The sequence below is a fragment of the Nocardia ninae NBRC 108245 genome, assembly GCF_007990755.1.
Classification (GTDB): Bacteria; Actinomycetota; Actinomycetes; order Mycobacteriales; family Mycobacteriaceae; genus Nocardia; species Nocardia ninae.
Genome location: NZ_BJXA01000021.1, coordinates 57672 through 114063 on the forward strand (window position 1 = coordinate 57672; position 56392 = coordinate 114063).

The 56392-nt window shown below is 67.6% G+C and carries 55 protein-coding genes (2 of these 55 only partly in view); 32 read left to right on the forward strand and 23 right to left on the reverse strand.

Annotated features, from left to right (window positions below):
* Together NN4_RS17510 and NN4_RS17515 are read right to left on the reverse strand one after the other, a co-directional pair.
* Positions 1–1319, reverse strand: the 5' portion of a protein-coding gene (locus tag NN4_RS17510) for a catalase (RefSeq protein WP_147132147.1). Its footprint begins 169 nt before the window's first position; 1319 of the gene's 1488 nt are visible here — the first part of the coding sequence; its start codon is at positions 1317–1319; the stop codon falls past the left edge of the window.
* A 71-nt stretch (positions 1320–1390) separates the two neighbouring features.
* Positions 1391–1816: a Fur family transcriptional regulator gene (locus NN4_RS17515; protein ID WP_147132150.1), complete on the reverse strand. Its 426-nt coding sequence runs from the start codon at positions 1814–1816 to the stop codon at positions 1391–1393.
* Positions 1817–2151: 335 nt separating this feature from the next.
* Between NN4_RS17515 and NN4_RS17520 the strand changes: the two genes are divergently transcribed.
* Together NN4_RS17520 and NN4_RS17525 are read left to right on the forward strand one after the other, a co-directional pair.
* Positions 2152–3504, forward strand: coding sequence for a serine hydrolase domain-containing protein (locus tag NN4_RS17520; protein WP_147132153.1), 1353 nt, complete (start codon positions 2152–2154; stop codon positions 3502–3504).
* A 65-nt stretch (positions 3505–3569) separates the two neighbouring features.
* Positions 3570–4910, forward strand: a complete 1341-nt coding sequence (locus tag NN4_RS17525; protein WP_147132156.1) for a serine hydrolase domain-containing protein — start codon at positions 3570–3572, stop codon at positions 4908–4910.
* Position 4911: 1 nt separating this feature from the next.
* Here NN4_RS17525 and NN4_RS17530 read toward each other — a convergent pair whose 3' ends face one another.
* The gene (locus tag NN4_RS17530; protein ID WP_147132313.1) at positions 4912–5412 is read right to left on the reverse strand and encodes a PaaI family thioesterase; all 501 of its coding nucleotides are present in this window, start codon (positions 5410–5412) and stop codon (positions 4912–4914) included.
* A gap of 76 nt (positions 5413–5488) precedes the next feature.
* On the opposite strand from NN4_RS17530, the gene NN4_RS45015 reads away from it, so the two are divergent.
* The 3 genes from NN4_RS45015 (at position 5489) to NN4_RS17545 (ending at position 9350) form a co-directional block, all read left to right on the forward strand.
* The gene (locus NN4_RS45015) at positions 5489–6118 is read left to right on the forward strand and encodes a TetR/AcrR family transcriptional regulator (RefSeq protein ID WP_186818487.1); all 630 of its coding nucleotides are present in this window, start codon (positions 5489–5491) and stop codon (positions 6116–6118) included.
* Positions 6119–6182: 64 nt separating this feature from the next.
* Positions 6183–6785, forward strand: coding sequence for a TetR/AcrR family transcriptional regulator (locus NN4_RS17540; RefSeq protein WP_246180926.1), 603 nt, complete (start codon positions 6183–6185; stop codon positions 6783–6785).
* A gap of 126 nt (positions 6786–6911) precedes the next feature.
* A complete protein-coding gene (locus NN4_RS17545) occupies positions 6912–9350 on the forward strand; it encodes a glycoside hydrolase family 3 protein (protein ID WP_147132168.1) in 2439 nt (812 codons plus the stop codon).
* Between the two features lie 51 nt (positions 9351–9401).
* On the opposite strand, the gene NN4_RS17550 is transcribed toward NN4_RS17545, so the two are convergent.
* Both NN4_RS17550 and NN4_RS17555 read right to left on the reverse strand, forming a co-directional pair.
* Positions 9402–10436 (reverse strand): aspartate-semialdehyde dehydrogenase, encoded by a 1035-nt coding sequence (locus NN4_RS17550; protein ID WP_147132171.1) that lies wholly within the window; start codon positions 10434–10436, stop codon positions 9402–9404.
* Between the two features lie 3 nt (positions 10437–10439).
* Positions 10440–11705 (reverse strand): aspartate kinase, encoded by a 1266-nt coding sequence (locus NN4_RS17555; protein WP_107653739.1) that lies wholly within the window; start codon positions 11703–11705, stop codon positions 10440–10442.
* Positions 11706–11945: 240 nt separating this feature from the next.
* Between NN4_RS17555 and NN4_RS17560 the strand changes: the two genes are divergently transcribed.
* Positions 11946–12515: a hypothetical protein gene (locus NN4_RS17560; protein ID WP_147132174.1), complete on the forward strand. Its 570-nt coding sequence runs from the start codon at positions 11946–11948 to the stop codon at positions 12513–12515.
* A gap of 42 nt (positions 12516–12557) precedes the next feature.
* Here the strand turns inward: NN4_RS17560 and NN4_RS17565 are convergent, their stop codons facing one another.
* Entirely contained in the window at positions 12558–12980 is a 423-nt protein-coding gene (locus NN4_RS17565) for an SgcJ/EcaC family oxidoreductase (RefSeq protein ID WP_147132177.1), read from the reverse strand.
* Between the two features lie 96 nt (positions 12981–13076).
* Here NN4_RS17565 and NN4_RS17570 point away from each other — a divergent pair, with 96 nt between their 5' ends.
* Together NN4_RS17570 and NN4_RS17575 are read left to right on the forward strand one after the other, a co-directional pair.
* Positions 13077–13559, forward strand: a complete 483-nt coding sequence (locus NN4_RS17570) for a MarR family transcriptional regulator (RefSeq protein WP_222595093.1) — start codon at positions 13077–13079, stop codon at positions 13557–13559.
* An 18-nt stretch (positions 13560–13577) separates the two neighbouring features.
* Complete coding sequence (locus NN4_RS17575) at positions 13578–13994, forward strand: secondary thiamine-phosphate synthase enzyme YjbQ (protein ID WP_147132181.1); 417 nt, start codon at positions 13578–13580, stop codon at positions 13992–13994.
* A gap of 1 nt (position 13995) precedes the next feature.
* Here the strand turns inward: NN4_RS17575 and NN4_RS46610 are convergent, their stop codons facing one another.
* Positions 13996–16659, reverse strand: coding sequence for a helix-turn-helix transcriptional regulator (locus NN4_RS46610; RefSeq protein WP_147132183.1), 2664 nt, complete (start codon positions 16657–16659; stop codon positions 13996–13998).
* Positions 16660–16822: 163 nt separating this feature from the next.
* On the opposite strand from NN4_RS46610, the gene NN4_RS17585 reads away from it, so the two are divergent.
* Positions 16823–17431: a dihydrofolate reductase family protein gene (locus NN4_RS17585; RefSeq protein WP_147132186.1), complete on the forward strand. Its 609-nt coding sequence runs from the start codon at positions 16823–16825 to the stop codon at positions 17429–17431.
* 50 nt (positions 17432–17481) lie between these two features.
* On the opposite strand, the gene NN4_RS17590 is transcribed toward NN4_RS17585, so the two are convergent.
* Both NN4_RS17590 and NN4_RS17595 read right to left on the reverse strand, forming a co-directional pair.
* Complete coding sequence (locus NN4_RS17590; protein ID WP_147132189.1) at positions 17482–18057, reverse strand: dihydrofolate reductase family protein; 576 nt, start codon at positions 18055–18057, stop codon at positions 17482–17484.
* Between the two features lie 28 nt (positions 18058–18085).
* The gene (locus NN4_RS17595; RefSeq protein WP_147132192.1) at positions 18086–18649 is read right to left on the reverse strand and encodes a dihydrofolate reductase family protein; all 564 of its coding nucleotides are present in this window, start codon (positions 18647–18649) and stop codon (positions 18086–18088) included.
* Positions 18650–18722: 73 nt separating this feature from the next.
* Between NN4_RS17595 and NN4_RS17600 the strand changes: the two genes are divergently transcribed.
* From NN4_RS17600 to NN4_RS17615, 4 genes are all read left to right on the forward strand, one after another.
* Positions 18723–19328 (forward strand): TetR/AcrR family transcriptional regulator, encoded by a 606-nt coding sequence (locus NN4_RS17600; protein ID WP_371865672.1) that lies wholly within the window; start codon positions 18723–18725, stop codon positions 19326–19328.
* Positions 19329–19358: 30 nt separating this feature from the next.
* The gene (locus NN4_RS17605; protein ID WP_135234406.1) at positions 19359–19544 is read left to right on the forward strand and encodes a DUF1918 domain-containing protein; all 186 of its coding nucleotides are present in this window, start codon (positions 19359–19361) and stop codon (positions 19542–19544) included.
* 344 nt (positions 19545–19888) lie between these two features.
* Positions 19889–20359: an SRPBCC family protein gene (locus tag NN4_RS17610; protein WP_147132200.1), complete on the forward strand. Its 471-nt coding sequence runs from the start codon at positions 19889–19891 to the stop codon at positions 20357–20359.
* A 90-nt stretch (positions 20360–20449) separates the two neighbouring features.
* Positions 20450–21661, forward strand: coding sequence for a low temperature requirement protein A (locus NN4_RS17615; RefSeq protein WP_147132202.1), 1212 nt, complete (start codon positions 20450–20452; stop codon positions 21659–21661).
* Here the strand turns inward: NN4_RS17615 and NN4_RS17620 are convergent.
* The 4 genes from NN4_RS17620 to NN4_RS17635 all read right to left on the reverse strand — a co-directional run bounded on the left by NN4_RS17620 (position 21639) and on the right by NN4_RS17635 (position 26909).
* The gene (locus NN4_RS17620) at positions 21639–22478 is read right to left on the reverse strand and encodes an ion transporter (RefSeq protein WP_147132205.1); all 840 of its coding nucleotides are present in this window, start codon (positions 22476–22478) and stop codon (positions 21639–21641) included. The two genes, NN4_RS17615 and NN4_RS17620, sit on opposite strands and share 23 nt — an antisense overlap.
* A 71-nt stretch (positions 22479–22549) precedes the next feature.
* Positions 22550–24196, reverse strand: coding sequence for a GMC oxidoreductase (locus NN4_RS17625; RefSeq protein ID WP_246180927.1), 1647 nt, complete (start codon positions 24194–24196; stop codon positions 22550–22552).
* A gap of 178 nt (positions 24197–24374) precedes the next feature.
* Positions 24375–25994 (reverse strand): alpha/beta hydrolase, encoded by a 1620-nt coding sequence (locus NN4_RS17630; RefSeq protein ID WP_147132211.1) that lies wholly within the window; start codon positions 25992–25994, stop codon positions 24375–24377.
* Positions 25995–26141: 147 nt separating this feature from the next.
* On the reverse strand, positions 26142–26909 hold the full coding sequence (locus NN4_RS17635; protein ID WP_135234401.1) for a sulfite exporter TauE/SafE family protein: 768 nt from the start codon (positions 26907–26909) through the stop codon (positions 26142–26144).
* A 268-nt stretch (positions 26910–27177) separates the two neighbouring features.
* Between NN4_RS17635 and leuA the strand changes: the two genes are divergently transcribed.
* Positions 27178–28974, forward strand: coding sequence for a 2-isopropylmalate synthase (gene leuA, locus NN4_RS17640; RefSeq protein WP_147132214.1), 1797 nt, complete (start codon positions 27178–27180; stop codon positions 28972–28974).
* 321 nt (positions 28975–29295) lie between these two features.
* Positions 29296–30933: a MinD/ParA family ATP-binding protein gene (locus NN4_RS17645; RefSeq protein ID WP_147132217.1), complete on the forward strand. Its 1638-nt coding sequence runs from the start codon at positions 29296–29298 to the stop codon at positions 30931–30933.
* 57 nt (positions 30934–30990) lie between these two features.
* Here the strand turns inward: NN4_RS17645 and NN4_RS17650 are convergent, their stop codons facing one another.
* Both NN4_RS17650 and NN4_RS17655 read right to left on the reverse strand, forming a co-directional pair.
* Positions 30991–32250, reverse strand: a complete 1260-nt coding sequence (locus NN4_RS17650; protein WP_147132220.1) for a KasA/KasB family beta-ketoacyl-ACP synthase — start codon at positions 32248–32250, stop codon at positions 30991–30993.
* Between the two features lie 242 nt (positions 32251–32492).
* Positions 32493–33407, reverse strand: coding sequence for a LysR family transcriptional regulator (locus tag NN4_RS17655; RefSeq protein WP_147132319.1), 915 nt, complete (start codon positions 33405–33407; stop codon positions 32493–32495).
* A 115-nt stretch (positions 33408–33522) separates the two neighbouring features.
* Between NN4_RS17655 and NN4_RS17660 the strand changes: the two genes are divergently transcribed.
* From NN4_RS17660 to NN4_RS17705, 10 genes are all read left to right on the forward strand, one after another.
* The gene (locus NN4_RS17660) at positions 33523–34482 is read left to right on the forward strand and encodes an EamA family transporter (protein ID WP_147132225.1); all 960 of its coding nucleotides are present in this window, start codon (positions 33523–33525) and stop codon (positions 34480–34482) included.
* Positions 34483–34768: 286 nt separating this feature from the next.
* On the forward strand, positions 34769–36544 hold the full coding sequence (locus tag NN4_RS17665) for a hydroxysqualene dehydroxylase (protein ID WP_147132228.1): 1776 nt from the start codon (positions 34769–34771) through the stop codon (positions 36542–36544).
* A gap of 57 nt (positions 36545–36601) precedes the next feature.
* Positions 36602–37225: a pyridoxamine 5'-phosphate oxidase family protein gene (locus NN4_RS17670; protein ID WP_147132231.1), complete on the forward strand. Its 624-nt coding sequence runs from the start codon at positions 36602–36604 to the stop codon at positions 37223–37225.
* 68 nt (positions 37226–37293) lie between these two features.
* Positions 37294–38529 carry a MurT ligase domain-containing protein gene (locus NN4_RS17675; RefSeq protein ID WP_147132234.1) on the forward strand — a complete coding sequence of 412 codons (1236 nt, stop codon included), beginning with the start codon at positions 37294–37296 and terminating at the stop codon, positions 38527–38529.
* The gene (locus NN4_RS17680; RefSeq protein ID WP_147132239.1) at positions 38526–39236 is read left to right on the forward strand and encodes a type 1 glutamine amidotransferase; all 711 of its coding nucleotides are present in this window, start codon (positions 38526–38528) and stop codon (positions 39234–39236) included. Before NN4_RS17675 ends, NN4_RS17680 begins: the two co-directional genes overlap by 4 nt.
* Before the next feature lie 113 nt (positions 39237–39349).
* A complete protein-coding gene (locus tag NN4_RS17685; protein WP_147132241.1) occupies positions 39350–40096 on the forward strand; it encodes a DUF2637 domain-containing protein in 747 nt (248 codons plus the stop codon).
* A 61-nt stretch (positions 40097–40157) separates the two neighbouring features.
* Entirely contained in the window at positions 40158–40601 is a 444-nt protein-coding gene (locus NN4_RS17690; RefSeq protein ID WP_147132244.1) for a hypothetical protein, read from the forward strand.
* A gap of 160 nt (positions 40602–40761) precedes the next feature.
* Positions 40762–41649: an ABC transporter permease gene (locus NN4_RS17695; protein WP_147132247.1), complete on the forward strand. Its 888-nt coding sequence runs from the start codon at positions 40762–40764 to the stop codon at positions 41647–41649.
* A 17-nt stretch (positions 41650–41666) separates the two neighbouring features.
* Positions 41667–42713, forward strand: coding sequence for a taurine ABC transporter substrate-binding protein (locus tag NN4_RS17700; RefSeq protein WP_246180928.1), 1047 nt, complete (start codon positions 41667–41669; stop codon positions 42711–42713).
* Complete coding sequence (locus NN4_RS17705) at positions 42710–43468, forward strand: ABC transporter ATP-binding protein (protein WP_147132253.1); 759 nt, start codon at positions 42710–42712, stop codon at positions 43466–43468. Before NN4_RS17700 ends, NN4_RS17705 begins: the two co-directional genes overlap by 4 nt.
* A gap of 12 nt (positions 43469–43480) precedes the next feature.
* On the opposite strand, the gene NN4_RS17710 is transcribed toward NN4_RS17705, so the two are convergent.
* The 4 genes from NN4_RS17710 to NN4_RS17725 form a co-directional block, all read right to left on the reverse strand.
* Positions 43481–43855, reverse strand: coding sequence for a type II toxin-antitoxin system VapC family toxin (locus NN4_RS17710; RefSeq protein ID WP_147132256.1), 375 nt, complete (start codon positions 43853–43855; stop codon positions 43481–43483).
* A complete protein-coding gene (locus NN4_RS17715) occupies positions 43852–44109 on the reverse strand; it encodes a type II toxin-antitoxin system Phd/YefM family antitoxin (RefSeq protein ID WP_147132259.1) in 258 nt (85 codons plus the stop codon). Before NN4_RS17715 ends, NN4_RS17710 begins: the two co-directional genes overlap by 4 nt.
* 125 nt (positions 44110–44234) lie before the next feature.
* Positions 44235–45158 carry a transglutaminase family protein gene (locus NN4_RS17720; protein WP_147132262.1) on the reverse strand — a complete coding sequence of 308 codons (924 nt, stop codon included), beginning with the start codon at positions 45156–45158 and terminating at the stop codon, positions 44235–44237.
* Positions 45155–48145, reverse strand: coding sequence for a circularly permuted type 2 ATP-grasp protein (locus NN4_RS17725; protein ID WP_147132323.1), 2991 nt, complete (start codon positions 48143–48145; stop codon positions 45155–45157). Before NN4_RS17725 ends, NN4_RS17720 begins: the two co-directional genes overlap by 4 nt.
* A 399-nt stretch (positions 48146–48544) precedes the next feature.
* Between NN4_RS17725 and NN4_RS17730 the strand changes: the two genes are divergently transcribed.
* Positions 48545–48751 carry a hypothetical protein gene (locus NN4_RS17730; protein WP_147132265.1) on the forward strand — a complete coding sequence of 69 codons (207 nt, stop codon included), beginning with the start codon at positions 48545–48547 and terminating at the stop codon, positions 48749–48751.
* 25 nt (positions 48752–48776) lie between these two features.
* Positions 48777–49421, forward strand: coding sequence for a hypothetical protein (locus tag NN4_RS17735; RefSeq protein ID WP_107659937.1), 645 nt, complete (start codon positions 48777–48779; stop codon positions 49419–49421).
* 13 nt (positions 49422–49434) lie between these two features.
* On the opposite strand, the gene NN4_RS17740 is transcribed toward NN4_RS17735, so the two are convergent.
* Genes NN4_RS17740 through NN4_RS17750 form a run of 3 tightly spaced genes read right to left on the reverse strand, consistent with a single transcriptional unit; the run spans position 49435 to position 51080 of the window.
* Positions 49435–50052 (reverse strand): LysE family translocator, encoded by a 618-nt coding sequence (locus tag NN4_RS17740; protein ID WP_147132269.1) that lies wholly within the window; start codon positions 50050–50052, stop codon positions 49435–49437.
* A 57-nt stretch (positions 50053–50109) separates the two neighbouring features.
* On the reverse strand, positions 50110–50718 hold the full coding sequence (gene recR, locus NN4_RS17745; protein ID WP_135234383.1) for a recombination mediator RecR: 609 nt from the start codon (positions 50716–50718) through the stop codon (positions 50110–50112).
* A 20-nt stretch (positions 50719–50738) separates the two neighbouring features.
* Positions 50739–51080 (reverse strand): YbaB/EbfC family nucleoid-associated protein, encoded by a 342-nt coding sequence (locus NN4_RS17750; protein ID WP_107653711.1) that lies wholly within the window; start codon positions 51078–51080, stop codon positions 50739–50741.
* Between the two features lie 159 nt (positions 51081–51239).
* On the opposite strand from NN4_RS17750, the gene NN4_RS17755 reads away from it, so the two are divergent.
* Genes NN4_RS17755 through NN4_RS17765 form a run of 3 tightly spaced genes read left to right on the forward strand, consistent with a single transcriptional unit; the run spans position 51240 to position 53058 of the window.
* Positions 51240–51821 carry a hypothetical protein gene (locus NN4_RS17755; protein ID WP_147132272.1) on the forward strand — a complete coding sequence of 194 codons (582 nt, stop codon included), beginning with the start codon at positions 51240–51242 and terminating at the stop codon, positions 51819–51821.
* Positions 51822–51875: 54 nt separating this feature from the next.
* Positions 51876–52691 carry a MerR family transcriptional regulator gene (locus NN4_RS17760; RefSeq protein WP_147132275.1) on the forward strand — a complete coding sequence of 272 codons (816 nt, stop codon included), beginning with the start codon at positions 51876–51878 and terminating at the stop codon, positions 52689–52691.
* 16 nt (positions 52692–52707) lie between these two features.
* Positions 52708–53058: a VOC family protein gene (locus NN4_RS17765; RefSeq protein WP_147132278.1), complete on the forward strand. Its 351-nt coding sequence runs from the start codon at positions 52708–52710 to the stop codon at positions 53056–53058.
* Between the two features lie 57 nt (positions 53059–53115).
* Here NN4_RS17765 and NN4_RS17770 read toward each other — a convergent pair whose 3' ends face one another.
* Positions 53116–53550, reverse strand: coding sequence for an SRPBCC family protein (locus NN4_RS17770; protein WP_147132281.1), 435 nt, complete (start codon positions 53548–53550; stop codon positions 53116–53118).
* A 216-nt stretch (positions 53551–53766) separates the two neighbouring features.
* On the opposite strand from NN4_RS17770, the gene NN4_RS17775 reads away from it, so the two are divergent.
* Together NN4_RS17775 and NN4_RS17780 are read left to right on the forward strand one after the other, a co-directional pair.
* The gene (locus NN4_RS17775) at positions 53767–55197 is read left to right on the forward strand and encodes an FAD-binding oxidoreductase (protein ID WP_371865676.1); all 1431 of its coding nucleotides are present in this window, start codon (positions 53767–53769) and stop codon (positions 55195–55197) included.
* Positions 55194–56392, forward strand: partial view of a class I SAM-dependent methyltransferase gene (locus tag NN4_RS17780; RefSeq protein ID WP_147132288.1) — the 5' portion only. 118 nt of this gene lie beyond the right edge of the window; 1199 of the gene's 1317 nt are visible here — the first part of the coding sequence; its start codon is at positions 55194–55196; its stop codon lies off the right edge, out of view. The genes NN4_RS17775 and NN4_RS17780 overlap by 4 nt, the downstream gene beginning before the upstream one ends.

A 56392-nucleotide genomic window follows, 5' to 3' on the forward strand; every position in this document is an offset into this window, starting at 1 on the left:
CGGTCGCGCTGATCATCGTTGAGCACCTCGCGGACCAGCGTGCCCGCCTGGGTGAAGTCGCCGTCCTCGGCGTGCTCGACGTAGCCGGCCCGCACCATCGTCGGGTCGAACTCCCACAGTCCGCCGTCGGGCGCCAGCGCCGGATCGGCGTGCGGACCGCCGAAGGAGTTGGGCGCGTACACCGGCACGCTCGCGTCGTTGTAGAAGTACCGCATGGCGCCCTCCTTGGAGTAGGAGTTCACCTCCGCGGCCCGCGGCAGGTTCGGCGGCAGCTGCGCGTAGTTGGTGCCGATCCGGTAGCGGTGCGCGTCGGCGTAGGCGAAGACGCGTCCGAGCAGCATCTTGTCCGGCGAGAAGCCGATGCCGGGAACCACATTCGAGGGTTCGAAGGCGGCCTGCTCGATGTCGACGAAGTAGTTGGCGGGGTTGCGGTTGAGCGTCCACTTGCCGACCTCGATCAGCGGGTAGTCCTTGTGCGACCACACCTTGGTCAGGTCGAACGGGTTGAACCGGTAGCCCTCGGCCTCGGCTACCGGCATCACCTGCACGTGCACCGTCCAGCTCGGGAACTCGCCGCGCTCGATCGCGTCCCACAGATCCTTGCGGTGGTAGTCGGCGTTCTCGCCCGCGATCCGGTCCGCGTCGGCCTGGGTGAGGTAGTCGACACCCTGATCGGTCTTGAAGTGGTACTTCACCCAGAAGCGCTCACCCGCCGCGTTGATCCACTGGTAGGTGTGCGAACCGTAGCCGTTCATGTGCCGGTAGGTCTTCGGGATGCCGCGATCACCCATCAGCCAGGTCACCTGGTGCGCCGTCTCCGGGCGCAGGGTCCAGAAGTCCCACTGCATGTTGTGATCGCGAAGTCCGTTGCCGGGCAGGCGTTTCTGCGACCGAATGAAGTCGGGGAACTTGATCGGGTCCTTGATGAAGAAGACCGGGGTGTTGTTGCCGACGAGGTCGTAGTTGCCGTCCTCGGTGTAGAACTTCACCGCGAAACCCCGTGGGTCGCGCCAGGTGTCGGGGCTGCCCTGCTCACCGGCGACGGTGGAGAACCGGACCAGCGACTCGGTCCGCGCACCCGGCTGGAACAGCTTGGCCTTGGTGTAGCGGCTGACGTCGTTGGTCACCACCAGCTCGCCGTAGGCGCCCGCGCCCTTGGCGTGCACGATCCGCTCCGGCACCCGCTCCCGGTTGAACTGCGCGAGCTTCTCGATGAGGTAGTGGTCGTGCAGCAGGATCGGGCCCTGAGTGCCCGCGGTGAGCGATTCGTTGTCGCTCTCCACCGGCGTTCCGGTGTTGGTGGTTGTCGGCTTGGTCATCGTCGAAGCCTCCTCGGCTGGTGAACAACGTCCCGGGTGGGCTGACCCGGGCTGGTCGAAAATGGCTGCCGCTACGCCGAACGGCAGGTCGGGCACAGTCCCCAGAAGACGACCTCGGCCTCGTCGACCGAGAACCCGTGCGCGTCATCGGGTTCCAGGCAGGGCGCTCTGCCCACGACACAGTCGACGTCGACGACCGTGCCGCAGTTCCGGCACACCAGGTGGTGATGGTTGTCCCCGGTCCTGGCCTCGTACCGCGCGGCCGAACCGGCGGGCTCGATGCGCCGCAGCAGGCCTGCGTGCACGCAGGCGTGCAACACGTCGTAGACGGCCTGGGTGGACACCGAACCCAACGCTTCGCGCACGGTGGCGGCCACTCGATCCGCATCGGCATGCGGAGTGGCGGCGACCGCCTCCAGCACCGCGACCCGCGGGGCGGTGACCCGCAGACCGGCCGCGCGCAGCTGCGCCGTGGCGTCGGTGTGGTTGGTGTGCATGTATCCGATACTCCACCTTTTCTGGAATTAGTCAAGAAAAGGTGCTCCAGCAGCGTGGCGCAGATCACATTCGATCGCATGGAATACATCCGGGTGGATGGTCGTTGAAGCTCACTGTCGGCGTCCGGACAGCCCCGGGCCTCACCCCTTTGTCGCTACGAGCGACCACCCGCCGAGAGGCGCTTGTGGGACGTCGACCTCGAGTCGTGACGCTGGCGTGGCGTCCGGCGACTCAGCGCCGCCAGGTTTTGCGACCTGGCGGCGTTTGTGATTTCCGGCCCGGCTCGCCGCTCGGTGCCCGGGGTTGGCCGAGTGACCGCGATAGCCTCGTGCGCATGGGGCGATTCGGTGGGTTTCTCGTCGTGCTCGCTGCGTTATCGCTGGTGGCAGGCAATTTGTCCACCGGCAAAGCGCAGGCGGTGCCCCATCGCGCGTCCGATGAGGTGCGCTGCACACCGCAGTCCGGACGCGAGTTCGCGCGGGCGAAGCCGGAGCAGGTCGGCCTGGACAGCGAACGCCTCACGGCAGCGTTGACCTTCGCCAGCACCCGCAACCGGCTGAATGTGCAAGTGTTCCGGCACAACTGCCTGATCGGCGAGGGCCCGACGAACGACCAGACCGGAAACGTCGCCTGGAACATCTGGAGTTCCACCAAGAGTGTCGTCTCGCTGGTCGCCGGGATCGCCTGGGACCAGGGCAAGCTCGACCTCGCCGCACCGATCGACCGCTACCTGCCCGCCGAGCTCGGCGACGCCGAGCATCGCTCGATCACCGTGCAGAACCTGCTCACCGAATCCTCGGGGCTGAAGATCGGTGCCCTCACCGAGGGCATCACCGGGGTGGTCCCGATCGATCCGAACAGTGCCGTGCAAGCGCTGGGCATGCCGCTGGAGAATCCACCGGGTACCGAGTTCAGCTACAGCCAGCGCAATGTCGACCTGCTCACCTATGTACTCGAATTGGCCGTCGGCGAGCCGCTGCAACAATTCGCGCAGCGCGAGCTGTTCGATCCGCTCGGTATCCAGCGCGACGACTACTACTGGGCCCGCGATCGGGCCGGGCACACCTACGGCTACGCCCACCTGATGATCCCGCCGAACGATTTCGCCAAACTCGGGCTCCTCGTCAGCAATGACGGACGCTGGGGCACGCAGCAAGTCATCTCGGAGCGTTATCTGCGCCGAGCACTGACGCCCTCGTCCGCCAACGACTGCTACGGGTATCTGTTCTGGGTCGGACCCGAGTGCGCGGCAAGCCTGTACAACGTGCCGCCCGACCTGTTCATGATGGACGGCCTCGGCATGCAGAACGTTTTCGGCATTCCGAGCCTGGACCTGACGGTGGTGTGGACCGGATTCTTCGGCAATCGCAGCAGCAAGGGCCTCACCGGCACCCTGCAGAACCAGGCCGAGCTGCCATATGAGTTCTTCCGCAAATTGTTCGCCGCATTCCACCAGCGGCCGCTGCCCGATCCGGGCCCGTTCGTCGAACCGCAGGTGGAATTGGACCCGAAACAGTTCGTCGACCCGAACATCCTGCTCGCCGTATTCGGTATCGGGCCGGATACCTATCCCGGCTGCAATGTCTTCTCCTGCCTGGACTACTCGCTGGCCCCGCCCTTTTGGGATACGGCGCCGGGCTGCGCGATCCTGGTGTGCCTCGGCCCCGGCGCCCCGGGCATCGACTGACCCCCGGCGCACCACAACACGCCATTCGCCCGTCCACGGCGACCTCGCACGATAGCCTCGTGCACATGGGGCGATTCAGTGGGTTCCTGGTCGGGTTCGCTGCGTTATCGCTGGTGGCGGGCAACGTCTTCACCGGGAGTGCGCAGGCCGCCACCGACCCGGTGTCCTGCGAAGTGCGCTCCGACCGCGAATTCGCCCGTGCGCTGCCGGAGCAGGTCGGGATCGACAGCGCGGGGCTCGCGGACGCATTGGCTTTCGCCGCCACCCGAAATCGGATCAATGTCCAGGTATTTCGGCACAACTGCCTGATCGGCACGGGGCCGACAAACGCGCAGACCGGCAATGTGGCGTGGAATATCTGGAGTGCCACCAAGAGTGTCGTCTCGCTGCTCGCCGGGATGGCCTGGGATCAAGGCAAACTCGATATCGCCGCACCGATCGACCAGTACCTGCCGCTGGGACTCGGTGACGCCGCGCATCGGTCGATCACCGTGCAGAATCTGCTCACCGAAACCTCGGGCATGAAGGTCGGTGTCTTGACCGAGGGCGCGACCGCGGTCGTGCCGATCGATCCGAACAGCGCGGTGCAGGCGCTCGGTGTGCCGCTGGACAATCCGCCGGGCACGGTATTCAGCTACAGCCAGCGCAATGTCGACCTGCTCAGCTATGTGCTCGAGTTGGCGGTCGGCGAGCCATTGCAAGAATTCGCGCAACGGGAACTGTTCGACCCGCTCGGCATCGAACGCGGCGACTACTACTGGGCGCGCGATCGGGCCGGGCACACCTACGGCTATGCGCATCTGCTGATCCCGCCGAACGATTTCGCCAAACTGGGACTGCTGGTCAGCAATGAAGGGCGTTGGGGCACAAAGCAAATCGTGTCGGCCAGTTATCTGCGGCAGGCACGTCAACCCTCACCAGCCAACCGGTGTTACGGATATCTGTTCTGGCTCGGGCCGGGCTGCGCGGAATCCGCGACCAACCTGCCGCCCGACACCTACATGATGGCCGGGCTCGGCTTGCAGAACGTCTTCGTCATGCCGAGCCTGGACCTGACGGTGGTGTGGACCGGGTTCTACGGCAATGTCAGCCGGTACGGGCTGACCGGCACCATCCAGAACATCGCGGAGCTGCCATACGAGTTCTTCCGCAAGTTGTTCGCGGCGTTCCATGAGCAGCCCGTCCCCGACCCCGGCCCGTACGTCGAACCGCCGGTGCGACTGAACCCGAGCCAGTTCGTCGACCTGAACTTCGTGCTCGCGGTATTCGGCGCCGGACCGTACGCCTACCCGGGCTGTGATGTGCTGTCCTGCTTGCACTATCCCCTCGCGCCGCCGTTCGCGGATACCGCGCCGGGGTGCACGATCGTGATCTGCCTAGGACCCGGCGCGCCCGGCATTCGCTGAATCACACGCCGAGGAAAGGCAATTCGCCGTCTTCGGCGCCGTGGGCGCGGAAATGATCCGGCGAGACCACGATGAACAGCGCGTCCGCCTCGGCGATGAGTTCGCCGTCGAGTTCGAGCCGCGCGTAGATGTGCAGCTTGCGGGTGCCCTCGCGGCGATCCAGGTGCGCGGACACCGTCATCGGGCGGTGCAGCGGAGCGGGTTTGACGTAGTTCACCGTGATTTTCGCGGTCACCGCCGGGATTCCGGCGCCGGTCGGTACGCTGCCGCAGGCCTCGTCCAGCACTGCGGCGACTACCCCGCCGTGTGCCAGACCTGGTGCGCCCTGGTGCTTTCGGTCGAAGGTGCAGCTACCGGTGAGGCGGCCGTCCACCAGTGTGGACACCATCGCGACACCGGCTCGATTGCGCGGACCGCAGCCGAAGCAATGGTCGCCGTGCGGGGACAACGCCTCGCCTGCGTTACGCAGGCCGCGATCGGACGCTTCGGCAAGTCCGGTCATCCGCACTCCTCAATCGGGAATCAACTGTCTCCCGATTGAAGCTAGATTTAGGAAACATCCGTGTCAAGATGGCGTGGTGGCGAAGCAAGCACGAACCTACGGCGGTGTCTCCGCCGATCAGCGCCGCGCCACCCGGCGTGAGCAGCTGCTGGAGGCGGCGTTCGAGGTACTGGCGCTGGATGGGCCCGGCGGGCTGACCATCCGGGCCGTCGCGAAGCAGGCGGGGCTGTCCACCCGATTCGTCTACGAGAGTTTCACCGATCTCGACAACCTGGTGGTGGCGGCGTTCGAGCTGGCCTTCCGGCAGATGGCGGCGGCGGTCGACGCGGCGGTCGCGGCCGCGGGACCGGACCGCCGTGCTCAGGTCACGGCACTGGTCGAGGCGCTGGTCGACTTCTTCCTGAGCGCGCCCGCCAAGGGAAAGCTGCTGTCCACCAAGGCGTATGGACATCCGGCCGTGGCGGCCCGTCGACTTGCGCGATCCGAGGACGTGTCGCGGACCTACGGCGCGCTGCTGCACGGGCTGCTGCCGGACCGTCCGGCCGACGATCCCGCCATCGATCTCACCGCACGATTCCTGGTCGGCGGCTTCGGCGAAACCACCACCGCGTGGATCCAGCAGTCGCTGCCCTACCCGCGGGACGAATTCGTGCACGACAATGCCGAGCTCTTCCTCGCGGCCATCGCTGCTCTCGAACGGCTGTAGGGCCGAGAACCTCGTCGGCGATGGCCTGAGCCGGTCTGAGATCACACGCCACTACGCTCGACCCGTGACGCAGGAACAACGCGGTGGGCGTGCCGGGCAGGCGGATCGGCGCCGGGCGGAGATCCTCGATGCCGCGCGGGAGGTGATCGCGGAGCGCGGGTATCGGGGGGCGTCACTGGGGGCGGTTGCCGAGCGAGTGGGGCTGACGCAGCCTGGGTTGTTGCACTATTTCCCGAGCAAAGAGCATCTGCTGGTCGCGGTGCTCGAAGAGCGGGATCGGTGGGATACCGCGGCGTTCCTGGCGGGGCCGTCGGCGAGTTGGCGGTTGTCGCACCTCGAGCAGTTGGTCGAGTACAACGCGATGCGACCGGGTGTCGTGCAGACGTTCACCGCGTTGGCGGGGGAAAGCGTGACCGGCGGGCATCCAGCTCGGGAGTATTTCATCGAGCGGTACGCGCAGGCCAGGGCGCGGCTGGCCGAGCTGCTGCGGGCGGAGTTCGGGGAGCGGTTGGCCGGTGGCCGGACGCCGGAGCAGGTGGCGCCGTTACTGATCGCGGTGCTGGATGGTTTGCAGACGCAGTGGTTGCTCGATCCGGAGGCAGTCGATATGGGTGTGGCGTTCCGGGACTTCGTCGCTTTGCTCGAACCGAGCGCCGACGCCGAATAACATAACGAGCCGATAACGACACCTACCATTGATTAGGTGAGTGCGGCGGAACCTGCGGACGCCCGCTCGGACTCATGGCACGCGTCACCCCGGTCCGCAACGACATCGGCCGACAAAGGAGTTCTCATGAGTCCAGGCGACGTAACCCGGGAAGCAGCGGTGAGGGCGGCCCTCGGCAAGCTCGACCTGACTGCCAAAGCTCGACTGCTGATGGGCCAGGACATGTGGTCGCTGCCCGCACTGCCCGAGATCGGGTTGCGGTCGCTGGTGATGTCCGACGGTCCGATCGGGGTGCGCGGCGTGCGCTGGACCGCCGACGACCCGTCCATCGCGCTGCCGTCACCGACCGCGCTGGCCGCGACCTGGGATCCGGAACTGGCCAGGCGGGCCGGACGGCTGCTCGCGCAGGAAGCACGGCGCAAAGGCGTGCACGTACTGCTCGCACCCACCGTAAATCTGCATAGATCACCGCTGGGCGGACGGCATTTCGAGAGCTACTCCGAAGATCCGTACCTGACCGGGCGGATCGGTACCGGCTATGTGAGCGGTGTGCAGGACGGCGGAATCGGCACCACCGTCAAGCATTTCGTCGCCAACGACGCCGAGACCGAACGCTTCACCGTGAACAATGTGGTCTCCGCACGCGCGCTACGCGAGCTGTATCTCGCACCCTTCGAGGCGATGGTCCGCGATGCCCGGCCGTGGGGCGTGATGGCCGCCTACAACCAGGTCAACGGCACCACGATGACCGAGCACGGCGAGCTGCTGAACGGAGTACTACGCGGGGAATGGGGTTTCGACGGCATCGTCGTCTCCGACTGGATGGCCGCGAGGTCGACGGTCGCGGCGATCACCGGCGGGCTGGATGTCGCGATGCCGGGGCCGCGCGGCGTCTACGGCGACGCACTCGTCGCGGCGGTGCGCAACGGCGAGGTCGACGAGTCCGTGGTGGACGCGGCGGTGCGCAATGTGCTGCGGCTCGCGGCGCGGGCCGGCCTGCTGGAAGGTGCCGAGCCCGCGGTGACCACGCCGCCGGAACAGATCGACGGAGTCGCGTTGGCGCGCGAGATCGCCTCGCGCGCTTTCGTTCTGGTGCGCAATGAGACGATCGGCGAACGCCCCGCCCTCCCCCTCGACGGGAAGCGGACGAAGGTCGCGCTCAGCGGTCTGGCCGCCCGGGATGCCCGCATACTCGGCGGCGGTTCGGCCACCGTCTTCCCCGAATCCGTGGTGTCACCGCTCGACGGTCTCACCGCGGCGCTGCCGGAGGGCGCACTGAGCTACGCCATCGGTGCCGCCCCGAGCGACGTCCTCGGCGCCGCGGACCGCGGATTCGACCTGCACGCCCGCGTTTTCGACGCCGACGGCACCCTGCTGGGCGAGAGCTCGTTGCCCAACGGCATGGTCAACTGGCTCGGCGAACTACCCGAAGGCATCGACTACGACGCACTGCACACCGTCGAGGTGCGCGGCACCTTCACTCCGGTGGAGACCGGCGCGCACGCGTTCGGCACCAAGGGGGTCGGTGATTTCCGGCTCGTGGTCGACGGCACCGTGCTGTACGAGGGCGCCGAAACCCTCACCGGCGCAGACCCGTTCGAGGCCTTCTTCGGTACACCGACCGAACGTGGCACGGTCGAGCTGACCGCGGGTACGACGGTCGAGGTGGCGATGACGCATACGCCGATGAAGTTCGCGGACATGCCGATCCAGGCGATCCTGTTCACCCTCGCGCACGGCGACCCCCGCCGTGATCCGGACGAGCTGATCGACGAGGCGGTCGAAGCGGCACGCGCCGCCGACGTGGCGGTGGTGGTCGTCGCCACCACCGAACAGGTCGAGTCCGAGGGCTTCGATCGCACGAGCCTGAAACTGCCCGGCCGCCAGGACGAACTGGTGAGCCGGGTGGCCGCGGCCAACCCGAACACCGTCGTGGTCGTGAATGCCGGGTCGCCGGTGGAGATGCCGTGGCGGGACGAGGTTGCCGCGATCCTGTTGAGCTGGTTCCCGGGCCAGCAGGGCGGCGCAGCTCTCGCCGAGGTACTGCTCGGCGAGGCGGAGCCGGGCGGTCGATTGCCGACCACCTGGCCGGTCGCGCTGGCCGACTGTCCGGTCTCGGAGGTGACCCCAACCGACGGCGAACTCGTCTATCGGGAAGATCTTTTCATCGGTTATCGCGCCTGGGAGCGGGCGGGCACCGCACCGGCCTTCCCGTTCGGGCACGGATTCGGTTACACCACATGGGATTACGAATCGATCGAGCGCACCGGGACAACGGTGACCGTACGTTTACGCAACACCGGCTCGCGCCGAGGCGCCGAAGTCGTGCAGGTATACCTTGCCCCCGTTGCGGATTCGGTGCTCCGTCCGGCCCGCTGGCTGGCCGGCTTCGCGCGCGTAACGGCCGATCCGGATGAACTGGTCACCGCCGAGATCCGAATCCCGCAGCGCGCCTTCGAGATCTGGGACGACAACGCCTGGCGCTCGGTGCCCGGCTCCTACGAGATCCAGGCAGGCTCTTCCTACGCCGACCGTCCATTGACCATCGGATACGAAGCGGAGTAAACGACAACGGCCGTGGATCCACCGGGGATCCACGGCCGTATCGACAACGCCTCACCGATTGCTGAGCAGCACCTCGGCGATTTGAATGGTGTTGAGGGCGGCACCTTTTCGCAGGTTGTCGCCGGAGATGAAGAGCGCGAGCCCACGGCCGTCCGGAACGCCCGGATCCTGGCGGATCCGGCCGACGAGCGAGTCATCTGCACCGGCCGCCTGCAGCGGCGTCGGCACGTCGACCAGCTTGACGCCGGGCGCCTTGGCCAGGATCTCCTTGGCCTGCTCGACCGACAGCGGCTCATCGAACTCGGCGTTCACCGACAGCGAGTGACCGGTGAATACCGGAACGCGCACGCAGGTGCCGCTGACCAGCAGCTCCGGCAATCCGAGAATCTTGCGGCTCTCGTTGCGCAGCTTCTGATCCTCGTCGGTCTCGCCGGAGCCGTCGTCGACCAGCGAACCGGCCAGCGGCAGCACGTTGAACGCGATCGGCGCGACGTACTTGTTCGGCGCGGGGAAGTCGACGGCACTGCCGTCGTGGGTGAGCTTCTCCACCTCATCGATCACCGCACGCGCCTGTGTCGCAAGCTCTTCCACACCGGCCAGGCCGCTACCGGACACCGCCTGGTAGCTGGACACGATGAGGCGGCGCAGCCCGGCGAGGTCGTGCAGCGGCTTCAGCACCGGCATGGCGGCCATGGTGGTGCAGTTCGGGTTGGCGATGATGCCCTTGACCAGGTTGCGGGTCTGCTCGGGATTGACCTCGCTGACCACCAGCGGGACATCGGGGTCCTTGCGCCAGGCCGAGGAGTTGTCGATCACCGTGACGCCCGCCGCAGCGAAGCGCGGGGCCTGCACCCGGGACATGGTGGCACCGGCCGAGAACAGCGCGATGTCCAGGCCGGCCGGGTCGGCGAGCTCGGTGTCCTCCACGACGATCTCGCCGCCGCGCCACGGCAGCTTCGTGCCCGCCGAGCGCGACGAGGCGAAGAAACGCACCTCGTCGGCCGGGAAGTTGCGCTCCTCCAGCAGTTTCCGCATGACGGCGCCGACCTGTCCGGTCGCGCCGACGACGCCTACTCGAATGCCCATGGTTTAACGCCCCGTTCCCGCGTGCACCACGGCGACCTCGTCGCCGCCCAGCTCGAAGGCCCGGTGCAGCACCTTGACGGCCTCGTCCAGCTCGGTGTCCTTGACCAGCACCGAGATCCGGATCTCGGAGGTGGAGATGAGATCGATGTTGACGCCCGCCTCGGCCAGCGCCTCACAGAACTTGGCGGTCACGCCGGGGTGGCTCTTCATGCCCGCGCCCACCAGCGACACCTTGCCGATGTGGTCGTCGTAGAGCACCTGCGAGAAGCCGATCTCGTCCTGCTGCTTGGTGAGCATCTCGACGGCGCGCGCGCCGTCGGTCTTGGGCAGGGTGAAGGTGATGTCGGTCTTGCCCGTATCGATCTTGGAGATGTTCTGCAGCACCATGTCGATATTGATCTCGGCATCGGCGACCGCGCGGAACACCTTGGCGGCGTAGCCGGGCACGTCGGGCAGCCCGACCACGGTCACCTTGGCCTCGCTGCGGTCGTGCGCGACGCCCGTGAGGATTGCTTGCTCCAAGGGGATGTCCTCCATCGATCCGTAAACGTAGGTGCCCGGCTTGTCGGTATAGGACGAGCGCACATGCACAGGCACGTTGTACCGGCGCGCGTATTCGACGCAGCGCAGCATCAGCACCTTCGCGCCGCAGGCCGCGAGTTCCAGCATCTCCTCGTAGGAGACCTGCTCGAGCCGCTGCGCGTCCGGCACGATCCGCGGGTCGGCGGTGAAGACGCCGTCCACGTCGGTGTAGATCTCGCAGACGTCGGCCTCCAGCGCCGCGGCCAGCGCGACCGCGGTGGTGTCGGAGCCGCCGCGCCCGAGCGTGGTGACGTCCTTGCTGTCCTGGCTGACGCCCTGGAAGCCGGCGACCAGCACGATCTGCCCGTCGTCGAGCGCCTGCCGCAGCCGGCCCGGAGTCACGTCGATGATCTTGGCGTTGCCGTGCGCGCCGGTGGTGATCACCCCGGCCTGCGAGCCGGTGAACGAGCGGGCCTCGGCGCCGAGCGAGTGGATGGCCATGGCGACCAGCGCATTGGAGATGCGCTCACCCGAGGTGAGCAGCATGTCCATTTCCCGCGCGGGCGGCGCGGGCGCCACCTGCTGGGCCAGGTCGAGCAGTTCGTCGGTGGTGTCGCCCATGGCCGAGCAGACGACCACCACGTCGTGGCCCGCCTTCTTGGTCTCGACGATCCGTTCAGCGACGCGCCGGATGCGCTCGGCGGTAGCCACCGAGGATCCTCCGTACTTCTGAACAACGAGAGCCACGACAGGGTCCTCCAAGATCGACTACCAGCTGCTAACAGCCACCCAGCGTACCGGCCGTGGTCCAGCGGATTCCCCCTGCCTCCTCAGCCGACCGGTCCCAAGGACCTGCCGCGCAGGTCGGACTCGGTGGGGACGCCACCGGACCAGCAGATCGGCGAAGCCGAATACCCGGACACATCCGGAGACCCTTCCGTTTCGAACCAACTAGGGCTGACTCGGCCTCACTACGTAGGAGGAACAATGGCCAAACCCCTGGCCGCACTGCTTGCCGCAGGATTCTCGGCTGCACTTATCGCCGTGTCTGCTGCGGCACACGCAGTTCCCGCTCCGATCGCCGATCCTGGCGAGAAGGCGTCAGCGTTGCAACAGGAACAGGCTAAGGACAATCTTGCCAAGTGGTCGAAGATCGCGGACGGGTTCTGCTCGGGGGAGAAATTCAGCGATCAAGGAATCAGGGACTACTACGAGGCCTACAAGCTCACCCCGCTGCAGTATCGGAACAACGTCCATCCGGCCGACGAGGCTCGCCGCGCTTTGATGGGGCCAGACCGCAAGTACGCGCCGCCGCTCGGCTCCACAGACGCAGACGAGCTGCGGCATTGGCAGCGTCTGATGTGCAGCAGTGCGGAGTTCAAGGCCGACTGGGCAAACGCATACAAGACGTATGAGGAGCAGCTCGGCACGAAGATGAAGCCGGGTATGGACGAGGAAGAGGCGATCCTCGAGCTGTACGACAAGAAGATGGAGATGATGCTGAAGGTACTGGCAAAGGAAAACGGGGAGGGACCGGCGGACGACGAAGAGGACTGAAACCGCAACCACTGTCGCAGCGGGTCTGCCGCACGGCTCGTACTAGCCGGCGAACTTCGCGAAGAGCCAGTGGTACTTGGTGTTCTGGAAGGCGGCGATCTGCCAGTCGCCGTTGGTGCGAACGACCACTGTGGTCTGGACTTTGGTGTTGCGGCGGTTGCGGCGGCGGTTGCCCTTGAGGACTGCGCCCCTGGCGTGGATCAATGCCACGTCGGGGGTGAGGAAGCGGAGGCCGGTGATCTCGCCGTCGAGGCGGGTGTGCTTCAGGTACTTCTCCAGGACCGGGATGTGGGTCTCGTGGATTTGTCGCCTGCCCTTGGTGTGGGTGCCGAACCAGGTGACGTAGTCGGCGTCCTCGGTGAACAGCGCGGCGAAGGCGGCGGCGTCGCCGTCGTACCACGCCTTGGCTTGGCGTTCGAACAGGGCGCGGATGGCTGCTTCGTCGACGTGCTGGTCGGTGGTCATGGGTACTCCTCGGTAAAAGCTGATCTGCTCATCAACTGCATAAGTCAATAGTTGAGTGAGTAAGATATTGTCCGAGTGAGGCTAAGGTGTCAAGCCATGTCGAAGAAGGGCGAATCCCGGCGGGCGGAGTTGGGTGCTGCGCTGACGCTGGCCGCGCAGCGCAGCGCCACCGACGCGGTGATGATGCACCAGGCCGTGGCGGATCGCTTGGACCTGCACGTGACCGATCTGCGCTGCTTGAACATGCTGCGCCTCGGCGGGCCCGCCACCGCGGGCGAATTGGCCGCAGCCGCCGGACTGACCACCGGAGCCATCACCCGAATGATCGACCGGCTGCTGAAGGCCGGTTACGTGCGCCGCGAACACGACGGGCAGGACCGGCGGCGAGTGATCATCTCACCGGTGCAGGAGCGGATCGATGAGATCGCGCCGCACTACGAGTTGCTGGCCAAGGAATTCGGCACGGTAGCCGCCGACTACAGCGAGGAGCAGCTGGAGCTGATCCTGGAATTGTTCAACCGGCTGCACGAGACATCACTTCGGGTGACCCGGGCATTGCGCGCCGACGAAACCGAGTGAATGACGCACCATGGGGTCATGAAGAGCACGGTAATCACGGTGACCACCGGACGGACCGAGGTCGTGCAGGACATCACCGGGCAGTGCGCGTCCTTCGTGCGCGAGGCCTCCGGTGGCGGTGACGGGCTGCTGAATGTCTTCGTCCCGCACGCGACGGCCGGCCTGGCGGTGATGGAACTGGGCGCGCGCAGTGACGACGACCTGCTGGCGGCGCTGCGGGATCTGCTGCCCGCCGACGATCGCTGGCGGCACGCGCACGGGTCGCGCGGGCACGGGCGCTCCCATGTGATGCCCGCGATGATCGCGCCCTACGCGACCATCCCGGTGATCGGTGGCGAGCTGGCGCTGGGGACTTGGCAGTCCATCGCCTTCGTCGATCTCAATGTCGACAACCCCGATCGCCAGGTGCGGCTGTCGTTTCTGCGCGAGGGCTGAGCTACCCGCGACCGTCGAGCCGGGCCAACTCGGTGCGGTTGGCGACGCCGAGCTTGGCGTAGACGTGGGCGAGGTGCGTCTTGACCGTGCCACGGCTGATGAACAGGCGGGTGGCGATCTCCGGATTCGACATGCCCGAGACGGCCAAGTCGACGACGGAGCGCTCGGTGGGCGTCAGGCTCGCCCAGCCGGTGTCCGGGCGGTTGCGCTTGCCGCGCGCCTTGGTGGCGTAGTCGACGGCCTGCGCGACGCCCATGGATCGCCCGCGGTCGAGGCATTCCGTCAGCTCCGGTTCGCGGACACGGGAACTCAGCTGCGCGTGCACCTCGGCCAGGAACCGCGCCGGTGCCGATCCGGTGTCGGCGCGCGCCCGTTCGGCGGCCCCGAGCAGGACGCACGCGGTCTCCACCGTGCCGCGCAGGGTCAGCACCGCGGCCAGTGCCTCCAGGCTCGCCACGCATCCGAGTACCAGTTCGTGCTCGACGCGAAGGTGGAGCGCTTCGTGGTGCAGTCGTAAGGATTGCTCGATGTCGTTGGGGCGCACCAGGTATGCCTGCTGGTCCAGTGCATCCGCGTGCACCGACGGCAGCAAGCGGACCAGCGGACCGGCGACGAGCGCGTCGAGAAGTGCTGCGGCCTCGGCGGATTCACCGTGTTCGCGCAGTGCCGCGGCGAGTACCACCTGCGTCCACGGCGTGACCGGGCCATCGGCTTCGCCCGCTATCCGGCCCTCGCGACGGCACCACGCGATGGCCTGCGCCGGGTGTCCCGCCGCGAGCGACAGCATGCCGTGCACGCGCTCCCACCCGGGGACGAACGGCGCGTCGGCCCCGTCGAGCACCCGGTCGATCGGCACGAGGACACTGGCCGCCTCTTCGAGACGCCCTTGCCACACCCGTATTTCGGCGAGCGTCGCCCGCGCCGACCCGACATGATGGAAGTCGCGCAGTGGTGTCGCGGTGCCGACCGCGGTTTCGGCGATCTCGGCGGCACGCGGCAGTTCACCCATGCGGGCGGTCGCGGTGGCCAGCCAGGTCAGCGCGTGACAGGCGAAACCGCGGTCGTTGCGGCGGCGCATGCCGACGAGCGCCTGGTCGAGTTGGTCGATGGCGGTGCGGTATTCGTCGCGGAACAGGTGGATCAGCCCGAGCAACGCCTGCGTCGAATCGGCCACGGAGTCATCGCCTGCGCGCAACGCGTCCTGGTGCACCGCCGACGCGAGGGCCTGCGCCTGGTTCAGGTCGATGCCGAGTTGCTCGACCGCGCACAACGACCGAGCTCGCCGACTGACTGCCTCCGCGCCGACCTCGTCGGCGAGTTCCGCTGCGGCACGGGCCGATTCGTATCCGACGAAGCCGTAGACGGCGGTGTCGCACACCAGCGCCAGCCCGAGCAGCACCCGCGCCTGTAGCGCGTCGCGGGCACCACTCCCGCGGTCGACCGCCGATCGCAGTACCCGAACGCCTTCGAGGCCACGCGGCTCCAGATGCCACAGCCACGCCATCGCGGCGGCGAGTTCACGGCCATCGGACGGATCGTCCTGGCTCAGTCCCCAGTCGATGGCCGCGCGGATATTCGGCAACTCCAACGTGATTCGTGCCCGCCAGGCATCCTGATCGGTGTCGAGCAGCGCTTCGGCCCGCTCGACCAACGCGAGGTACACCGCCGCGTGGCGCTGCCGGAAGAGCTCGGTCTCCCCTGCCTCGGCGAGCTGACGCAGTGCGTAATCCCGGACCACGCCGAGCATTCGGTACCGCGCCACCACCCTGGACGTATCCGCCGACAGCAGCGACTTCTCGATCAACCCGCGCAGAGCGCGCAGCGCAGCGGTCGTGCCACCGAGCTCGGTCACCTCCGCCGCGGTGAACCCGGGCTCGAACACGCCGAGCCTGCGGAACAGCACCCGCTCGTCGTCGTCGAGCAGGTCATGGCTCCAGCGCATCGATTCCGCGAGCGTCCGCTGCCGGAACGGCGCGGTGCGGGCACCGCCGTCGAGCACCGCGTACGGGTCGCACAGCGAGTCCGCGAGCTGGGCCAGCGACAACGTGCCTGCCCAGCCCGCCGCCAGTTCGAGGGCGAGCGGTAAGCGGTCGAGCCGGTCGCAGATCCGCCGGGCCGCGTTGCGCGCCTCGGTGTTCGGCGTGCCCAGCTGTGCGCGATCCAGGAACAGTGCCAGCGCGTCGGCCAAGCCGAGCGCGGGTATCCGGCGTATCCGTTCGCCGGGCACACCGAGCGGGGCACGGCTGGTGGCGAGCACAGCGAGCCGGGGGCAGTGCGTCAACAGCGCGGTGACCAGTGTCGCCGCGCCTGCGCTGACCTGCTCGCAGTTGTCCAACGCCAGCAGGGTTTCCCGATCACCGATGCCATGCGTCAAGGCTGTAACCGGATCAGCGCCGGCGGGCAGCAGCACCTCGAGTGCGGCGGCTACCCGGTGGACTACACCGGCGTCGTCGTGTTCGTCCTCCAGCCCGACCCAACGAACACCGTCCGGCCACGCCGCGCGGAGATCTCGGCACACCCGCAGCGCCAGCCGAGTCTTGCCGCCACCGCCGGGCCCGACCAAGGTGAGGACCTGACCGGCGGTGACCGCGGCACCGATCGCACCCAGTTCCTCGGCCCGGCCGATGAACGAGGACAGCTCGGCGGGAAGAGAGTCGGTCAGCATCGCGAACAGCATTCTGGCACGCCCGGCCGGTTCCGGCGACGGTCTCGAGCTCTGCCACCTGCCGCCCCGGATATCGGCCAGGTGGCAGATGTTCTAGCCACCGCGCGACGGAAGTATCGGTGCCAACGAGGTCACCGGGCCTCACCCACCAAAAGGAAAGATCATGACCGCCAACGCAGGAACCCGCCGGGTCGTCGCCAACATCTCCCTCTCGCTGGACGGCCGCACCAACAGCCCCGGCGGCGACTACGACATGAGCTGGATCGTGCCGCACGCCGTGAGCGAGACCTCCCGCGATCGGATGGTGCAGATGACCGAGGCGGCCACCACCGCGCTGCTCGGGCGCAAGAACTACGAGGGCTTCGGCAGCTATTGGCCGGCGGTCGCCACAGACGAGAACGCCGACCCGCGCGACCGGGCCTTCGGGCAGTGGCTCGACGCGGTCGACAAGGTCGTCTTCTCCACCACCATGACCCACGCGCCCTGGCCGCACTCGCGTATCGCCGACACCGACCCGGTCGCGACCGTCCAGCGGCTGCGCGCGCAGCCCGGCGGCGACATCGTCGTGCTGGCCAGCACCAGCATCATCAAGACGCTGCTCGCGGCCGACGAGGTCGATCGGATCACCGTCACGCAGTGCCCGGAGGTGGCGGGCGGCGGTGCCCGGCTGTTCGAGGACGGCCTGCCGGCGTCGAGCTGGGCGCTCACCGATCTGGCCAGCACGGAAACCGGTGCGCTGTACCTGGTCTACGACCGGGTCCGCGGCGAGTGAAACAGCGACGGCCCAGCGGCGAGTACCGCTGGGCCGTCTAGGGATTCGGGTCAGGCGCGGGTGAGCCAGGTGACCTGGTTGCCGTTGCTGAATTCTCGCCGCCCGGTGGGGGTGAACAGGGTCGGGCGGAACTCCCCGGCGAAAGCGGGGACACCGGTGCCTGCGACGACCGGGTAGCTCTTGATCACCAGCTCGTCGATCTCGCCCAGCAGGGCGCCGGCCAGCTTTCCACCGCCTGCCAGCCAGATATCCAGGCCCTCTTCCTTTTTCAGTTGTTGCACGAGGGCAACCGGGTCCTGCTCGACCAGCTCGACGGCCGGGTCATCGATCCGGCCGAGCGTGGTCGACACCACGTACTGCCGCATGTGCGCGTACGGGCTGGTCACCCCGATGGCCAGGCCGGGTTCGTAAGTCCCCCGGCCCATTACCAAAGTGTCGAACTTCTGATTCGGCGCGTCCGCCGCGACGCCGAAATACGAACGCGCATGGGTGGGCAGGGTTTCCGGGTAATCCTGTCCGATCCAGCCCGTGAAATCCTCGGGCAACGGATAGAAATCGATCCCGCCGTCGGGTCCGGCGATGTAACCGTCGAGCGACATACCGACGAAGTAAACGAGTTTTCGCATAGCAGAGCCTCTTTCGTGCCGGGTTTGATCAGGCGCGGGTGAACCAGGTGACCTGTGCGCCGTTGTCGAATTCTTTGCGCCGAGTGGGGGTGAACATGGTCGGCCGGAACTCTCCGGCGAAGGCGGAGATGCCGCTGCCCGCGACAACCGGGTAGCTCTTGATGATCATCTCGTCGATCTCGCCGAGCAGCGCGGCGGCCAGTGTGCCGCCGCCGCACAACCAGATGTCGAGGCCCTCTTCCTTCTTCAGCCGCTGCACCAGGCCGACCGGGTCGGACGGCACCAGTTCGACGGCCGGGTCATCGACGCTGCCGAGCGTGCTGGACACCACGTACTGCCGCATGTGTGCGTACGGGTTGCTCACGCCGACGGCGTAGGTCGCGCGGCCCATGAGCACCGTGTCGCAGCGCGTGTTCGGCGTATCCAGGGCCATCCCCACCTGCGGCCGAAACTCCGTCGGGACGAAGTCCGGGTACTGCGCGTTCAGCCAAGTAAGCATCTTTTCGTCGTAGGGGTAGAAGTCGAACTCGCCCGCCGGACCTGCGATGTATCCGTCGAGTGACACGGCGACGTAGTAGACAAGCTTTCGCATTCCGGAACCGCCCAACCTGTTGTACTCTGATCGAAGTGGTTGAAATGTAGTACTACGAATGGAGTGGTGTCAAGTGCGGACCAACCCTGAACGTCGACAGGCGCTGCTCGACGCCGCGATCGAGGTCCTGGCCAGCGACGGAGCCCGCGGACTCACCTTCCGCGCGGTGGACAAAGAGGCGGGCGTGCCCGCGGGGACGGCGTCGAACTACTTCGCGAACCGCGACGACCTGCTGACCCAGGCGGGCGGCCGCTTCTACGAGCGGTTGCAGCCGACCGAGGCGACCATGGCCAAGCTGGCCGAGGGCCCGCAGACCAGGGCACACATCCTCGAACTGATGAAGGAGACCGTCGGCCGCATCGAGGCGTTCCGCACGGGCTACCTCGCGCTGCTGGAACTGCGCCTGGAGGCGACCCGGCGGCCGGAACTGCGGGCGGTGCTGACCGATCGGGTGCGCGCGGACATCGATTTCAACGTGCGCAACCATCTCGAGGCGGGCCTGCCCGGCGACGAAAAATCCGTACTACTGCTCTACCTGGCGTTGAACTGGCTGATCGTCGACCGGCTCACGCTGCCGGATGTGTTCACCGAACAGCAGAGTCAGGAACTGATCGAGGCGGCGGTCGATCGCGTGATCGGCCGGGAAGACCAGGCGGTCTCCACACCGGAAACCTTGTGACCCCTGTCACTCCCGTCCGATAATGGGTCGATGATGGCGAATGTCGGAGATCGACTGCTCGTGCACGGACACGTTGTGGGCCAAGGTGATCGCCAAGCAGAGATCATCGAGGTCCGCGGACCGGAAGGATCGCCGCCCTACCTCGTGCGCTACGCCGACGGACACGAGTCGCTGGTGTACCCGGGGCCGGACGCGATCGTCGAACCGGCGGGCTGACACCCGGCCCGCCGGCCCGACCAGGCCTGCGGGGCGCGGACTGGCAGTGCCCGCACGGCAACGGGCCAGTGCCCGCGGTACCGCGCGGCGGCGTCCGCACGGCGATTCAGCAAGCGACGCCGCACACCTGGCTTTTCGATGACCACTTGCCCGAACACCACCGCGATCTTGTCCCAAACCATTCCACCTGCAAGTTGTTCACCGTTCTCCCGAGCTACGTTCTGGACACATACGTCCATGTCGGCCCCTCGACGAACCATTGACCAGGACGTCGAGGTTGACGAATCAGATAACCGATAGAGAGAATCGGGCTGAGTTGTCCATCGGGGGTCGGAAGGTTTTACATGCGCACGAGAACCGATATTCGATTCGTCGTCGACGCCGATTCCGCGCAGGTGATGGATGCGTTGGCAGCTGTCGAAATGCTCCCGGAATGGTCGCCCGGATATACCGATGCCCGCGTCGCCTCCCGCGACAACCGAGGAAGGCCGGTTCGAGTTTTCGTCAAGGCCGAACTGATGAACGGCTCGGATCTGCAAGTGCTGGAATACGATTGGACCGACGTCCGCTCGTCCTGGCAGGTCACCGACAGCACCAGGGGTGTCAAGGGCGGCGGCTGGTTCGAGGTCTCCGACGGCCGGGAAGGCACCGACGTCTGGTTCCACACCGAGATCTACCTACCCATCCCGGTGCCCGGGCTACTACTCAAGCGCACCGTGCGGAAGCAGAACGAGATCGCGGTGCAGAATTTCATCGAGTTCGCCGAGGGATTTCCCGACCCGGAAACAATCAAGCCGTATAGCTATAACGAATAACCGGCGGTAGGCATACGCGCAGAGCGAAATCGGGCGACGCGGGGCGCGGCTGCCACGCGCCGACCCGACCGGGGTGCGACTATGTGCACCATGATGGGTTCCAAACGGGTTCGGCTCCAGCCGGTGGCCGAAGGCGCGTCGGTGACGCAGCTCGAGCTGTTCTTCGACCTCGTCCTCGTTTTCGCGTTCACCATGGTCACCGACCTGGCGGCGGAAGAGACCAGCGCCAAGAACATGTTGCGTGCGGTCCTCGTGCTCGCCCTGATGTGGTGGCTGTGGATCGCCTACTCCTGGCTCGGCAACGTGATCCGCGCCGACGAGGGCTTCGCCAGGGTGGCGATGTTCACCGCGATGGGTGGTGCTTTCCTGGCCGCCCTCACCATTCCCGAAGCGTTCCACGACCTGCCCGGCGGCTGGTACGGGCCGCTGGTCTTCGCGATCGCCTATCTGGTGGTCCGGCTGGTGCACGTCATCATGTTCTGGCTCGCCAGCACGGAGGACGCCCAGTTGCGCAACCAGGTGCTGCGCTGGGCCCTCGGCTCGATCACCATCGGCACCACCCTGCTGGTGATCGCCGCGATGACCTCCGGCACGCTGCAGATTGGGTTGTGGATCGCCGCGATCGCGGGCGACTACCTGTGGACCCTGCTCGCGGGCACCGATTGGCGGCTGAATTCGGCGACCCATTTCGCCGAACGATATGGGCTGATCATCATTGTGGCGCTGGGCGAGTCGATCGTCTCGATCGGTATCGGCGTGGCCGGACTGCCGATTTCGTGGCCGATCGCCGTCGGCGCGCTGCTCGGGCTCGCGGTCTCCGGACTGCTGTGGTGGACCTATTTCGATGTCGCCGCGCTGTCGATCGAGCACGAGCTGAAACACGCCGACGGCGCGAAGCAGATCAAGATAGCGCGGGGCGCGTATACCTTTTGGCATTTTCCGATGATCGTCGGGATCATCGGGCTCTCACTGGGTTTGAAAAAAGTCCTCTACTACGTCGGTGACTCGTCCCATCACACGTTGAAAGACGCACTGTACGGAATTCCGTTGTTCGCGTTGTACGGCGGGGTCGTGCTGTATCTGATCGCGTTGGTCGGTGCGAAACACTATGCGACAGGGATGATCAGCGCGCCCCGTGTGGTCACGATCGTGCTGCTGCTCGCCTTGATCCCCTTGGCGGCCGCGCTGCCCGCGCTGGCGTCACTGGCCCTGCTGTGCGCCGTGCTGGGCGCGCTGATCGTCTGGGAGACAATCAAATTGGCGCAGCCGCGCGACGAGATCAGGCACGGGGTATCCGGCTGAGGTGATGCCGCACGCCGTGTTCGTCAGCCGTCGGCCCGTACGCGGACGGCGGCACCCGAATATCGTGCTGCACCGCCAGCCGGATCTGATCGATGTTCTCCCGCAACACATCTGAGACCAGTTCGTCGGTGCGCGGATCCTCCAGCACCTGGAACAGGATTCGGAAGGTGGTGTCGGCGATCAGCCGGATGATGTCGTCGTGGAACGGGATGTAGCGCACCCGGCCCGCCTGCGGGTCCTTCTTGATCAGCTCCAGGATCATCTCGTCCAGCTCGGACCGGTTCTCCTGCAGCGCCGCCGCGATATTGCGGGTGTAGTGGCCGGTGCGCATCACCTGGGCGACCTCGTCCATCACCGCGATGGTCATCGGCCGCTTGATCGTCTCGACGATCGTCGACACGAACCGATTGACCAGCGCGGCGGTCACCCGGTCGCCGAACACGCGGTCGGCAACGCGGCCGAGCCGGACCACGATCACCACGATCCGCAGCAGCCGGAACCCGCGGAAGAACGGGCTGGTCACCGGGATCATGCCGAGGACCTCGTACCAGTAGACGAACGGAAACGTCCACGGCCAGCCCGCCCGGCGCCAGCGCCAGAGGAACTCGACGGCGAACACCGCGCACACCGCCCAGTCGACGATCACGATCGTGCGATAGGTCTGGTCGGACACCGTGAAGAAGGTGATCCAGCCGACCAGCACCACCGAGACGACGGCCAGCGCCAACATCACGAAATCGGTCCACAGGGTGGGCGGCTTACGCGGGTAATCGCCCTCCGGGAGTTCTTCGCTCACCGCAGTGGTGCTCGCAGCCATCACCTGGGTTCCCTTCAACGCCGAACGGTCAGGCCGAGGGTAGTCGGCACCACCGCCCAGCGGCGGTAGGTCTACTTCCCGGTGCGGATGATGGCCTCGATATTGCGCTCGGCGAGCGCGGCGATGGTCAGCGACGGGTTCACGGTTCCGGTGCTACCCGGAATGGCGGCTCCGTCCATCACATACAGCCCCGGATGTCCGTGCACCCGCCCGTAGCCGTCGGTCGCCTTGCCGAGCACCGCGCCGCCCAGCGGGTGCGCGGTGAACAAGGCGTTCGCGTCGTAGCCGAGGGCGCCGTACTCGAGGACGGCATCGGCGCGTTCGGCGATCCGGTGGTCGACCGCGCGGGCGGCGGCCACCATCTCGTCCCGGTTCTTGCTCGGCCAGGACAGCCCGACCCGATTGGCCGCCGCGTCGTAGCCGAACCGGGTGCGGGCCGGGTCGAGCACCATGCCGAGCGAGGCGAGCGCACCCGTCTCGAACGGGATGCCGGGGATGTACCAGCTCTCCAGGCTGAGCGGCAGCCCGGACTCGTCGAAGATCCGGCTGGCGCTGGGCACGCCCTGGCCGAGGCCGGCCAGCGCGCTCGCGCCGCGGCCGAGGACCACATCACCGTTGGTGCCCCAGCCGTCGCCGATGTGCTCGTTCAGGTTCGGCAGCGCGCCGGTCGCCTGGGCTCGGACCAGCAGCTCCGAGGTGCCCACCGAGCCTGCGCCGAGGAAGAGCCGGTCGCAGGTGAGGGTGCGGGTGCCGAGCACCTCGCCGGTCGGCGCCAGCTTCGTCACCCGGACCGAATACCGGCCGCCCGGCTCCTGAGCGATGGACTCGACCTGGTGGCCGGGGAAGATCGCGGACCGGCCGGTGCCCTCGGCGTACTTCAGATAGTTCTGGTTCAGGTCGAATTTGGCGCCGTTGGAGTTGCCGAGATTGCTGCGGGCGGCGGTGGCCGAGGCCCGGGTGGTACCCGCCAGCTCGCCGCGCAGGATGTCCCAGTTGAAGATCGAGTCGTTGGGCATCGGCTGGTAGCCGGCCTTGCGGACCTGATCGTCCCAGGCTCGGGAGTGGGTGAACGGCTTGGCGGCGTAGATGTCGCCCGGCATCGAGCTCAGCCGCAGCATCTCCCGCACCCGCGGGAAGTAGACGCGATCCAGCTCGCCGTATTCGACGGTGCCGCCGAAAAGGTGGTCGAAGAAGCGCCGTTCCGGGGCGACCATCGCGCCGGTGAAGATCACCGAGCCGCCGCCGACCGCGGCCGCGCGCCACACGTCGATGCCGGGGTATTCGGTGCAGTCCAGGACGCCGCCGAAGCTGGCGAACCGCATCGGCACCTTGCTGACACCGGTGAAACTGGTGCGATGCCAGAAGCCGCGGCCGTCCGGCAGGTCGTCGCCGGTGAAGATCTCCCGCCACGGATCGTTGGGCCAGCGCGACCCGCGCTCCAGCACCGTGTTGGTGATGCCCGCCTCGGCCAGTCGCAACGCGGTGACCGCCGCGCCGAAACCGGAGCCGATCACGATTGCGGGCGAGTGTTCGGGCGGATCGGGTAGTGGCGCAAAGATTTCCGGCACCCACGACTGGAACAGCAGGTTCCAGGCCGGGTCGGCGGACGCCGGTCGGGCGGGCAGCGACGTGCTCGCGGCAGCACCGAACAGCGCGGCTGCACCAACAGCTTTGAAGAAGGCGCGTCTACGCACCCAGCCACCTCCCTCATCACGCATGGCCGAGCGCAGATTACCGGTATTCCTGGCGGCTGAACAGTCGTCGCCCGCCCGTCATCCGTTGTCCCCCTTCCGTTGTCCCGCCGGATGAGCCTCGAGGACCGCCGGGCGGCGGGAACGGCCAGGTGACGAGCAGGCCACGAAACACCGCGGCAAGTGGACGCCAGGAGTCGGCGGCTCAGCCCGCGAACGGCGGCCGATCGGCTTCGCAGGTCGCGCCGGGGGCGGGAAGTTGCTGGTCGATGAGGTAACGCTCCTGCAGTCGCCGGGTGCAGTCGAACGTGGTGTCGTGCCCGTAGCCGCCCTCGACCACCACCAGGCGCGCGTTGACCAGGGCCTGCTGGGCCTTGCGCGCGGCGGTCAGCGGCGTCGCCGGATCGAACCGGTTGTTGAACAGCAGCGCGGGTACGTCCGAGCGCAGGATCCACGGACCCGCGTAACGCTGCGGGTAGCCACCCTGCGGGGACGGCCACGCGGCGCACGGTTGCCGCAGGTACAGCCAGAACGCGGCGAAAGTGGGTCCGTTCGCGCCCAATTCCGCTGCCAGCGCGGGCCACTGCTCCGGGTCGCGGGGAACGGTGTTGTCCGCGCACGAGATCGCGGTGAACGAGTCGAGGAACGCGGGCGGCAGGGTGCTCTCGCCGAGGATCCCGCGCACCACATCGGGGTTTCCTGCGGCGCCGCGCTCCAGTTCGGCCAGCAGCTGGGCCAAGGCGGGCCAGCCGTCTTCGGCGTCGTACAGCAGCAGCGCGTGCGCGGGCATGACCTCGGCGTAGGTGACGGGCCAGGCGCGTTCTCCTTCGCCGACCACTACCGGCCCCTGCCGCAACCGCTCCAGCAGAGCGGTGTCGCGGGCCCGCAAATCCTCACCGCCCCTTGGCTTCTGGTCGCTGCGAATCTGCTCGATCGGGTCAGCCGGCGCTTTGCCGCCCGCCGCGAAAGCACAGCGCGGCTGGCCGGCCTGAGCGCACAGCCGGAAGAATTCGGACAGCACCTCCTCGGTGCCCGCCGCCGCGTCGGCGATTTCGGTGCGGGTGTCGGAGGTATACGCGTCCGGGTCGATCATCGAGCTGAGGCTCAGCGCCCGCACCCGGTCACCGAACACGGCGCCGTACACCTCGCCGAGATAGCTGGCGTACGAACCACCTTCGTAGGTCAACCGCTTGTCACCGACGGCACGGCGCAGCAGATCCAGGTCGCGCGCGGCATCCACGGTGGTGAGATGCGGCAGCAGGGCGGGACTGTGCGCGGCGCAACCGGCCGCCAGGTCCCGGCTGGCGCGCGCCTGCGCGGCCGCCTGCTCGACCCCCACCGGCGGCAGCCGCACACCGGACCAGAATCGTTGCGCCGCTTCGGTATCGGCGAAGCAGCGGACCGGCGAGCTGCGCCCGAGACCGCGCTGATCGAAGGTCACCACGTCGAACCGGCGCGCGATCTCGCCGGGGAACATCTCGCCTTTGCTCGCCCAGTTGATGCCGGAGGCACCGGGTCCGCCCGCCGCGGTGAAGAGGGTGCCGATGCGGCGTGACTGATCGGTCGCGGGCTGGCGGACCAGTGCGAGCCCGAGGGTCGGGCCCGAGGGCTGCGCGTAGTCGACCGGCACCGCCGCCGTCGCGCATTGCAGCTTGCTCAGCGCCTTCTCCTGGCACGGCACCCAGTCCAGCCGGGGCGTCGGCGCGGCATCGGCCTGGGCGACCAGATCGGCCACCGCCTGTTCATGCTTGGCGGGCGTGCCGCAACCGCTCACTGCCAGCGCCGCGGCCAGTGCGGCAACGACGACGATCCTCCACCCACGCATACCGATCATCTTGTGCCGCAACGGCGCGGCAGTCGTCCGTCGTAGGGATGAATTGCACCCTGAGAATTGCGGTGCCCTCGACCCTGAGCGCACCACTACGCCGGAACCAGGCCCAGGCTGCGGTTCGTCGACCCCACGCGCCACCTCCTAAGTCATCAACAATCGGACCACCGCGATAAGGCCGACCACGACGATGACCGCGCGCAACGCGGTCGGCGGCATCCGCCTGCCCATCTTCGCACCGAGTTGTCCGCCGATGATCGAGCCGAGCGCGATCAGCAGCACCGCCCGCCAGTCCACGTCGGCGATCACGATGAAGATGACCGCGGCCACCCCGTTGACCAGCATCGCGAGCACATTCTTGATGCCGTTGAGGCGCTGCATGTCCTCGTGCACGAACACCCCGAGCAGCCCCATCAGCAACACGCCCTGCGCCGCGCCGAAGTAACCGCCGTAGATGCCGGTGGCGAAGATCGCCACGAACAGGATCGGACCGCCGTGTTTGGGCGCCGGGCTGTCGCCGTTCTCCCGCCGCAGCTTCACCCAGCGCGAGAGCCGCGGCTGCACCACGACCAGCACCAGCGCCGCGATGATCAGCACCGGCACGATCGCCTTGAACGCGCCGGGGGGCAGGGTGAGCAGCAGTATCGCGCCGGTGATGCCGCCGAGCAGCGACGCGGTGCCGAAGCGGAGCAGCCGTTCACGCTGTCCGGCGAGTTCCCGGCGATAGCCGTGCACGCCGCTGATCGAGCCGGGGACGAGGCCGATTGTGTTCGACACATTCGCGGTCACCGGCGGCAGCCCGAAGGCGAGCAGTACCGGGAAGGTGATCAGGGTGCCCGACCCCACGATCGTGTTGATGCCGCCCGCGGCGATGCCCGCACCGAAGACCGCCAGTTGTTCTAACCAAGTCATGCCCGAGTCCGTTCGACGTCCCGTCGGATCGCCAGATCCGTACAAGCGTTTGCTTCCGGCGCGAACGCTAGCCGCAACGTCGGATGACCCGACGACGGGACCGGGGTTCCGCAGGTGTATTGCCACACGGTAAACTCGCCGAATCATGCAGCGGGCACTTCTTCTCAGCCGCCGCGACGGGGTCTGATCGGACCGGCTCCCGCCGCGGGGTTTTGCCGCGCCGGTCGACCCACCCTTTGGGAAACACCACACCCTCGGAGAAATCGCCATGTCCCCTGCTGACGCTTTCGTATCCGGCGCGCGCACCATCACGCCGCCCTCCAAGCCTGCCCCCGGCGACCAGCCCGCCTGGAACACGCAGAAGAACTCCTCGATGCCGACCTTCCGGTACCGGCCCTTCGCCGAGGAGGTCGAGCCGATCACGGTGCCCGACCGCAGCTGGCCCGACAAGATCATCGATGTCGCGCCCGGCTGGTGCGCCGTCGACCTGCGCGACGGCAACCAGGCCCTGATCGACCCGATGAGCCCGGCCCGCAAGCGCCGCATGTTCGACCTGCTGGTGCGGATGGGCTACAAGGAGATCGAGGTCGGCTTCCCGTCGGCCAGCCAGACCGACTTCGACTTCGTCCGCGAGATCATCGAGGACGGCGCGATCCCCGACGACGTCACCATCCAGGTGCTGACGCAGTGTCGCGCCGAGCTGATCGAGCGCACCTTCGAGGCCTGCGCGGGCGCCCAGAACGTGATCGTGCACTTCTACAACTCCACCTCGATCCTGCAGCGGAAAGTGGTGTTCCGCGCGGACCGGGCCGCGGTCAAGAAGATCGCCACCGACGCCGCGACGTTGTGCCTGGAGATCGAGCAGCGCTACCCCGACACCAACTGGCGCTATGAATACAGCCCGGAGTCCTACACCGGCACCGAGCTGGCATACGCCAAGGAGGTCTGCGACGCGGTCTCCGAGATCATCGCGCCGACCCCGGCCAAGCCGCTGATCATCAACCTGCCCGCGACCGTCGAGATGGCCACGCCGAACGTCTACGCCGACTCGATCGAGTGGATGAGCCGCAACCTGGCCCGCCGCGACTCGATCGTGCTGTCGCTGCACCCGCACAACGACCGCGGCACCGCCGTGGCCGCCGCCGAGCTGGGCTACCAGGCCGGCGCGGACCGGATCGAGGGCTGCCTGTTCGGCAACGGTGAGCGCACCGGCAACGTCTGCCTGGTCACCCTGGGCATGAATCTGTTCTCCCGCGGCGTCGACCCGCAGATCAACTTCTCCGATATCGACGAGATCCGCCGCACCGTCGAGTACTGCAACCAGTTGCCGGTCGCCGAGCGCCACCCGTACGGCGGCGACCTGGTCTACACCGCGTTCTCCGGCAGTCACCAGGACGCCATCAACAAGGGCCTGGACGCGATGAAGGTCGCCGCCGACGACGCGGACGCCGACGTGGACGACATCACCTGGGCGGTGCCGTACCTGCCGATCGACCCGAAGGACGTCGGCCGCACCTACGAGGCCGTCATCCGGGTCAACTCGCAGTCCGGCAAGGGCGGCGTCGCCTACATCATGAAGACCGATCACGGCCTGGCGCTGCCGCGCAGGTTGCAGATCGAGTTCTCCCAGGCGGTCCAGCGGATCACCGACGGCGAGGGCGGCGAGGTCACGCCCAAGGAGATGTGGGACGTCTTCGCCGACGAGTACCTGAGCCCGATCCGGCCGCTGGAGCGGATCCGGCAGAAGGTCACCGCGTCCGAAACCGACGGCGGCACCGACACCATCGCGGCGGTGGTGAAGGTCGACGGCACCGAGCAGGAGATCACCGGCACCGGTAACGGCCCGCTCGCCGCGTTCGTGGACGCGATCGCGACCGTCGGCTTCGACGTCCGTGTGCTGGACTACTCCGAGCACGCCATGTCCGCCGGTGACGACGCGCAAGCGGCCGCCTACGTGGAGTGCGCGATCGGCGACAAGGTGGTGTGGGGCGTCGGCATCGCCACCTCCATCACCACGGCGTCGTTGCGCGCGGTGGTCTCCGCGGTGAACCGCGCACACCGGTAGCAACCGCATCGGTGCGCGGTGGGCTCCTTGGCCAACCGTGCACACCGATAGCGCAGGTCGAGTACGGTAGAGCCGGATGCGGAGGTCGTTCGATCGGCCCGGCATCCGGCTCTCGATCTTGCTGTCGGAGACCAGATATCGGCGGTGTGTCATCCATGCGCGTCTGCCGTCCATACCGCGACGCGAGCCCGCGAACCCCGTGCTAGCGTTGGTTTCGCACTCAAGCGCCGAGCTCTCTGCTCGTAGTCCCGAGCAGATGGGGGAACTGTGACAACAAACGACCACAACCCGACCTCACCGCCCTGGCTGCAGAGTCAATCGGTGGACACGGCCGACGCGAAAGAGTCGGAGCCCGCCGCCGATCCGTCGGCGGAGCAGTCCGGCGACGTGGAAGTGGCCGAGTCCGAGACGGCCGAGGCGCCGGCCCAGCCGGAGCAGGAGCCGGCCGAGCCCGAGTTCAGCGGCTCGACCGACCAGACCGTGTCCTACCCGCACGCGATGTCGCAGCAGTCCTACGGCCCGCCCGAGGGATTCGCGCCGCCTGCCCAGGCCGAGCAGCAGTACGGCGGCTACGCGCCGCCGAACGCCGGACCGTTCGCGCCACCCGGCGCATATGAGCCGTATCAGACCGGCCAGTACCAGCCGGCCGCCGCGCACAGCGGTAGTCACCAGATCGCGCCCGAACCGCAGAACTCCGGCTACGGCGAATACCGCCAGGAGATCGGCCCCGACGGGCTGGTCCGGCGGGTGCCGCAGGAACACTCCGAAGCCGCTGCGCCGCAAGCCGAACAACAGGCCGCGCCCATCTACAGCTGGGCGCCGCCGCCACCGCCGGTGACCCACCAGCCGCCACCGCAGCCCACGTACCAGCAGCCGCCCGCGCCGATGGGGCAGCAGCAGCCGCCCGCGATGGGACAGGTGCCCCCGCCGAGCTGGCAGGGCGGACCGAACCCGCACCAGCCCGCGCAGCCGTTCCAGCCGCAGCATGTGCCCGCGCCGGGGCAGCCCGGTCACTCGGTCAACGACCTGAACCTGCTCAAGCGGGCCCGCCGGGCACCGCGCAGCGGGTGGCGGCGTGCGGTGCACAAGGCCACCGGTGGTGTGCTCAACCCGGGTGAGTCCGCGGCCGACGTCGTCTACCGCGACCTCGTCGACCGGGTGAATCAGCCGGTGCGCGGCGACTATCGGATCGCGATCCTGTCGCTCAAGGGTGGCGTCGGCAAGACCACCACCACGGTCGGCCTCGGCTCCACGTTCGCGTCGCTGCGCGGTGACCGTGTCATCGCGATCGACGCCAACCCCGACCTCGGCACGCTGGCGCACCGGGTGCCCCGGCAGACCCGGTCCACCGTGCGCAACCTGCTCGAGGATCAGCACATCAGCAGGTACTCGGACGTGCGCGCACACACCTCGCAGGCGCCGAGTCGCCTGGAAGTGCTTGCCAGCGAACAGGATCCGGCGGTCTCCGAGGCGTTCAGCGAGGCCGATTACCGCAAGGCCATCGGCATCCTGCAGTCGTTCTACAACATCATCCTGACCGACTGCGGCACCGGTCTGATGCACTCGGCCATGGCAGGCGTGCTGGACATGGCCAGCTCCCTCGTGCTGGTCACCTCCCCCGCCATCGACGGCGCGCGCAGCGCCTCGGCCACGCTGGACTGGCTGGACCACCACGGCTACGGCAAGCTCGTCGAGCGCACCGTCGTCGTGGTCAACGCCTCCCGCCGCGGCGCCTCCACCGTCGACCTGGACCAGCTCCGCAAGCTCTTCCTCGACCGCACCCGCGCGGTCCAGGTGGTGCCCTTCGACGACCACCTCGCCGAAGGCGCGGAGATCGACCTGGAGCTGGTGAGCAAGCCGACCCGCCGCGCCCTGCTGGAGCTGGCCGCGATGGTCGCCGACGACTTCGGTTACGTCGGCGCGCAGCAGTACCACCACCCCGGCCCGATGGGTCACTGAACGACCGAAAGACGTTGCGGCCCCGATGCATTCACATCGGGGCCGCAGTCTTTTCGCCTAGTACTTCCCGAACAGCACCGCGGCATTGTGGCCGCCGAAGCCGTACGAGTTGTTCATCACGTACTGGATGTCCGCGTAACGCGCTGCGCCGCTGACGATGTCGAGATCGATGTCGGCGTCCTGATTTTCGAGATTCAGGGTCGGCGGTATCACCCCGTCGCGCAGGGTCAGCACCGAGATCGCCGCCTCCAGCGCACCGACCGCGCCCGCCGAATGACCGAGCGCCGATTTGGGCGCGTAGACGGCGGGATGCTTGCCGATGGCGGCGGCGATTCCCTTGGCCTCGGCCAGATCTCCGAACGGCGTTCCGGTGGCGTGCGCGTTGACATGGTCGACCTCGGTGCCGTCGACGCCCGCGGTCTGCAGCGCACGGCGCATGGCGCGGGCATTGCCGCGACCCTCGGGATCCGGTGCCACCAGGTGGTATCCGTCGGCGGTCAAGCCCGCCCCGAGCAACCTGGCCAGCGGGCGGGCACCGCGCGCCAGGGCGTGCTCCTCGGACTCCAGCACGAGCAGGGCCGCGGATTCACCGAAGACGAAACCGTCCCGGTCGCGGTCGAACGGGCGCGACGCGCGCTCCGGCTCGGCCACCCGCGAACTCAGGGCGCGCATATTCGTAAAGCCCGCCAGCGCAAGGGCATTGATCCGCCCCTCGACGCCACCGGCGACAATGATGTCGGCCTCACCGAGGATGATCGACCGCCACGCGTGCACCAGCGCTTCGCACCCCGACGAGCAGGCCGACACCGGCGTCACCACACTCGCTCGCGCGCCGAGTTCCAGCCCGACCACCGCGGCGGGACCGTTCGGCATGGCCATCGGGATGGCGAACGGTGAGACCTTGCGATAACTCTGATCCCGCAGCAGGTCGTTCGAGTCGACGATGACCTCGGCGCCGCCGATGCCGGTGCCGATCGAGATGCCGAGCCGGTCCTGGTCCACCTCGGGTGCGCCCAGGGTTTCCCAGACGCGCTTACCCATCACATAGGCGACCTGCTGGACGTAGGACATGCGCCGCTTCTTGATCCGATCGAGCTCGGCGGTCGGGTCGCTCTTGAACTGCGCGCCGATATTGATCGGCAGCTGCCTGCTCTCGATCTCCGCGTCGTCGAGCGCCCGGACACCACTCTCGCCCGCCACCAACCCCTTCCAGGTGGACTCCGCATCGGCGCCGAGGGCGGAGGACACCTCGACCGCGGTCACCACCACGCTTCGGAATCCGCCGTTACGGGTGGAGAACTCGGAGATATCACGCATCGTGTCGAAAATCCTTCATCGGTTCGGCTGGACTGTCCTGCAATCTATTTGGCTGTCGCACGATCGGGGCATGTACGGAACTCTCACAGAGCGGGCTCGGATGTTGTGAGAATGTGCCAACGACGCAACGGGATTCAGACCCTAAGCTCTACGACCGACGGCTGTACCAGTGCTTTCGTGAGCCGGTCCGCCGAGCGTCGCAAGTCCGACTGTAGATACTCGACAATGACCTCGTCGGCGAATTATCGCCCGTTCGGCCCGGATTCGGCAGTGACGCCGACCGCAGCGTTACGGAAAGCCGCGATCACCGCGGCGATGGCGGGGCTGCCTTCGGCGCGGGGGCGGATCGCCAGTTCGAACAGGCGGGCGGCGCGGACGCCGGTGAGCAGCAGCACGGAGAGCTCGGGGTGGGCCACCGAATAGCGGGGCATCAACGCGACTCCGTACCCACTGGCGACCAAATTTTCGATGACGCGGAAGTCGTTGAGTCGCTGAGCTATTCGCGGTTGAACCCCGGTCAGGGTGGCGATCGAGCGCTGCACGTCATCGATCGGGAAGCCGCCACGAACGCTCAGCCAGGTCTCGTCGGCCAGCTCCTCGGGGGTCACCGCGGTGCGACCCGCCAGCCGATGGGTCGGCGCGACAACCACATCGATGGGTTCGCGCATGAGCAGGTGCACGGTGACCCTGGGGTCGGCGATCGGCGCGGCGCGCTCGTCCCGATGGGTCAGCACCACGTCGTAATCGGCGAGCAGCCGCGACACCTCGCTCGGCGGCAGGTCGACATCGCTCGCGACGAGGTCGACACCGCTGTCGGCCAACGCGGACAGCACCGCGGGCAGCAGCAGCGCGCCACCGGAGGGGAACACCGCGACGCGCACGCGGCCGCGCGGCGAACCGCGGTAGTGCGCCATCTCGGCCACCGCGCGATCCAGCGCGGCGAGCACCTCGTCGGCGCGCACCACCAGCGCGCGACCCGCGTCGGTCAGGCGGACCCGGCGGCCGTCGCGTTCCAGCAGTGCCACGCCCGCTTCCATGGCCAGCACCTTGAGCTGCTGGGAGACGGCCGAGGGCGTCATCGACAGCGCGGCGGCCACCGCGGCGATGGTGCCGCGATCGGCGAATTCGCGCAGCACGCGCAGCCGATCCACCGACATCGACGGCTCCACGTCAGTGCCGGACGTCACGCGCTGCGATCATGAAGGAAAACTACCGCAATACTCCACTTCAATTCGATTGTCCTGAACGTTCGTGACGCTAACGATGGACCGCGTGAACACTCGTGACCGCCTGCTCGGGCTGACCGTCGTCCTGCTCTGGGGACTGAACTTCCTCGCCATCCGAGTGGGGCTCGATCACTTCCCGCCCTTCTTCTTCGCCGCGCTGCGCTTCGCGGTCATCGCGGTGCCGGTCCTGCTCTTCGTCCCGCGCCCGAAGGTGCGGATGCGCTGGATCCTGCTGTACGGCACCGGCTTCGGCATCCTGCAGTTCGCCTTCCTGTTCACCGCGATGCGGACCGGCATGCCGACCGGGCTCGCCTCCCTGGTGCTGCAATCGTCCGCACCGTTCACTGTGCTGCTCGGCACGCTGTTCCTGCGCGAGCGGATCCGGCCGGTGCAGGTCGCAGGAATCGTGGTCGCGATGGCGGGCATGGCGGTGATCGGCTGGGACCGCCTCGAACACGCCAGCCTGCTGCCGGTGCTGCTGACCTTGGCGGGCGGCTTGGGCTGGGCCTTCGGCAATATCGGTGCGCGCCGGGCCACCCTCGAATCGCCGGGGCTCAACACTTTGCACCTGACACTGTGGATCGCCGTCATCCCGCCGCTGCCGCTGTTCGCACTGTCCGCCGCTGCCGAAGGGCCGACCGTCGGGCTGCGCGCCGTGGCCGACTCGTTCTCCGCCGCAGGCTGGCCCGCCCTGGTGGCGCTGGCCTACATCGCGGTGCTCGCGACCGTGGTGGGCAGCAGCCTGTGGACCTATTTGATGAGCCGCTACCCCGCCGGCATCGTCGCGCCGTTGACGCTGCTGGTTCCGGTCGTCGGCATCGCCGCCGCGTGGATGTTCCTCGACGAGACGCCGACGCCGCTGGCACTGCTCGGTGGTGTCATCGTCATCGCGGGCGCGTTCGCCGCGACCTCGGGCCACCGCCCGGCGGTGGCCGCCGATCAAGCGGTAGAGCTCGATGCCGCCGCCGGGCGCCGGCCTTCCACATCGCAACTCGTGCAGACCTGAGACTCCCGTTGACAACGTCGCGCGCCGGGCCCACGCGGAGCGGGCCTGGCGACGACCGCTGTGCCGAATCCCGAAACGGCGCGGATATTTATGTGTGCCAACGGGTTCGAGAAACCGTCATCACAGGTTCGCCTATCCGAACCCGAATATCGCTATGCTCACATCCGCCGTCCGAATCAGCCTTCACCTCGGGCCAGGCACGGGGCGGGTACGCCGGTGCGGACCTGCCGCTTTACAGTAGTGACAACGTGTAACAAAGGTCCCGAGGCTAGGCACAGTGCGGCGCATGGCAGATGATCGGTGGACCGTATCGCGGAGGACAGTGCTTCGCGGAACGGCTACAGCGGGGGTAGCGACGGCGGGGGCACTGCTGACCGGTGCACTGAGATCGGGTCCTGCCGCCGGTAGTCCGGGCGGTAGGCAGGTCGCGGTTCTCGGCGGTGGCGTAGCGGGCTTGACCGCGGCGCACGAACTGATCGAACGCGGTTTCCAGGTAACGATTTTCGAGCGCCGCGCCTGGGGCGGCAAGGCGCGCAGCGTGCCGGTGCCGGGCACCGCTTCCGGCGGCAGGCCGGAGTTACCCGGCGAGCACGGTTTCCGGTTCTTCCCCGGCTTCTATCAACACGTGCCGGACACCATGCGCCGGATCCCGTTCGCGGACAACCCCAATGGCGTGTGGAACAACCTGGTCGCGGTGCCGGAGGCGCGCTTCGCCCGGCGCGACGGCGACGATTTCCGGCTGCCGCTGGGCCCACGGGCCCGTATGGCGTTCAACCCGGACAGTTTCCGGGAAACGCTCGGCGCTGCCCTCGCCACCACCCTCAAAATGCCTGGCAGCGAAGGCCTCTACTTCGCCAATCGCCTGCTGGTGTTCAACAGCAGCTGCGATGCCCGCCGCCTCGGCCAGTGGGAACACACCTCCTGGCGCGACTATGTCGGCGGCCACGAGCGCTCCCACGAATTCCGCGCGCTGCTCTCGCGCACGCTGACCAGCATCATGGTCGCCGCGAAGGAAGACGTCGCCAGCGTCCGCACCATCGGCAACATGGGCGAACAGTTCCTGGGCAATCCGGCTGAGATCGGCAACGACGGCGGACTCGACCGAGTCCTGAACGGGCCGACCAACGCCGTCTGGATCGACCCGTGGCTGCAGCGGATGCGCGAGCTCGGCGTGCAGTTCGAGCTCGGCGCCGAGGTGCGCGGGCTCGAGGTGCGCGACCGCCGGATCGCCGCGGCCCGCATCGTGGACCGCACCGGCACCCAACGCACCATCGACGCCGACTATTTCGTGGTCGCCGTACCCGCCGAGCAGGCCCGTGCCCTCTGGTCGCCCGACGTGCTGGCCGTGCGGCCCGAATTGGCCGCGATGGACCGGCTTTTCAGCGACTGGATGAACGGCATCCAGTTCTATCTGCGCACCCCCGCCGACATCTCCCGCGGCCACACCGCCTACATCGACGCGCCGTGGGCACTCACCTCGATCAATCAGAACCAGGTGTGGGCCCGCAAATTCAGCGAGTTCGGCGACGGCACGGTGCAGGACTGCCTGTCGGTCGACATCTCCGACTGGAACACACCGGGCATCCTGTTCGGCAAGCCCGCCAAGGAGTGCACGCACGAGGAGATCGCCCGCGAGGTCTGGGCGCAGCTGACCGCACACCTGGACGACCGCGGCGACCTGCTGCGCGAGGCCGACCTGCACTCGTGGTTCCTCGACCCCGGCATCACCTGGCAGCCGGACCAGCGGCGCAACACCAACGCCGACCCGCTGCTGATCAATACCGCGGGCTCGTGGGAGTTTCGACCGGAACCACACGGCGCGCTCGAAAACCTGTTCCTCGCCGGCGATTACGTGCGCACCAATGTGGACCTGGCCACCATGGAAGGTGCCAACGAATCCGCCCGCGCGGCAGTGAACGCGCTGCTGGACGTGGCGGGCTCGAATGCGGAGCGTTGCCGGATGTTCACGCTGTACCGGGCGACCGAACTCGAACCGCTGCGCCGCATCGACGCCGACCGCTACGCCGCGGGCGCGCCCAACATGTTCGACCTCCAGCTCTGAGGCGACCGATCGCCCTACCGCAGCACCGGATTCGCCACGACGATGCTTGAATCGGGTATGCGTGCGATCACCGACCCGACCGAACTGCGACAACTGCTCGGCGAGGTGCCACCCCGCGCCGCCAACAAAGAGCGGGTCGCGCTGCACCCCAGGGACCGCGACTGGATCGCCGCCAGCCCGTTCCTGGTGATGAGCACCAGCGACGCCGCCGGCAACTGCGACGCGTCACCGAAGGGCGATCCGGCGGGCTTCGTGCGGGTGCTCGACGACCGCACCCTCGCGATTCCCGAGCGTCCGGGCAACCGGCGGGCCGACGGGTACCTCAACATCCTCAGCAATCCGCACGTCGGCCTGATGTTCGTTATCCCGGGCCGCAGCCAGACCCTGCGGATCAACGGCCGCGCCGAGCTCGTCGGTGACGCCCCCTACTTCGACGACATGGTGGTGCGCGGCCACCGCCCGATCCTCGCCGTGCAGGTCGAGATCGAGCAGATCTTCTTCCACTGCGCGAAGGCCTTCCTGCGCAGCCACCTCTGGGAGCCGGGGCAGTGGCCCGACGACGGCCTGCCGTCATGGGCTCACCTGGTCAAGGAAGTTCAGGCCGACACCACCGAGAGCATCGAGGAGCTCGAGCACCACTACGCGCCCGCCAACTACAACGCCAAGCTCTACCAGGGCTGAACGGCCGGGTGGGCTACGCCACTGGACCGGGCCGCGCCGGGAACCGGCGCCGAACATAGACTCGCGGCGTGGCAGACATTTCGGTGCGTGGGCGTATTGCACTGCGGGCGGCGGCGGCAGCGTCGTGGGCCTCGCAGAAGGCGGGGCGCGGCAAGGGATCGATGATCGGCGGGCTCATCGCCCTGCAGATCGACAAGACGATCATGGGCCAGCTCGGCCGTGGCAAGCGCACGGTGCTGATCACCGGCACCAACGGCAAGTCGACCACGACCAGGATGACCACCGCCGCGCTGAGCACGCTCGGCGCGGTCGCCACCCAGGCCGACGGCGCCAATATGGACGCGGGCATCGTGGCCGCGCTCAGCGTGCACCGGGACGCGCCGCTCGCCGCGATCGAGGTGGACGAGCTGCACCTGCCGCACGTCACCGACGCGCTCGACCCGGCCGCCGTCGTGCTGCTGAACCTGAGCCGCGACCAGCTGGACCGGGTCGGCGAGATCAACATGATCGAGCGCAAGCTGCGCGCGGGCCTGGCTCGGCATCCGGACACCGTGGTGATCGCCAACTGCGACGACGTGCTGGTGACCTCGATCGCCTACGACCACCCGAACGTGGTGTGGGTGGCCGCGGGCAGCGGTTGGTCGATGGACGCGACCAGCTGCCCGCGCAGTGGTGAGCCGATCCTCTGGGAGGGTTCGCACTGGCGTAGCACCGGCGCGGATTTTGAACGGCCCGAACCTGATTGGTGGCTGGACGGGGACGACCTGGTCGGCCCCGACGGTCTGCGGTTCCCGCTGAAACTGGCGCTGCCCGGCCGGGCCAACCGGGGCAATGCCGCACAGGCGGTGGCCGCGGCGATCGCCCTCGGCGCCGATCCGGCGGCCGCGGTCACCGCGACCGGCACGGTGCGCGAGATCGCGGGCCGCTACCGGACGGTGCAGGTCGGTGAGCATGCCGCGCGACTGCTGCTGGCGAAGAACCCGGCGGGCTGGCAGGAAGCGCTGTCGATGATCGAGCCCGCCTCGGCCGGACTGGTGATCGCGGTGAACGGGCAGGTGCCCGACGGCGAGGACCTGTCCTGGCTGTGGGACGTGCGGTTCGAGCACTTCGAGGGCGTGCAGGTGGTCGCATCCGGCGAGCGGGCCACCGATCTCGCGGTGCGCCTCACCTACGCCGGCGTCGAACACACCACGGTGCCGAACCCGTTGCGCGCCATCGCCTCCTGCCCGGCGGGCCACGTCGAGGTGCTGGCAAACTACACCGCATTCCGGGATCTCAACCGCGACCTCGAGGCGAAGCAATGACTGAATCGACCGTCCGCATCGGTCTCGTGCTGCCCGATGTGATGGGCACCTACGGCGACGGGGGAAACGCGCTGGTGCTGCGGCAGCGGCTGCGGCTGCGCGGCTACGACGCCGAGGTCGTCGAGATCACGCTGGCCGACCCGGTTCCCGAGTCGCTGGACATCTACACCCTTGGCGGTGCGGAAGATTCGGCGCAGCGGCTGGCGACCCGGCACCTGCAGCGCTACCCGGGCCTGCAACAGGCGGCCGCGAAAGGCACTCCGGTGCTGGCCATCTGCGCCGCCATCCAGGTACTCGGCCAGTGGTACGAGACGTCCACCGGCGAGCGGGTCGACGGCGTCGGCATGATCGACGTCACCACCGCGCCGCAGGCCAAGCGCGCGATCGGCGAGGTGACCACCGCTCCCCTGCTCGCCGGGCTCAGCGCGGCGCTGACCGGTTTCGAAAACCACCGGGGCGGCACAAAACTCGGCGGTGACGCGACCGGTCTGGCCCGGGTGACCCGCGGGATCGGCAACGGCGTCGGTGACGGGCTCGAAGGCGTGGTGCAGGGTTCGGTGATCGGCACCTACATGCACGGCCCCGCATTGGCCCGCAATCCCGAACTCGCCGACTTGTTGCTGGCGCGTGCGCTGGGCGTCGCGGAATTGGCGCCGCTGCCGATGCCGGAGGTCGAGCAATTGCGCCGCGAACGCTTGCGCGCGTAGGTTACTCCGCCTGCGGGCAGCACAATGCCAGGTCGCGTCGTGATTGATCGACAAACACGACTCGACCGATAGGCTCCGGGGTCTGCGGCTATTTGCACGCTACGCTCCCCGCTATGACGACGATCACGCCGGGGTCACCTGCCGAATCAATGACGCAGCCGGTAATGCCACGCCGTCCACCGATTTGGGCCCGCTGGCGCAGCCTGCTATGGCCGCGCCCGTTGTATCTGTCGCTGATCGTTTCCTCGGTAGTGGCGCTCAAGGCGTTCGAGATGTCTTTTGCCGCACTGCACCATCTGGCCGTTCGCAACTTGGTGGAACCCGAACTGGCGGCGAATGTGCCGATCGCCATCGACGGCCTCGTTGTCGGCTCCATCGTCGCCACCGCGTCATTTCCCAAACGCAGTGCGGGATGGTGGTATGCGACGGGCCTTTTCGTGGTCTCGACGCTGGTTTCGGTCGCCGGAAATATCGAATACGCGCGGGAAATCGGCGGCGGGCCGGTGTCGTTGATCATCTATGCCGGAATGCCACTGACCCTGCTCTTCGCGGTGCACCTGACCCTCATCCTGCTGGCACGCAACAGTGCGACACGACGCGCCACCGTCGTCGCGGAATCCGAGCAACTCGCGGTCGATGATGCCCCGGATCTGGTGACGTCGCCGCAGCTCAACGGCCACACCCTGAGCAACGGGCAGACAACGGCCAACGGGCACGCACAGAGCAACGGACACGCACCGAGCAACGGCAACGACCACCCGCAGACCGGGCCCGCGGCACCCTTCGCCACCGGGCCGAACACCCCGATGCGTTTCAACACCTTCGACGCCGACGGCCGAAAGCTGGTCAACCACCGATAATCACGCCGCGACGTCCGGGTAGTTATTCACTCACGCTCGACTACTTCGATGGAGAAAAACAATGTCTCTAACAGTCTGGCAGGACCAGGACGTCGATCAGTTTCGTGAAGTAGCAAGCAGGCTCGCCTCGGTGATCCAGAGCAGCGTGGATCGTTCGGGTGCGCTGAGCCAACTCACCGATGCGGTGGAAAGCGGGGACGCGTTCACCGACCTGTTGATCGAATTCGCCGGTCGCTGGTTCCACGAGACCGGCGGGCAGTCGGTGTTGATCGGTCCGGAATTGTTCTGGCTGCTCTCGGAACCGAACCTGCGCAAAGGCATCAGCAGTGCGCTGCGCGGCCCGGAAGCCGCGCCCGATCTGGAGTACTCGGTGAGCAGGCGCAGTCGAAAACTGTTGCTCATCTGTGTTTTCGAGACATTGGCGCAGAACCAGTGGCTGGCGGGCAACATCGGGGAGCACGTCGGCATGAACGGCATGAATGGAAGTGTCAACGGAATAGGGTGATCGGCACCTCGCGGACCCGCGGCGACCGATTAAGTTCACGGCGTTTCTAACTCTCCCCTCGGCACCCTCGCCACCGATAGCGTCGAGGTTTGCCGAGTGTTGAGGAGAGTGCCGTGTCCGAGGTGGGCCTGCGGCGGCGTGGACCGTCACCGAGCGCCGCGTGACCGCGATCAGCACCCCGGACACCCAGCCGGTCCAGGCGGACAAGCCTGCCGTCGCACCGCGGCGATCGCGCGACTATCGCCGTCTGCTGGCTCCGGCGCTGACGCGGGTCGCGGCGCTGGCGCTCGTGCTCGGGCTGTGGGCAGCGATCACCGCGGCCGGATTGGTCGATCCGCTGTATCTGCCGTCGCCGCGGGCGGTGTGGGAAGCGTTCATCCGGGCCAACTCTCGGCATCCGATCGCGCCAGGTGTGGAACGCACGGTGATCGGCGAGCAGAACTACTACCTCTGGGAGCATCTGCTCGCCAGCTTGCAGCGGATCGCCGCCGGTGTCGGTATCGCGATCGTGGTCGGGCCGCCGGTCGGTTTCGTGATGGGGATGCTCACCCCGGTGCGGCTGGTCACCGAGCCGATCCTGAACTTCCTGCGGTCGCTGCCGCCACTGGGCTATATCGGGCTGTTGATCGTCTGGTTCGGCATCGGTGATCTGTCGAAGGTCTGGCTGCTGTTCCTCGCCGCGTTCCCGCCGATCGCCATCGCGACGCTGAGCGGTGTCACGGGCGTCAAACAGGACTATCTCAATGCCGCCCGCTCGCTGGGTGCCGGTCGCGCCCAGGTCATCTCGCGCGTGGTGCTGCCCGCGACGCTGCCCGAGGTGATCGGCGGCATCCGGATCGCCACCGCGTTCGCCTGGACCACCGTGGTCGCCGCGGAGCTCAACAACGGCATTCCCGGCATCGGCGGCCTCGCGTATATCGCGGGCACACAGCTGAATACACCGCTGACCATCGCGTGCATCGTCGTGATCGGCTGCGCGGCGCTCGTACTCGACTCGGTCATCAAATTTCTTGGTACCAAAGCAGTTCCGTGGAAAGGCAAAGCATGAATGCCACAGTCCGTCGCATGGTCACGACCGGCCTCGCCGTGGCTGCCCTCGTTGCGACGACCGCCGGGTGCGTCGAGTCCGGCCGCGGCGACACCGGAGTCGATGGGGCGCAGGCGGGTTGTCCGTTCGCCGTGGATGCCGACGTCACCACGCAGGCGCGGATCGGTTTCCAAGCCATCCCCAATGCCGATCTGCTCGTGAAGGATCGCGGTCTGCTGGCCGCCTGCCTGCCGAACGCGAAAGTCACCTGGAGCCAGTTCTCCTCCGGGGCCGATGTGGTCCAGGCGTTCGGTGCCGGCAGCCTCGACATCGGCACCATGGGGTCGAGCCCGGCGACCAAGGCGCTGTCCGCGCCGTTGCGCCTGCCGGTGCGGGTGCTGTGGATCCACGATGTGATCGGCAAATCGGAATCGCTGGTCGCCAAGGACAAGTCGATCAGCACGCTGGCCGGGCTGCGCGGTAAGCGCATCGCAACACCGTTCGGCAGCACCGCGCACTACAGTCTGCTTGCCGCACTCGGCAAGGCCGGACTGGCCGCTGACGTGCAGGTGATCAACATGGCGCCCGATGCGATTCCCGGTGCCTGGAACGGCGATCAGATCGACGCCGCCTGGGTGTGGGATCCGACGCTGTCGAAGCTCATCGAGGCCGGCGGTCATCTCGTCACGTCCAGCGCCGATACCGCGGCCGCGGGCGCGCCGACCTTCGATCTGGCGGTCGCTAGCACGAAGTTCCTCGACGAGAACGCGCGATTCGCGGTGGTGTGGGCGAAACTGCAGGACTACGCGGTGACGCAGTTGCGGAGTAAGCCGGAGGACGCGGCCGTGTCGATCGGCGCACAGCTCGGCATCGCACCCACGCTGGTCGGGCCGCAGCTGGCCGGATACACCTACCTCGGCGCGGCCGAGCAGGCCGACGGGAAATACCTGGGCGGCGGATTCGCCGCCGATCTGCGTAAGACCGCCGAATTCCTGTTGAGTCAGGGCGGTATCGACTCGGTCGGCGACGAAACCGCCTACCGCACCGGAATTTATGCTGACGCGGCGAAGGGTGCGTCCTCGTGACCGCGCCGGATGAGCACCGGGTCGTCCTCACCGGCGTGAGCAAGAGCTACCCAGGTGACGACGGTCCGACGCAGGTGCTCGCACCGACCGACCTGACCATCGAGAGCGGCGAATTCGTCTGCGTCGTAGGGCCTTCCGGCTGCGGCAAGTCGACCCTGCTGAACCTCCTCGCCGGATTCCTGGAGCCGACCGAAGGCACAGTACGGGTCGGCGGCCACCCGGTCACCGGCCCCTCGCCCGACCGCGGCGTCGTCTTCCAGCAGCCCAACCTCTACCCCTGGCTGTCAGTCCGTCAGAACGTCGAATTCGGCCCTAAAGTCCGTGGCGTTCCCCGCGATGAGCGCCGCACCGAAGCCGAACGCATGCTCACCCTCGTCGGCCTCGACCACCTCGGCAACCGCCGCCCCTACGAACTCTCGGGCGGCCAGCAGCAACGCGCCCAAATCGCCCGCGTCCTGGTCAACGATCCCCAAATTATCCTGATGGACGAACCTTTCGGCGCTCTGGACGCTCTGACCCGCGAAAACCTCCAGGACGAACTCCGGACCCTCTGGCGCGACCGCCGAAAAACCGTCCTCTTCGTCACCCACAGCATCGATGAGGCCCTCCTGCTCGGCACCCGAGTCCTCGTCATGGGCACCCGCCCCGGCCGCATCATCTACGACCACCCCACCCCCACCCAATCCCGCACCCACCCCGCTTTCACCCACATGCGCGACGAAGTCTCCGCCCACATCTACGCCGCCCACGCATAGCAGGGCACTACGTCACGCGGCGAGAATCGCGACCTCGTACTTCTGGCACCACGTGTCATGGGTGACGAGCGTCAGACCTTCACATTGCGCCTGCGCCACCAACATTCGGTCGAATGGATCGCGGTGGATCAATGGCAGCCGACCGGCCAGCGTCGCATGCTCGGCGCTGATGGGCAGCGGAAGGAACCCGCTGCCCATGACGTGCTCGGGCAGGTCGATCGGCCCGGTCAGTTTGCCCAGGGCCTGTTTGATGGCGACTTCCCACACCGTCGCCGCGCTGACGTAGATATCCGGATCGTGTTCGATCCGTTCTTTGAGATCATCGGACAGCGCGGGATCGTCGGTGAGCCACCACACGATCACGTGGGTGTCCAGCAGGAGTCTCATGCCGTCGTGCCGAAGTCGTCGGCGATCTGTGCGTTGGTCGCGTCGGAATCCCAGTCGGCAGCGAGCGCGAGTCGCCCCCGGAGCGAGCCCCGGCCGACCCGGTTGACCCGCCGGACCAGCGGGACCACTTTCGCGACGGGGTGACCGGCACGACTGATGACGATCTCCTCGCCGTGTTCGACCCGCTCGATGATGCGCGACAGATTCGTCTTCGCCTCGTGGATATTGAATTGCTCAGCTGCGCTGCCCGACATGGTCCACCTCCTTAGCTAAGAGGTTAGTCCTGCAAGGTCCTGAGTGCAACGGACTTGCAGTAACCACGGCCTGAGCGGGGCTTGGCGACGCAGCGGGTCGTCGTGGGCGATGAGGCTGGTGGAGCTCACGCGGGTCGACTCTGCACCGGGGAGACGTCTACCGAGACGGTGATGGTGCTGTGTTTGGCGTCGGTGTAGATGATGCCGCGTAGTGGGGGGACGTCGGCGTAGTCGCGGCCCCAGGCGACGGTGACGTAGCGCTCGTCGCCGAATTGGTTGTTGGTGGGGTCGAGGTCGATCCAGTGGCCGGTTCGGTCGTGCTCGTCGGTGCCGGGGACCCAGACGGCGGCCCAGGCGTGGGTGGCGTCGGCGCCGATCATGCGGTCACGGCCGGGGGGTGGGTCGGTGGCCAGATAGCCGGAGACGTAGCGGCCGGCCAGGCCATGGGAACGCAAGCAGGCCAGGGCTGTTCGGGCGAAGTCCTGGCAGACGCCGGCGCGGGCGGCGAAGACGTCGGCGACTTTGGTGGAGACGGTGGTCGAGCCGGACTGATAGGTGAAGTCGGCGTGGATGCGGCTGGTGAGTTCGGCCACCGCGTCGAGCAGCGGGCGGCCGGGGGTGAGTGATTCGGCCGCGTAAGCCCTTACCTCGCTGGTGATTTCGGGCGGGTACAGATCGAGGGTGAACTCCACGGCGAGCGGACCTGTCGCACCGGTCGGGCGGGCCAGTTCCCACGGGCGGCCCGCCGGACCGTCCGCGGCGTGGTCGCGGTGCTCGACTTCGACCAGCGAGTCACCGGTGACCACCAGGGTGCGATGGGGGGCGGTCACGTGGAAGTAAGAGGTGTTGTTGCCGTACACATCCGGGCCGATCGACTGGTCCGAGGGCGCCGGGTCGATCGAGATATCGTGCGAAATCAGCTTCTGCCCGGGGAATTCGCGCGGCGTCAGGTAGGCACGCCCGTAGGAACTGGCGACCTCGTCGGAGTAGCAGTACGTGGTGCGGTGTGCGACCCGGTAGCGCCGGACCGAACCGTCGCGGTCGATCATCCGACCACCCGCGTGCTGCCCCACAGCGGCTGGAAGCCCGCGGGCAGCGACAGTGTCGAGGTCTCGAACGAGTCGGACAGCTTGCGCAGCCGCAGATGCACGCCCTCCAGCAGCTCGAGCAGTTCGGTGCGTATGCCGTCGTCGTCGGTGACGTCGAGATCGTCCGGGTCGACCCGGCGCAGCATGCGTTGCGCGTCGGCCAGCAGGCGTTGCGGCCGAGACGATCCCGAGGCACCGGGCAGGGTTTGCAGGTCGGCCTCGAGCCGATCCAGCTGGTAGGCCAGCGAGCGTGGATTGGCGGTATCGAAGAGCAGCAGTCCGGCGACTGCGGAGATACGCACCGAATCACCGTGGCGCCGACGGTAACTCACCTGCGACTCGGCGGCTCGCAGCACCGACGTGGTGACCACCCGTTCGGCCTCGTCCGGAAACTCCTGCGTCAGTGCGGCCGACATCAGCGCGGTGAGCGCGAGCCCGCGCTCGATCCGTTTGCCGATATCCATGACGTACCAACCGGAGTCGCGCACCAGCGATTCGGCGCCGATGCCGGACAGTGACAGCAGCGCGGCCAGGGTCAGCGAGTGCACCGCCGACAACGCGGCCTCGCGGTCGCCCTGGGTGCTCCGGTACTCCGTGAGCGCGCGATCCACGGCGCTCAGAATCATCCACGTGTCGGCGGACAGCTGATCGCGCACGGCGCGGGCGGCGTTCTCGTAGCGATCGATGGCGAAGGCCAGCGAACCGGGCAGCTCGCGGTCGATTGTCAACGCCGCCAAGTATTCGTAGCCCTCCCGGGAGGCTCCGGCTGTCGGCGGCGGACCCAACGACCCGGGTACCGGTATACCTTGCTGCTCCGCCGCATTCGCCGCGGCGACGATCGCCCGCTGCAACACTCCCGGCCGGATCGGCACCTGTGTTTCGTCGGCGATATCCGTGCCCGCGTCATCCACGGTGTGGGGCTCCGCCGAATCAGGTTCGCTGCCAGCCGAAGTCGGTGCAGCTTCGTCGTCCACGGACTGCGCTTGCGGCTGCCCGCCAGCAGAGCTCGACTGCGCCTGGGTAGCGCTTACCGCCTTGTCATTGGTAGCCGAGTGCGCGGCGACCTGAAAATCAGGCGAACCCTGCTCTGCCGCAGCACTATCAGCGTCCTCGTCGGCGGCCCCCTCGCCCAGCAGCACCGCCGGAGCGGCGGTAGAGGTGGCGCGAGCCAGCGCCGCCATCAACACCGGCATCGCCTCGGCCCCCTCCAACCACGGCCGGTAGCGGAAGTCCTGATATCGGTCGTGTGTGGCCATGAGCAGCCGGGCGGCGGACTCGGCCCGCTCCCCGTACCGCCCCATCCAGAACAGATCGTTGAGCACACGCGGAGAACTGACCGCCGCCACCACCGGGGCAGCACGCCGCTCACGTTCCTCGTGCGGGGCCTCGGTACCGACCGCGGGCACCGGAGTCGGCGCCGCCCTGACCCAAATGTCCTTGGCGGCAACCCTGATCACCGCGCGATCGGGCAGCGTGCGCTGATGCAGTCGTCCCAGGCCACCCGCCATCGCGGTGTACCCGCTGCGGCGCGCCATCGAGAACAGCCGCATGCCGACCGGCGCCGGCGCCAAGCCACCGTAACCCTCGACCGCGGGCGCCACCGAGAACTGCGCGGGTTCTTGGCCGACCCACTGCCAACCGGTTTCCTCGATCCGGTCGCGCAGATCGGCGCGCTGCCGAGTCGACAATTCCGGCCCGAAGAGTGTGGCACCGTCGACTGCGGACCGAATGATCAGCCGGTGCAGGTTCTTGATCAGCTGGGCGCGTTCCTTATCGTCACCGCCCCAATAGGTCGGCGCGCTCTCCAATTGCAGGTCTTCCCCCAGCAGCGCCCGGGACAGGCGCGGCAGGAACCCGGTGAGCGCCGGATTCTCCAGCAGCCCGCTGCCCAGCGTGTTCACCACGGTGACCGCGCCCCTGCGCAATACCTCGACCAGCCCGACCACCCCGAGGCGCGAATCCGGCCGCAGATCAAGCGGATCGGCGAACTCCGCGTCCACCCGGCGCAGCACCACATCGACCCGGCGCAGCGTGCCGAGCGAGCGCATCCACAGCGCACCGTCGCGCACCACCAGGTCCGCGCTCTCCACCAGGGCGAAGCCGAGCATCGACGCGAGATTGGCCTGATCGAACGCGGTCGCGGAGTGCACGCCGGGACTCAGCACCACCACGAAGGGATCGTCGGCCTCCCCCTGCGCCGATTCGATCAGCATCAACCGCATCGCCCGGGCGAACGGCGTCAGCGGGCGCGGATTGGAGTGCTCGAACGCCTCCGGGATCGCGGTGGACACCACCCGCCGATCGGCCAGCGCGTACCCCGCGCCGGACGGGGCCTGCGCCCAGTCGGCACTCACCCGGAACTGCCCGTCGCTCCAGCGGCTGATATCGCAGGCGTGCAGGAACAGCTGATGCCGCCCAGGCACCGTAATGCCATGGGCGGCACGGACATAGCCGCGGTAACCGAAGATCACCTCGGGCGGCAGCAGCCCGCCGGTGAGCGTGCGGCGCGGCCCGTAGACATCGGTGAGCACCTCATCGAGCACCCGCGAGCGCTGCACCAGGCCCGCCTCCAACCGGGTCCAGTCGTCCGCGGAGATCAGCAGCGGGATCGGATCGAGCCGCCACGGCGTCGCGACCGCCTGCTCCCCCGGACCGAGCACCTCGGTGTAGGTGATGCCGTCGTCCTCGATCAGCCTGCGCACCCGGTTGTCCAGCCTGCCGAGGCCGGTGGTGCCGAGTTCGACGAAGTCGGCGGACAGCTCCGACCACATCCGGCGCACCTTGCCGTCCGTGTCGACCAGCTCGTCGTAGTAGCCCGCGGTGGGCCTGCCGCATTCGTCGTAAGGAGCGGTCTCGACGCCGCCGGTGCGGTACCGCGCGAACTGCTCGGCCACTTGCTCGCGCAGATCGGTCGCCGCATCCGTCTCCCGCAGAGCGTCCTCGCGCATCGTCACCGCGCCGACCTCACTTCCGCTGCCAGACGTGCCTAACGGTTCGCTGACCGATCCCTGGACGGTCCACCCCGCGTAAATCGAGCCTGCCTTGTGCGCCGCCGTCCAACGATTGTGTTGCCATTTTCGCACGTAGCTCACCGCGATCCAGCCGTATCGCGATGTGCCCGGTCACCTCGGAGCGCCGGTTGCGCGGTGATTGCGTGACCACCGCACCGAACGCACCCGGTTGCGCCACGCGATAGTCGCGGGTCGCCGAATCGACCGAGGGTCTCGACATAGGCTTGCAGCCCGGCTGCGCCACGCCCGGCCCGCGACACACATCGCCGACTTCCCCCAGCGTGCGACCCGGAAGTGGTAGACAAAGATAACGAACCGATCACGTCTGGAGGTCACATGCGTGCGCCGGATTGTTCGTCCTGCGAATCCGCCGTCGACCACTGCCACGGCACCCTCATCGTCCATGCGGGCAGGCTCACCGAATGCACCGAAAACGACTGTGTCGACCTGGATTACGTCAGGCACACCTTCGTGGTGGACTGCGCCGACGTAGCGGGCGGCTGCGCCTGTGCCGAGCCCGACACGGCCCGTCGCCTGGCCTGAACCGCGCCGTACGTACCCTGTGCGGGTGAGCTATGACCACGTCTTGCTGCCATCAGGTGTCGCGTCATCGATCGCCGAGGTGGACGCTTACCTCAGCACCCAGCAGGGACTCCCGGAGGCGGGCATGGTCGCGCAGATCGCGGCCGAACTGAACAAGGCCAACGCCGAGGTTCCCGAGGACGACAGCTTCCTCAGCGTGCACCCCGTCGGCGGCGTCGCGACCGGCGCGGCGCTACAGGTGCCGTGCCCGTACGACGCGATCGGCTTCGTCCGCCAGCTGCTGTTCGCGATCGCGACGCCGCTGAACTACGCGGTCTACGATCCGCAGCTGGCCTGGCTGATCGATCCGGCTGGGCACGTGCCCGCGACGGTCACCCACGGCGGCGCGGGCGAGTTCCCCTACCTGACCAAACCCCTTGCCGATCAATGGGTTGCCGAGCTGGCCCCGCCGAATCCGTATCTGGTGGTGGAACGCGACGATCAGGTCTACATGCAGACCTACCGGGAGAAGACCGGCGCGTTCACCCTCGAGTACCGAGATGGCTCCCCGGACAAGCACTTCGGCACCACCGTGCTCGACGCGCCGACGGTGTCCGCGGTGATCTGGGACTGGGCCACCGACGACCGCAGCCGCATGCAGACCCTGCCGTGGTCGCGCGTCGAACTCTGAGTCGCGTTGCCGCCTACTGGTTTTGCAGTGCGAGGCGCCCGGCCAGCGCGATGAAGGAGACGCCGAACACCCGGCGCATCCAGGTCACCACCATGGGCCGGGATATGACGTGGCTGCGGACGGCCGCCGCGCACACGCCGTAGATCGCGAACACCACGAAGGTGGCGAGCATGAAGATCGCGCTCAGTTCGAGCATGCGCGCCAACGCGTTCGGCGAACCGGTGGGCACGAACTGCGGCAGGAACGCGAAGAAGAAGATAGTCAGCTTCGGGTTGAGGATATTGAGCAGCACCGCCGAGGTGATCACCTTGCGGGCCGAATAGGCGCTCTGCTCGCTGCCCTCCGGCACGGTCAGCGCGCCCTTGTCCCGGAAGGTGCTCCACGCCATGTAGATCAGGTAGGCGACACCGAGGTACTTGAGGGTTTGGAAGGCGACCGCGCTGGTGTGCAGCAGCGCGGCAAGGCCGGTGATCGCCGCGAGCATGTGCGGGACGGTGCCCAATGTGCAGCCGAACGCCGCGATCACGCTGGCCTTCGTCCCCCTGGAGAGGCCGGCCGCCAGGGTGAACAGCGCGCCGGTGCCGGGGGTGGCGACGATGACGAGCGTGGTCAGCATGAATTCGATGCTCATCCCCGACACAGTAACCAGCGCGGGAGGCCCCGCAACCCCCGAGATCAGGGGCAGGAGTCAGAGCGCGCGGCGGCCGGACAGCGCCCGACCCAACGTCAACTCGTCCGCGAATTCCAGATCGCCGCCCATGGGCAGCCCCGAGGCCAGCCTGGTCACGCTGAGGCCGGGGAAATCGCGCAGCATCCGCACCAGGTAGGTGGCCGTCGCCTCGCCCTCGGTGTTCGGGTCGGTCGCGATGATCACCTCGGTGACATCGATGCCGTCGGACTGATTTCCGATGCGCGCCAGCAGTTCCCGGATCCGCAGCTGGTCCGGCCCGACGCCGCTGAGCGGGTCGAGCGCGCCGCCGAGCACGTGGTAGCGACCACGGAACTCCCTGGTGCGCTCGATCGCCTGCACGTCCTTGGGCTCCTCGACCACACAGATCATGGTGCGGTCGCGGCGCGCGTCGGCACAGATACGGCACATCTCACCGTCGGAGACGGTGCCGCAGACCACGCAGAACTGCACGCCGTCGCGCACCTTCTGCAGCGCGGCCTGCAACCGGTCGATCTCCGGCGGCTCCACCTGGAGGAGGTGAAAAGCGATGCGCTGCGCGCTCTTCGGACCGACGCCGGGCAGCTTGCCCAGCTCGTCGATCAGATCCTGAACCGGACCCTCGTACAACGGCTATGTCCCCGTGGCTCTCAGAAGCCCGGCAGCCCGGGCAGCGAACCGCCGCCGAGCCCACCCGAGAGCGGGCCGAGCCGCTCGGCCGCCACCTGCTGCGCGTTGGCCATCGCGTCGTTGACCGCGCCGATCACCAGGTCCTGCAGCGTCTCCACGTCCTCCGGGTCGACCGCCTTGGGATCGATGGTCAGCGAAACAACCTCACCGGACGCCTTGATGGTGACCTTGACCAGCCCGCCGCCGGCCTGGCCCTCCACCTCGGCCGCGGCGATCTCGGCCTGGGCCTCCATCACCGCCTGCTGCATCTGCTGGGCTTGGGCGAGTAACTGCTGCATGTCGAACTGACCACCGGGCTGCACGGCATATTCCTCTCTGGGGAAAGTGTCACCGATCAGCCTAGTCCTCGAGCTGGGGGCGGCACGCATGGCCGGTAACAGGTTGGGTAAGTCCAGCTTCAGCACATCAAGATCGACCTAACATCAGTAGTAGGTCGGGAGCGGCAGTTCTGGAGTACCGATATGAGCACGATGAGGGCACGTTTCCTGAGCACCATGGTGCTTTCCCTGGGGGTTCCCGCCGTTTTTCTCGGCGTGGCCGCCCCGACGGCAATCGCCGATGCCGGTGTCACCGCCGCGGCCGCCGATTACGGCGGCGGCTGCCTCCTCGACCCCGACAACCGAGCGGTCACGATCGACTCGCTGCGGTTCCGATGCGGGCCCGAGCAGCAGGACGCGATCTTCCGCGACGCCGAACGCGGTGCGGTCCCGATGGGCGTGAAGAACGGCTGGGTGACCAGGCCGCCGACGATGCAGGGCGTCGCACCCGCGTTCTGGATCGGCAAGACCTTCTACACCGGGCCCGACGGCGGCTATCTGATGAACCGGGTCACCGGCGCCGGATACGAGGCCTGGCCCGCGAACGTCTACACCGCACCCGCGCTGCTCGACGGCAGGCCGACCTGGGCCCTGAACTACGACCCGTCCCCGACACCACCGGTGTACGACGAGATCAGGGAGATCACCCCCGGTGTCTGGTTCGGCTACTCGTGGTGGCGCGGCGCGTTCCAGCACACCATGCTGCTGACCTTCGTGCTCGCCTGATCGACTTCGCCGAAAGTTGACTCTCCCCTGGCTGGAGGGTGTTCGCTGGAAGGCATGACCGCGACTGTCTCCATCGGGGAGTTCGCCAGGCTGACCTACTTGACCGTGAAGACGCTCCGGTACTACCACGACATCGAGCTGCTCGAACCGATCGAGGTCGACACCGGCTCCGGCTACCGGAGGTACTCCACCGACCAAGTGGCGCAGGCGCATCTGATCCGGCGCCTGCGTCAGCTCGACATGCCGCTGCCCGAGATCAAGGCCGTGCTCGCCGCGCCCGACGACGACATTCGCAACGCCGCCTTGCGCGCCCACCTGGAGCGGATGGAGGCGGAGCTGGCCCGAACCCGCGCGGTGGTGGCGTCGCTGCGGTCACTGCTCACCCCGGCGGCGCCGATCGCCGTCGAATACCGCTCGATGCCGGCCTTTCCCGCACTGGCGGTGGCCGAGGTGGTCAGCAGGGCCGAGATCGGACCGTGGTGCGCGGCGGCGTTTCCGCTGCTGCATCACACGCTGGGCGCCGCGGGTCTCGAATCCGCGGGCGTCGACGGCGCCACCTACGCCATGGAGTTCTTCGAGAACGACATCGGCGAGGTGGTCGCCTACGTGCCGATCCCACCGGCCGCCCGGATCGAACCCGCCGGCCGGACCTCGATCATCGAGCTGCCCGCACGCCGCTTCGCCATCGCGCTGCACGAGGGGGATTTCGAGGATTTCGACCGCACCTACGGCGCGCTCGGCAGCCACGTCGCCGAGCACGGCGGCGCGCTCGCCGAACCGGTCCGGGAGCGCTATCTGCTCAGCCCCGGCGACACCGACGACCCGAACACCTACCGCACCGAAGTCTGCTGGCCGATCGGCCTGCTCTGAGAAAGGGGACAACCCTATGCCACTGTCGCTCGCGCACGTCACCGTCGACTGCCACGACGCCGCCGCCCTCGCCGGATTCTGGTCCGAATTCCTGGATCTGGCGGTAGACGAGGGCGCGTCCGAACACTTCGCCACCGTCGGCCGCGCGGCCGGGGCCTCGCCGGTGCTGATGTTCATCCAGGTACCCGACAAGAATCCGGGGAAGAACGTGATCCACCTCGACTTCCACGCCGAGGAATGGCATCAGTACGTCGAGCGGGCGATCAGCTTGGGCGCCAAGCGGATCGGCGACTTCAGCGAGTACGGCGGGCAGTGGACCACGCTGGCCGACCCGGAAGGCAACCTCTTCGACATCGGCGCGAAGTAGCCGACCGTGCGGCCCGGCACCTGGCGCCGGGCCGCACGCTGCGTCATGACCTGCGGGTCAGGCGAGCTCGCGCTGCAGGTTGCCCAGCACCTCGGCCTGGATCTTCTTCAGGCCGAGCGGCGCGAAGATGCCCTCGAAGATGCCGGCGACACCGCCCGCACCCTGCCAGGTGGTGCGCAGGGTGACCTGCGAGCCCGCGCCGTCCGGCGTGACAGTCCAGGTGTTCACCATGGTGGAGTTCGAATCACGCTCGGTGACAACCGAATTCGACACGGTGACGACGGCGTGCACGTTGCGCGAGCGCTTCTCGGTGGCCTGCAGCGTCCACTCCGCCACGGTGCCCGCGCCCTTGCCGCCCTCGACCACCTTGTAGTCGCGGTAGTGCGCGGAGAGGATGCGCGGACGCACCGTCTGGTAGTCCGCGATGGCGTCGAGGGTGCGCTGCGGATCCGCCGCCACGGCGATCGAACTGCTGGCGCTGACCTGTCCCACAATGAGCTCCTTGTCCGGGTACGGTATGTCGACCGGTGTCCATCCTGCCCTGCGGCGGACGCCTTACCGCATACCGGCCGAGTCGTGTGGCGAACTTCTCCGAGTCGGCCGATATTCCGGTTCGCAACATCTGCGTGACATTTCTCCCGAGACCCCGCCCTCGTGGTGGTCTCCGAATGCGGTGCGTACTAGCGTCGAGGGGTGGCAGTGAGTCTGTTGGGGAAGGCCGGACGCGCACCGGCCGCACAGGAATCCGGATTTGCCGCGCATCGGGCCGGTGTGGACCGACTGCTGGCGAGTTATCGCGCTATTCCCGGAAACGCCAATGTGCGGCTGGCGAAGAAGACCTCGAACTTGTTCCGGGCCAGGGCGAAAAACCCCGCGCCCGGCCTCGACGTCTCCGGGCTGACCCGGGTGATCGCGGTGGACCCGGTGGCCAAGACCGCCGACGTGGCCGGCATGACCACCTACGAGAACCTGGTCGCCGCCACCCTGCCCTACGGCCTCGCGCCGCTGGTGGTGCCGCAGCTCAAGACGATCACCCTGGGCGGCGCGGTGACCGGACTCGGCATCGAGTCGACCTCGTTCCGCAACGGCCTGCCGCACGAGTCGGTGCTGGAGATGGACATCCTGACCGGCGCGGGCGAGATCATCACCGCCACCCCGGACAACGAGCACGCCGACCTGTTCCGCGGCTTCCCGAACTCCTACGGCACTCTCGGCTATTCGGTCCGGCTGAAGATCGAACTGGAGACCGTGCAGCCCTACGTGGCCATGCGCCACCTGCGCTTCCACGACCTGCGCGAGCTGGAGCGGACCCTCGCCGCCATCGTCGACGAGAAGACCTATGACGGTGAGCGAGTGGATTATCTCGACGGTGTCGTCTTCACCGCCGACGAGAGCTATCTGACCCTCGGCAGGCAGACCGACGAGCCCGGCCCGGTCTCCGACTACACCGACATGGACATCTTCTACCGGTCCATCCAGCACGACGACGACCGGCCCAAGCGCGACCGGCTCACCATTCACGACTACCTGTGGCGCTGGGACACCGACTGGTTCTGGTGCTCGCGCGCGTTCGGCACGCAGAACCCGAAGATCCGCCGGTTCTGGCCGAAGCGGTACCGGCGCAGCAGCTTCTACTGGAAGCTCATCGCGCTGGACCACAAATACAACATCGCCGACAAGCTGGAGGCCAGGCAGGGCAACCCGCCGCGCGAGCGGGTGGTGCAGGACATCGAGGTGCCGGTCGAGCGCACCGCCGACTTCGTCGAATGGTTCCTGCGCGAGATCCCGATCGAGCCGATCTGGCTGTGCCCGCTGCGGTTGCGCGAGACCGGCGCGCCCGCGACGACCGAGCGCACCTGGCCGCTGTACCCGCTCGAACCGAACCGGACCTACGTCAATGTCGGGTTCTGGTCAGCCGTCCCTACTGTGCCAGGACAGCAGGAAGGAGCGGCCAACCGGGCGATCGAGCGCACCGTGACCGACTTCGACGGACATAAGTCGCTGTACTCGGATTCCTACTACGACAAAGATGAGTTCGCGGCGCTGTACGGCGGCAATACCTACACCGAATTGAAGAGACGCTACGACCCAGACCAGCGGCTGCTGGATTTGTATTCGAAGGCGGTGCAACGCAAATGACGACATTCAAGGACCGTTCCGACGTCTTAGCTGACCTCGGAACCAAACTCAGCATTGCCGAGATCTTCGAGACGCTGATCGACGGCGAGGTACCGATCCGGCTGACCGCCTACGACGGCAGCACGGCCGGTCCCGAGGACTCGAAGTACGGGCTGGAGATCAAGACGCCCCGCGGCATCAACTATCTTGCGACCGCGCCCGGCGATCTCGGCATGGCGCGCGCCTACATCGCGGGCGACATGACCGCCAGCGGCGTCCACCCCGGCGACCCTTACGACATCCTGAAGGCGATGGAAGGGTTGAAGTTCCATCGCCCGTCCGCGCTCGCACTGGTCACCATCGCCCGCTCGCTGGGCTGGGAGCGGCTCAAGCCGGTCGCACCGCCGCCGCAGGAGACGCTGCCGCGCTGGCGCCGGATCGCGCTGGAAGGCTTGCGGCACTCCAAGACCCGCGACGCCGAGGCGATCCACCACCACTACGACGTCTCCAACAAGTTCTACGAGTACGTGCTCGGCCCGTCGATGACCTACACCTGTGCGTGTTACGGCGACGAGAACTGGACGCTGGAGCAGGCGCAGGAGAACAAGTACCGCCTCGTCTTCGAGAAGCTGCGGCTGAAGGAAGGCGACCGGCTGCTCGACATCGGCTGCGGCTGGGGCGGCATGGTCCGCTACGCGGCCAAGCGCGGCGTCAAGGTGATCGGCGCGACGCTGTCGGCCGAGCAGGCCGAGTGGGCGCAGCAGAAGATCGCCGAGCAGGGCCTGTCCGAGCTGGCCGAGGTGCGCCACTCCGACTACCGCGATATTCCCGAGGGCAACTTCGACGCCGTGTCCTCGATCGGGCTGACCGAGCACATCGGCGTGCACAACTACCCCTATTACTTCGAGTTCATGAAGGACAAGCTGCGCGACGGCGGCCTGTTCCTGAACCACTCCATCACCCGCCCGGACAACACCAGGACCACCAAGGCCGGTGACTTCATCGACCGCTACGTGTTCCCCGACGGCGAGCTGATCGGGTCCGGCCGGATCATCTCCGAGATCCAGAACGTCGGCCTCGAGGTGCTGCACGAGGAGAACCTGCGCGAGCACTACGCGCTCACGCTGCACGAATGGTGCAAGAACCTGGTGGAGAACTGGGACGCGTGCGTCGCCGAGGTCGGCGAGGGCACCGCGAAGGTGTGGGGCCTGTACAT

What these genes read in the sequence shown, in the direction of transcription:
- NN4_RS17685 (WP_147132241.1), top strand. Translation starts at nt 39,350, where the DNA reads ATGACGACGATCACGCCGGGGTCACCTGCCGAATCAATGACGCAGCCG.
- NN4_RS17710 (WP_147132256.1), bottom strand. Translation starts at nt 43,855, where the DNA reads ATGAGACTCCTGCTGGACACCCACGTGATCGTGTGGTGGCTCACCGAC.
- NN4_RS17525 (WP_147132156.1), top strand. Translation starts at nt 3,570, where the DNA reads ATGGGGCGATTCAGTGGGTTCCTGGTCGGGTTCGCTGCGTTATCGCTG.
- NN4_RS17550 (WP_147132171.1), bottom strand. Translation starts at nt 10,436, where the DNA reads ATGGGCATTCGAGTAGGCGTCGTCGGCGCGACCGGACAGGTCGGCGCC.
- NN4_RS17625 (WP_246180927.1), bottom strand. Translation starts at nt 24,196, where the DNA reads ATGCGTGATGAGGGAGGTGGCTGGGTGCGTAGACGCGCCTTCTTCAAA.
- NN4_RS17520 (WP_147132153.1), top strand. Translation starts at nt 2,152, where the DNA reads ATGGGGCGATTCGGTGGGTTTCTCGTCGTGCTCGCTGCGTTATCGCTG.
- NN4_RS17765 (WP_147132278.1), top strand. Translation starts at nt 52,708, where the DNA reads ATGCCACTGTCGCTCGCGCACGTCACCGTCGACTGCCACGACGCCGCC.
- NN4_RS17690 (WP_147132244.1), top strand. Translation starts at nt 40,158, where the DNA reads ATGTCTCTAACAGTCTGGCAGGACCAGGACGTCGATCAGTTTCGTGAA.
- NN4_RS17565 (WP_147132177.1), bottom strand. Translation starts at nt 12,980, where the DNA reads ATGACCACCGACCAGCACGTCGACGAAGCAGCCATCCGCGCCCTGTTC.
- NN4_RS17605 (WP_135234406.1), top strand. Translation starts at nt 19,359, where the DNA reads ATGATGGCGAATGTCGGAGATCGACTGCTCGTGCACGGACACGTTGTG.
- NN4_RS17670 (WP_147132231.1), top strand. Translation starts at nt 36,602, where the DNA reads ATGCGTGCGATCACCGACCCGACCGAACTGCGACAACTGCTCGGCGAG.
- NN4_RS46610 (WP_147132183.1), bottom strand. Translation starts at nt 16,659, where the DNA reads ATGCTGACCGACTCTCTTCCCGCCGAGCTGTCCTCGTTCATCGGCCGG.
- NN4_RS17655 (WP_147132319.1), bottom strand. Translation starts at nt 33,407, where the DNA reads ATGTCGGTGGATCGGCTGCGCGTGCTGCGCGAATTCGCCGATCGCGGC.
- NN4_RS17700 (WP_246180928.1), top strand. Translation starts at nt 41,667, where the DNA reads ATGGTCACGACCGGCCTCGCCGTGGCTGCCCTCGTTGCGACGACCGCC.
- NN4_RS17595 (WP_147132192.1), bottom strand. Translation starts at nt 18,649, where the DNA reads ATGCGAAAGCTTGTCTACTACGTCGCCGTGTCACTCGACGGATACATC.
- NN4_RS17665 (WP_147132228.1), top strand. Translation starts at nt 34,769, where the DNA reads ATGGCAGATGATCGGTGGACCGTATCGCGGAGGACAGTGCTTCGCGGA.
- NN4_RS17755 (WP_147132272.1), top strand. Translation starts at nt 51,240, where the DNA reads ATGAGCACGATGAGGGCACGTTTCCTGAGCACCATGGTGCTTTCCCTG.
- NN4_RS17575 (WP_147132181.1), top strand. Translation starts at nt 13,578, where the DNA reads ATGAAGAGCACGGTAATCACGGTGACCACCGGACGGACCGAGGTCGTG.
- NN4_RS17615 (WP_147132202.1), top strand. Translation starts at nt 20,450, where the DNA reads ATGATGGGTTCCAAACGGGTTCGGCTCCAGCCGGTGGCCGAAGGCGCG.
- NN4_RS17620 (WP_147132205.1), bottom strand. Translation starts at nt 22,478, where the DNA reads ATGGCTGCGAGCACCACTGCGGTGAGCGAAGAACTCCCGGAGGGCGAT.
- NN4_RS17680 (WP_147132239.1), top strand. Translation starts at nt 38,526, where the DNA reads ATGACTGAATCGACCGTCCGCATCGGTCTCGTGCTGCCCGATGTGATG.
- NN4_RS17740 (WP_147132269.1), bottom strand. Translation starts at nt 50,052, where the DNA reads ATGAGCATCGAATTCATGCTGACCACGCTCGTCATCGTCGCCACCCCC.
- NN4_RS17715 (WP_147132259.1), bottom strand. Translation starts at nt 44,109, where the DNA reads ATGTCGGGCAGCGCAGCTGAGCAATTCAATATCCACGAGGCGAAGACG.
- NN4_RS17650 (WP_147132220.1), bottom strand. Translation starts at nt 32,250, where the DNA reads ATGCGTGATATCTCCGAGTTCTCCACCCGTAACGGCGGATTCCGAAGC.
- NN4_RS17635 (WP_135234401.1), bottom strand. Translation starts at nt 26,909, where the DNA reads ATGACTTGGTTAGAACAACTGGCGGTCTTCGGTGCGGGCATCGCCGCG.
- NN4_RS17730 (WP_147132265.1), top strand. Translation starts at nt 48,545, where the DNA reads ATGCGTGCGCCGGATTGTTCGTCCTGCGAATCCGCCGTCGACCACTGC.
- leuA (WP_147132214.1), top strand. Translation starts at nt 27,178, where the DNA reads ATGTCCCCTGCTGACGCTTTCGTATCCGGCGCGCGCACCATCACGCCG.
- NN4_RS17760 (WP_147132275.1), top strand. Translation starts at nt 51,876, where the DNA reads ATGACCGCGACTGTCTCCATCGGGGAGTTCGCCAGGCTGACCTACTTG.
- NN4_RS17590 (WP_147132189.1), bottom strand. Translation starts at nt 18,057, where the DNA reads ATGCGAAAACTCGTTTACTTCGTCGGTATGTCGCTCGACGGTTACATC.
- NN4_RS17630 (WP_147132211.1), bottom strand. Translation starts at nt 25,994, where the DNA reads ATGCGTGGGTGGAGGATCGTCGTCGTTGCCGCACTGGCCGCGGCGCTG.
- NN4_RS17570 (WP_222595093.1), top strand. Translation starts at nt 13,077, where the DNA reads ATGTCGAAGAAGGGCGAATCCCGGCGGGCGGAGTTGGGTGCTGCGCTG.
- NN4_RS17585 (WP_147132186.1), top strand. Translation starts at nt 16,823, where the DNA reads ATGACCGCCAACGCAGGAACCCGCCGGGTCGTCGCCAACATCTCCCTC.
- NN4_RS17545 (WP_147132168.1), top strand. Translation starts at nt 6,912, where the DNA reads ATGAGTCCAGGCGACGTAACCCGGGAAGCAGCGGTGAGGGCGGCCCTC.
- NN4_RS17720 (WP_147132262.1), bottom strand. Translation starts at nt 45,158, where the DNA reads ATGATCGACCGCGACGGTTCGGTCCGGCGCTACCGGGTCGCACACCGC.
- NN4_RS17725 (WP_147132323.1), bottom strand. Translation starts at nt 48,145, where the DNA reads ATGCGCGAGGACGCTCTGCGGGAGACGGATGCGGCGACCGATCTGCGC.
- NN4_RS17560 (WP_147132174.1), top strand. Translation starts at nt 11,946, where the DNA reads ATGGCCAAACCCCTGGCCGCACTGCTTGCCGCAGGATTCTCGGCTGCA.
- NN4_RS17610 (WP_147132200.1), top strand. Translation starts at nt 19,889, where the DNA reads ATGCGCACGAGAACCGATATTCGATTCGTCGTCGACGCCGATTCCGCG.
- NN4_RS17530 (WP_147132313.1), bottom strand. Translation starts at nt 5,412, where the DNA reads ATGACCGGACTTGCCGAAGCGTCCGATCGCGGCCTGCGTAACGCAGGC.
- NN4_RS17515 (WP_147132150.1), bottom strand. Translation starts at nt 1,816, where the DNA reads ATGCACACCAACCACACCGACGCCACGGCGCAGCTGCGCGCGGCCGGT.